Annotated in this window: 56 protein-coding genes (1 of these 56 running past the window's edge); 20 read left to right on the top strand and 36 right to left on the bottom strand. The window is 72.8% G+C overall.

What is annotated here, in order from left to right:
• Positions 1-448: the 5' portion of a sigma-70 family RNA polymerase sigma factor gene (locus VFJ94_RS06745; RefSeq protein ID WP_325003432.1), read on the bottom strand. The gene continues 44 nt to the left of window position 1, outside the view; 448 of the gene's 492 nt are visible here — the first part of the coding sequence; it begins with the start codon at positions 446-448; its stop codon lies beyond the left edge, outside the window.
• A gap of 181 nt (positions 449-629) precedes the next feature.
• Here VFJ94_RS06745 and VFJ94_RS06740 point away from each other — a divergent pair, with 181 nt between their 5' ends.
• The 6 genes from VFJ94_RS06740 (at position 630) to VFJ94_RS06715 (ending at position 6,935) form a co-directional block, all read left to right on the top strand.
• Entirely contained in the window at positions 630-1,790 is a 1,161-nt protein-coding gene (locus tag VFJ94_RS06740; RefSeq protein WP_325003431.1) for a GNAT family N-acetyltransferase, read from the top strand.
• Positions 1,791-1,817: 27 nt separating this feature from the next.
• Complete coding sequence (locus VFJ94_RS06735; RefSeq protein WP_325003430.1) at positions 1,818-2,132, top strand: hypothetical protein; 315 nt, start codon at positions 1,818-1,820, stop codon at positions 2,130-2,132.
• Positions 2,133-2,204: 72 nt separating this feature from the next.
• On the top strand, positions 2,205-3,590 hold the full coding sequence (locus tag VFJ94_RS06730; RefSeq protein WP_325003429.1) for a phosphoribosyltransferase family protein: 1,386 nt from the start codon (positions 2,205-2,207) through the stop codon (positions 3,588-3,590).
• The gene (locus VFJ94_RS06725) at positions 3,587-4,906 is read left to right on the top strand and encodes an erythromycin esterase family protein (RefSeq protein ID WP_325003428.1); all 1,320 of its coding nucleotides are present in this window, start codon (positions 3,587-3,589) and stop codon (positions 4,904-4,906) included. Before VFJ94_RS06730 ends, VFJ94_RS06725 begins: the two co-directional genes overlap by 4 nt.
• 169 nt (positions 4,907-5,075) lie before the next feature.
• Positions 5,076-6,401 carry a cyclic 2,3-diphosphoglycerate synthase gene (locus VFJ94_RS06720; protein WP_325003427.1) on the top strand — a complete coding sequence of 442 codons (1,326 nt, stop codon included), beginning with the start codon at positions 5,076-5,078 and terminating at the stop codon, positions 6,399-6,401.
• Between the two features lie 51 nt (positions 6,402-6,452).
• The gene (locus VFJ94_RS06715) at positions 6,453-6,935 is read left to right on the top strand and encodes a DUF1992 domain-containing protein (RefSeq protein WP_325003426.1); all 483 of its coding nucleotides are present in this window, start codon (positions 6,453-6,455) and stop codon (positions 6,933-6,935) included.
• A gap of 188 nt (positions 6,936-7,123) precedes the next feature.
• Here the strand turns inward: VFJ94_RS06715 and VFJ94_RS06710 are convergent, their stop codons facing one another.
• Positions 7,124-8,572 carry a PQQ-dependent sugar dehydrogenase gene (locus tag VFJ94_RS06710; protein WP_325003425.1) on the bottom strand — a complete coding sequence of 483 codons (1,449 nt, stop codon included), beginning with the start codon at positions 8,570-8,572 and terminating at the stop codon, positions 7,124-7,126.
• A gap of 144 nt (positions 8,573-8,716) precedes the next feature.
• On the opposite strand from VFJ94_RS06710, the gene VFJ94_RS06705 reads away from it, so the two are divergent.
• Positions 8,717-9,535 (top strand): uracil-DNA glycosylase, encoded by an 819-nt coding sequence (locus VFJ94_RS06705; protein ID WP_325003424.1) that lies wholly within the window; start codon positions 8,717-8,719, stop codon positions 9,533-9,535.
• Positions 9,536-9,608: 73 nt separating this feature from the next.
• Here VFJ94_RS06705 and VFJ94_RS06700 read toward each other — a convergent pair whose 3' ends face one another.
• The 5 genes from VFJ94_RS06700 to crcB (VFJ94_RS06680) form a co-directional block, all read right to left on the bottom strand.
• Complete coding sequence (locus tag VFJ94_RS06700) at positions 9,609-10,727, bottom strand: alpha/beta hydrolase family protein (protein ID WP_325003423.1); 1,119 nt, start codon at positions 10,725-10,727, stop codon at positions 9,609-9,611.
• Between the two features lies 1 nt (position 10,728).
• Complete coding sequence (locus VFJ94_RS06695) at positions 10,729-11,313, bottom strand: antitoxin (RefSeq protein WP_325003422.1); 585 nt, start codon at positions 11,311-11,313, stop codon at positions 10,729-10,731.
• Positions 11,314-11,428: 115 nt separating this feature from the next.
• Positions 11,429-11,797 carry a fluoride efflux transporter CrcB gene (gene crcB / locus VFJ94_RS06690; RefSeq protein WP_325003421.1) on the bottom strand — a complete coding sequence of 123 codons (369 nt, stop codon included), beginning with the start codon at positions 11,795-11,797 and terminating at the stop codon, positions 11,429-11,431.
• Positions 11,794-12,156, bottom strand: a complete 363-nt coding sequence (locus VFJ94_RS06685) for a DUF190 domain-containing protein (RefSeq protein WP_325003420.1) — start codon at positions 12,154-12,156, stop codon at positions 11,794-11,796. The genes crcB (VFJ94_RS06690) and VFJ94_RS06685 overlap by 4 nt, the downstream gene beginning before the upstream one ends.
• Complete coding sequence (gene crcB / locus VFJ94_RS06680; RefSeq protein ID WP_325003419.1) at positions 12,153-12,575, bottom strand: fluoride efflux transporter CrcB; 423 nt, start codon at positions 12,573-12,575, stop codon at positions 12,153-12,155. The genes VFJ94_RS06685 and crcB (VFJ94_RS06680) overlap by 4 nt, the downstream gene beginning before the upstream one ends.
• A gap of 63 nt (positions 12,576-12,638) precedes the next feature.
• On the opposite strand from crcB (VFJ94_RS06680), the gene VFJ94_RS06675 reads away from it, so the two are divergent.
• Positions 12,639-13,487, top strand: a complete 849-nt coding sequence (locus VFJ94_RS06675) for an aldo/keto reductase (protein WP_325003418.1) — start codon at positions 12,639-12,641, stop codon at positions 13,485-13,487.
• Between the two features lie 96 nt (positions 13,488-13,583).
• Here VFJ94_RS06675 and VFJ94_RS06670 read toward each other — a convergent pair whose 3' ends face one another.
• The 4 genes from VFJ94_RS06670 to VFJ94_RS06655 form a co-directional block, all read right to left on the bottom strand.
• Positions 13,584-14,849, bottom strand: coding sequence for an HNH endonuclease family protein (locus VFJ94_RS06670; RefSeq protein WP_325003417.1), 1,266 nt, complete (start codon positions 14,847-14,849; stop codon positions 13,584-13,586).
• A gap of 398 nt (positions 14,850-15,247) precedes the next feature.
• On the bottom strand, positions 15,248-17,194 hold the full coding sequence (locus tag VFJ94_RS06665; protein ID WP_325003416.1) for a hemagglutinin: 1,947 nt from the start codon (positions 17,192-17,194) through the stop codon (positions 15,248-15,250).
• Between the two features lie 340 nt (positions 17,195-17,534).
• The gene (locus VFJ94_RS06660; RefSeq protein ID WP_325003415.1) at positions 17,535-18,551 is read right to left on the bottom strand and encodes a zinc-dependent alcohol dehydrogenase family protein; all 1,017 of its coding nucleotides are present in this window, start codon (positions 18,549-18,551) and stop codon (positions 17,535-17,537) included.
• A gap of 149 nt (positions 18,552-18,700) precedes the next feature.
• Positions 18,701-19,672 carry a DUF1353 domain-containing protein gene (locus tag VFJ94_RS06655; protein WP_325003414.1) on the bottom strand — a complete coding sequence of 324 codons (972 nt, stop codon included), beginning with the start codon at positions 19,670-19,672 and terminating at the stop codon, positions 18,701-18,703.
• 68 nt (positions 19,673-19,740) lie between these two features.
• Here VFJ94_RS06655 and VFJ94_RS06650 point away from each other — a divergent pair, with 68 nt between their 5' ends.
• Positions 19,741-20,355 (top strand): 2'-5' RNA ligase family protein, encoded by a 615-nt coding sequence (locus tag VFJ94_RS06650; protein ID WP_325003413.1) that lies wholly within the window; start codon positions 19,741-19,743, stop codon positions 20,353-20,355.
• A 51-nt stretch (positions 20,356-20,406) separates the two neighbouring features.
• Here the strand turns inward: VFJ94_RS06650 and VFJ94_RS06645 are convergent, their stop codons facing one another.
• The 3 genes from VFJ94_RS06645 to VFJ94_RS06635 form a co-directional block, all read right to left on the bottom strand.
• Positions 20,407-20,934, bottom strand: a complete 528-nt coding sequence (locus tag VFJ94_RS06645; protein ID WP_325003412.1) for a YbhB/YbcL family Raf kinase inhibitor-like protein — start codon at positions 20,932-20,934, stop codon at positions 20,407-20,409.
• 53 nt (positions 20,935-20,987) lie between these two features.
• Positions 20,988-22,265 carry an MFS transporter gene (locus VFJ94_RS06640; RefSeq protein WP_325003411.1) on the bottom strand — a complete coding sequence of 426 codons (1,278 nt, stop codon included), beginning with the start codon at positions 22,263-22,265 and terminating at the stop codon, positions 20,988-20,990.
• Positions 22,266-22,396: 131 nt separating this feature from the next.
• Complete coding sequence (locus tag VFJ94_RS06635) at positions 22,397-22,915, bottom strand: flavodoxin/nitric oxide synthase (RefSeq protein WP_325003410.1); 519 nt, start codon at positions 22,913-22,915, stop codon at positions 22,397-22,399.
• A gap of 242 nt (positions 22,916-23,157) precedes the next feature.
• Between VFJ94_RS06635 and VFJ94_RS06630 the strand changes: the two genes are divergently transcribed.
• From VFJ94_RS06630 to VFJ94_RS06610, 5 genes are read left to right on the top strand one after another with little or no spacing between them, the layout of a single operon-like run.
• Positions 23,158-24,666, top strand: coding sequence for a DUF4389 domain-containing protein (locus VFJ94_RS06630; RefSeq protein ID WP_325003409.1), 1,509 nt, complete (start codon positions 23,158-23,160; stop codon positions 24,664-24,666).
• Positions 24,667-24,704: 38 nt separating this feature from the next.
• Positions 24,705-25,328 (top strand): SRPBCC family protein, encoded by a 624-nt coding sequence (locus VFJ94_RS06625; protein ID WP_325003408.1) that lies wholly within the window; start codon positions 24,705-24,707, stop codon positions 25,326-25,328.
• Between the two features lie 40 nt (positions 25,329-25,368).
• Entirely contained in the window at positions 25,369-25,890 is a 522-nt protein-coding gene (locus tag VFJ94_RS06620) for a hypothetical protein (RefSeq protein ID WP_325003407.1), read from the top strand.
• Positions 25,891-25,942: 52 nt separating this feature from the next.
• Positions 25,943-26,398: a hemerythrin domain-containing protein gene (locus tag VFJ94_RS06615; RefSeq protein ID WP_325003406.1), complete on the top strand. Its 456-nt coding sequence runs from the start codon at positions 25,943-25,945 to the stop codon at positions 26,396-26,398.
• An 8-nt stretch (positions 26,399-26,406) separates the two neighbouring features.
• The gene (locus VFJ94_RS06610) at positions 26,407-27,024 is read left to right on the top strand and encodes a class I SAM-dependent methyltransferase (RefSeq protein ID WP_325003405.1); all 618 of its coding nucleotides are present in this window, start codon (positions 26,407-26,409) and stop codon (positions 27,022-27,024) included.
• Here VFJ94_RS06610 and VFJ94_RS06605 read toward each other — a convergent pair.
• The 7 genes from VFJ94_RS06605 to VFJ94_RS06575 all read right to left on the bottom strand — a co-directional run bounded on the left by VFJ94_RS06605 (position 27,005) and on the right by VFJ94_RS06575 (position 32,938).
• Positions 27,005-28,294: a cyclopropane-fatty-acyl-phospholipid synthase family protein gene (locus VFJ94_RS06605; protein ID WP_325003404.1), complete on the bottom strand. Its 1,290-nt coding sequence runs from the start codon at positions 28,292-28,294 to the stop codon at positions 27,005-27,007. The two genes, VFJ94_RS06610 and VFJ94_RS06605, sit on opposite strands and share 20 nt — an antisense overlap.
• Positions 28,291-29,730: an FAD-binding oxidoreductase gene (locus tag VFJ94_RS06600; protein WP_325003403.1), complete on the bottom strand. Its 1,440-nt coding sequence runs from the start codon at positions 29,728-29,730 to the stop codon at positions 28,291-28,293. Before VFJ94_RS06600 ends, VFJ94_RS06605 begins: the two co-directional genes overlap by 4 nt.
• Positions 29,731-29,959: 229 nt before the next feature.
• Entirely contained in the window at positions 29,960-30,178 is a 219-nt protein-coding gene (locus VFJ94_RS06595; protein WP_325003402.1) for a DUF2630 family protein, read from the bottom strand.
• Between the two features lie 7 nt (positions 30,179-30,185).
• The gene (locus VFJ94_RS06590; protein WP_325003401.1) at positions 30,186-30,932 is read right to left on the bottom strand and encodes a phosphodiesterase; all 747 of its coding nucleotides are present in this window, start codon (positions 30,930-30,932) and stop codon (positions 30,186-30,188) included.
• 3 nt (positions 30,933-30,935) lie between these two features.
• Positions 30,936-31,835: an oxygenase MpaB family protein gene (locus VFJ94_RS06585; protein ID WP_325003400.1), complete on the bottom strand. Its 900-nt coding sequence runs from the start codon at positions 31,833-31,835 to the stop codon at positions 30,936-30,938.
• Positions 31,836-32,000: 165 nt separating this feature from the next.
• A complete protein-coding gene (locus VFJ94_RS06580; RefSeq protein ID WP_325003399.1) occupies positions 32,001-32,420 on the bottom strand; it encodes an Hsp20/alpha crystallin family protein in 420 nt (139 codons plus the stop codon).
• Positions 32,421-32,542: 122 nt separating this feature from the next.
• Complete coding sequence (locus tag VFJ94_RS06575) at positions 32,543-32,938, bottom strand: DUF2237 domain-containing protein (RefSeq protein WP_325003398.1); 396 nt, start codon at positions 32,936-32,938, stop codon at positions 32,543-32,545.
• Between the two features lie 129 nt (positions 32,939-33,067).
• Between VFJ94_RS06575 and VFJ94_RS06570 the strand changes: the two genes are divergently transcribed.
• A complete protein-coding gene (locus VFJ94_RS06570; protein ID WP_325003397.1) occupies positions 33,068-34,036 on the top strand; it encodes a DUF389 domain-containing protein in 969 nt (322 codons plus the stop codon).
• Here the strand turns inward: VFJ94_RS06570 and VFJ94_RS06565 are convergent.
• A complete protein-coding gene (locus tag VFJ94_RS06565; protein WP_325003396.1) occupies positions 33,995-35,794 on the bottom strand; it encodes a DUF429 domain-containing protein in 1,800 nt (599 codons plus the stop codon). The two genes, VFJ94_RS06570 and VFJ94_RS06565, sit on opposite strands and share 42 nt — an antisense overlap.
• 168 nt (positions 35,795-35,962) lie before the next feature.
• Here VFJ94_RS06565 and VFJ94_RS06560 point away from each other — a divergent pair, with 168 nt between their 5' ends.
• Complete coding sequence (locus VFJ94_RS06560) at positions 35,963-36,817, top strand: SDR family oxidoreductase (RefSeq protein WP_325003395.1); 855 nt, start codon at positions 35,963-35,965, stop codon at positions 36,815-36,817.
• A gap of 76 nt (positions 36,818-36,893) precedes the next feature.
• On the opposite strand, the gene VFJ94_RS06555 is transcribed toward VFJ94_RS06560, so the two are convergent.
• The 5 genes from VFJ94_RS06555 to VFJ94_RS06535 all read right to left on the bottom strand — a co-directional run bounded on the left by VFJ94_RS06555 (position 36,894) and on the right by VFJ94_RS06535 (position 42,817).
• Entirely contained in the window at positions 36,894-38,765 is a 1,872-nt protein-coding gene (locus VFJ94_RS06555) for a glycoside hydrolase family 15 protein (RefSeq protein ID WP_325003394.1), read from the bottom strand.
• Positions 38,766-38,885: 120 nt separating this feature from the next.
• On the bottom strand, positions 38,886-39,386 hold the full coding sequence (locus VFJ94_RS06550) for a hypothetical protein (protein WP_325003393.1): 501 nt from the start codon (positions 39,384-39,386) through the stop codon (positions 38,886-38,888).
• Between the two features lie 107 nt (positions 39,387-39,493).
• Entirely contained in the window at positions 39,494-40,657 is a 1,164-nt protein-coding gene (locus VFJ94_RS06545) for an ABC transporter permease (protein WP_325003392.1), read from the bottom strand.
• Positions 40,654-41,820 carry an ABC transporter permease gene (locus VFJ94_RS06540; protein WP_325003391.1) on the bottom strand — a complete coding sequence of 389 codons (1,167 nt, stop codon included), beginning with the start codon at positions 41,818-41,820 and terminating at the stop codon, positions 40,654-40,656. Before VFJ94_RS06540 ends, VFJ94_RS06545 begins: the two co-directional genes overlap by 4 nt.
• 13 nt (positions 41,821-41,833) lie before the next feature.
• Positions 41,834-42,817, bottom strand: coding sequence for an ABC transporter ATP-binding protein (locus VFJ94_RS06535; RefSeq protein ID WP_325003390.1), 984 nt, complete (start codon positions 42,815-42,817; stop codon positions 41,834-41,836).
• A gap of 142 nt (positions 42,818-42,959) precedes the next feature.
• On the opposite strand from VFJ94_RS06535, the gene VFJ94_RS06530 reads away from it, so the two are divergent.
• Positions 42,960-43,370 (top strand): TIGR03618 family F420-dependent PPOX class oxidoreductase, encoded by a 411-nt coding sequence (locus VFJ94_RS06530; protein WP_325003389.1) that lies wholly within the window; start codon positions 42,960-42,962, stop codon positions 43,368-43,370.
• A 13-nt stretch (positions 43,371-43,383) separates the two neighbouring features.
• Here VFJ94_RS06530 and VFJ94_RS06525 read toward each other — a convergent pair whose 3' ends face one another.
• From VFJ94_RS06525 to VFJ94_RS06510, 4 genes are all read right to left on the bottom strand, one after another.
• The gene (locus tag VFJ94_RS06525; RefSeq protein WP_325003388.1) at positions 43,384-44,340 is read right to left on the bottom strand and encodes an ERCC4 domain-containing protein; all 957 of its coding nucleotides are present in this window, start codon (positions 44,338-44,340) and stop codon (positions 43,384-43,386) included.
• 121 nt (positions 44,341-44,461) lie between these two features.
• Positions 44,462-44,875 (bottom strand): hypothetical protein, encoded by a 414-nt coding sequence (locus VFJ94_RS06520; RefSeq protein ID WP_325003387.1) that lies wholly within the window; start codon positions 44,873-44,875, stop codon positions 44,462-44,464.
• 5 nt (positions 44,876-44,880) lie between these two features.
• Complete coding sequence (locus VFJ94_RS06515; RefSeq protein ID WP_325003386.1) at positions 44,881-46,260, bottom strand: DUF4331 domain-containing protein; 1,380 nt, start codon at positions 46,258-46,260, stop codon at positions 44,881-44,883.
• Between the two features lie 3 nt (positions 46,261-46,263).
• Entirely contained in the window at positions 46,264-46,509 is a 246-nt protein-coding gene (locus tag VFJ94_RS06510) for a hypothetical protein (RefSeq protein WP_325003385.1), read from the bottom strand.
• Between the two features lie 157 nt (positions 46,510-46,666).
• On the opposite strand from VFJ94_RS06510, the gene VFJ94_RS06505 reads away from it, so the two are divergent.
• Entirely contained in the window at positions 46,667-47,128 is a 462-nt protein-coding gene (locus VFJ94_RS06505; protein ID WP_325003384.1) for an SRPBCC family protein, read from the top strand.
• Positions 47,129-47,179: 51 nt separating this feature from the next.
• On the opposite strand, the gene VFJ94_RS06500 is transcribed toward VFJ94_RS06505, so the two are convergent.
• From VFJ94_RS06500 to VFJ94_RS06490, 3 genes are all read right to left on the bottom strand, one after another.
• Entirely contained in the window at positions 47,180-48,577 is a 1,398-nt protein-coding gene (locus tag VFJ94_RS06500; protein WP_325003383.1) for a glycoside hydrolase family 32 protein, read from the bottom strand.
• 83 nt (positions 48,578-48,660) lie between these two features.
• Positions 48,661-49,059 carry a type II toxin-antitoxin system VapC family toxin gene (locus VFJ94_RS06495; RefSeq protein ID WP_325003382.1) on the bottom strand — a complete coding sequence of 133 codons (399 nt, stop codon included), beginning with the start codon at positions 49,057-49,059 and terminating at the stop codon, positions 48,661-48,663.
• Positions 49,056-49,331, bottom strand: a complete 276-nt coding sequence (locus VFJ94_RS06490) for a type II toxin-antitoxin system prevent-host-death family antitoxin (protein WP_325003381.1) — start codon at positions 49,329-49,331, stop codon at positions 49,056-49,058. The genes VFJ94_RS06495 and VFJ94_RS06490 overlap by 4 nt, the downstream gene beginning before the upstream one ends.
• A 141-nt stretch (positions 49,332-49,472) precedes the next feature.
• Here VFJ94_RS06490 and VFJ94_RS06485 point away from each other — a divergent pair, with 141 nt between their 5' ends.
• A complete protein-coding gene (locus VFJ94_RS06485; protein ID WP_325003380.1) occupies positions 49,473-50,528 on the top strand; it encodes a type IV toxin-antitoxin system AbiEi family antitoxin domain-containing protein in 1,056 nt (351 codons plus the stop codon).
• Entirely contained in the window at positions 50,521-51,432 is a 912-nt protein-coding gene (locus tag VFJ94_RS06480; RefSeq protein WP_325003379.1) for a nucleotidyl transferase AbiEii/AbiGii toxin family protein, read from the top strand. The genes VFJ94_RS06485 and VFJ94_RS06480 overlap by 8 nt, the downstream gene beginning before the upstream one ends.
• A gap of 39 nt (positions 51,433-51,471) precedes the next feature.
• On the opposite strand, the gene VFJ94_RS06475 is transcribed toward VFJ94_RS06480, so the two are convergent.
• Both VFJ94_RS06475 and VFJ94_RS06470 read right to left on the bottom strand, forming a co-directional pair.
• A complete protein-coding gene (locus VFJ94_RS06475) occupies positions 51,472-54,696 on the bottom strand; it encodes a type I restriction endonuclease subunit R (RefSeq protein WP_325003378.1) in 3,225 nt (1,074 codons plus the stop codon).
• Positions 54,697-54,724: 28 nt separating this feature from the next.
• Positions 54,725-54,983, bottom strand: a 259-nt coding sequence (locus VFJ94_RS06470; protein ID WP_414654577.1) for a restriction endonuclease subunit S, incomplete at its 5' end; no start/stop codon positions are given.

Below are 54,983 nucleotides of genomic sequence, written 5' to 3'. Positions count from 1 at the left end.
GCACGGCATAGAAGGCGCGCGACTTCACCGTCCCGTCCGGTATGCCGAGGCGCCGGGCCGACTCGACCACGGTGAGTCGCTCGTAGTAGAGGCAGCGGATGATCGTGCGGTGGTCGGGCTGGAGACGGGCCAGCGCCTCCTCCACGAGCACCTGGTCGAGGGCCTGGTCGAGGTCGCTCGTCCCCCCGACGCCGGTGTCCTGCAGGGCCACCTCGTGCGGCCGGCGGGCGGCTGCCCGGTGCTGGTCGACGATGAGGTGGCGAGCGGTCGCGATGAGGTAGGCACGCAGGTTGTCGGTGTCGGGCGCCTTGCGCCAGACCCGAAGGATGGTCTCCTGGACGATGTCCTCGACCCGCCCGGCATCGCCCGTGGCCCGCCACACCACGCGGCGCAGCATCGGGGCGTGCTCGAGGTAGATCTGGGCGACGGCATCCTCGTCGAGGGCCACCGGTCACCTCCTTCCGAGAAGCAAGACGGCCTACCCGGCCGGTCGGTTCATCGGGTCGGCTGCCGACACCGTCTCACGCGGAGGGGGCCGCCGCTCCGATCTGGAGCACTCGACGAGCCCGGGCGGTGCCGCAGCGGCTACCGACCTGCGCGGCGACGGTCTCGATGGCACGCTGGAGGGCATGCCCGCGGCGTCGTCGAGCCCTGTCCCCGTCCTCACGGACGGGGTGGTCCGGCTCCGGGCGCACACCCCGGACGACGTGGAGGCCATCGTCGAGCAGGCTCTCGACGCCGAGTCGCAGCGCTGGACCGCGGTGCCGCGCGACTACACCCGCGCCGACGGGGTGCGCTTCGTCGACCGGCTTGCCGACCAGTGGCGCAGCGCGACCGGGACACGGGGCTGGGCCATCGAGACGATGGGCGACGACGGTCCCCGTTTCGCGGGGACGATCGAGCTGCGCTTCTGCGAGCCGGGTGACACCGCCTCGCTCGGCTTCGGGCTCCACCCGATGGCTCGCCGGACCGGCGTGATGTCGCGCGCGGTGCGTCTCGCCGCGGCCCACGCCTTCGGGACCGGCCCGTGGGGGAGGCCGCTCTCGCGCCTGCACTGGCGGGCCGTCGTCGGCAACTGGGCCTCGCGGCGGGTGGCCTGGGCCACGGGTTTCACCTTCCACGGCACGATCCCCGGCAGCCACGTCGACCCCGGCGACCCCACGGCCCCGGCCCTGGGCACGTGGAACGCGAGCCTCGCGAGGGACGAGCCGATGCGGCCGCGTGCCCCGTGGCTCGAGCCACCCGTGCTGGAGGAGGACGCCATTCGGCTGCGGCCGTGGCGCGACGCGGACCTCGACGCCGTCGAGGACCGCACGGACCCCGCGCACTGGATGCCGCCGCGCTCCGTGCTGGGGCGCGAGATGTTCTCCGAGTGGCTGCTGGCCCGGCGCGAGCTCATGGCGGAGGGCAGGTCGGTGGAGTGGTGCGTGGCCGACGCGGCCAGCGACCGGGCCCTCGGCAGCGCCGTCATCTTCCGCCGCGACGGTCCCGTCATCGGCGACGTGGCCGAGCTGGGCTACCAGCTCTTCCCGAGCGCCCGAGGCCGCGGCGCGGCCCGCACGGCCGCCCGACTCGCGGTGCGCCACGCACTCGCTCCTCGGACGCGCGGCGGTCTCGGCCTGCGCCGGCTGGTCGCCGAGACGGCGGCGGACAACGTCGCGAGCAACCGCGTGCTCGAGCGCAACGGCTTCGTCGTCTACGGCCGTGAGCACGCGGTCGACCTCCTCGCGGACGGCACCTACGCCGACGGCCTGCACTGGGAGCTGCTGCCCCGGGCCGGCCCCGGCTGAGCCGGCGTCGCGGCATACGATCGCGCCATGACACTGCGCGCCGCCGAGGACGTGTCCACCGCACCGCTCGCCGCCCTGGGACTGATCGGGGGCTACGTCGCCGCCCGGGAGAGCGGGATCCGTCCGCTCGGTGGCGTCGTGCTCGGCATCGCGGGGCTGTATGCCGGGCGCACCTGGCTCGCGAAGGCCGGTGCCCCGGGCACGGCGCTGCTCTCGGCCGTCTACCTCGGCGGCTTCGGGGCCTCCCACCCGCTCGCGAAGAAGGTCGGCCCGTGGCCGGCCGTGCTGGCGGTGGCCGGCGTCAGCGCCGCGGCCGCCCACGTGCTCGCCGACCGACGCTGAGCCCACGGCGGGCCGTCGTCCGCGCTGCCACCCCCATGCGGAAGGGTCCACACTGGTCGGTGGAGGTGCCCCATGGACCTGTTCACCGACCGGACCGACGCGGGCAGGCGTCTCGCTGAGCGTCTCGAGCACCTGCGTGGCGCCGACGTGGTGGTCCTCGGCCTGCCGCGCGGCGGGGTGCCCGTCGCCTACGAGGTCGCCACGGCGCTGCGCGCCCCGCTCGACGTGCTCGTCGTGCGCAAGCTCGGCGTGCCCTTCCAGCCGGAGCTCGCCATGGGAGCCATCGGTGAGGAGGGTGTCCGAGTGCTCGACAAGCAGCTCGTCGTCCGCCTCGGGATCGACGAGGACCGGGTCCGCAGCGTCGAGGCGCGTGAGCGCGCCGTCCTCGACGACCGGCTCGCGCGGCTGCGGGCGGGCCGGGACGCGGTGCCGCTCGACGGACGCACCGCCGTGGTCGTCGACGACGGCATCGCGACCGGGGCCACCGCCAGCGTCGCCTGCCGGGTCGCGCGCCTGCGGGGGGCGGCGCGTGTGGTCCTCGCCGTCCCCGTCCTGCCCGCCGACCGGGTCGACGGGTTCCCCGACGCGGACGAGCTCGTGGCGGTCCTCGCCCCTCGCGACCTCATGGCGGTGGGGCAGTACTACCGCCACTTCGAGGCCACCCCCGACGACGAGGTCGTCCGGCTCCTCGACGAGGCCGCCCGGCAGCGAGGTGCTGCCGAGGTCGTGGATGCCGAGGTTGTGGATGCCGAGGTTGTGGATGCCGAGGTCGTGGATGCCGAGGTCGTGGATGCCGAGGTCGTGGTGCCGGCCGACGGCCACCAGCTCGGCGCCCACCTCGCGGTGCCGGGGCATCCCACGGGGATGGTCCTCTTCGCGCACGGCTCGGGCAGCAGCCGGCACAGCCGGCGCAACCGCTTCGTCGCGGGGGCGCTCAACGAGGCTGGCATCGGCACGCTGCTGCTCGACCTGCTCACGCAGGGGGAGGAGGACGACCGCGCCACGGTGTTCGACATCCCGCTGCTCGCCGGGCGGCTGCTCGCGGCCACGGACTGGGTGGCGACCCAGCCGAGGCTCGCGTCGCTGCCCATCGGCTACTTCGGCGCGAGCACGGGCGCCGGGGCGGCCCTCGTCGCCGCCGCCGATGCGGGCCGGCGCGTGTTCGCCGTCGTCTCCCGCGGTGGGCGTCCCGACCTGGCCGGCGACCGCCTGCCCGAGGTGACCGCGCCGACCCTCCTCGTCGTCGGCGGCGCCGACGAGGAGGTGCTCGAGCTCAACCGGTCAGCCCGGGCCCGGCTGCGCTGCCCCAGCGAGCTTGCCGTCGTGCCGGGCGCCACGCACCTCTTCGAGGAGCCGGGCGCGCTCGCGGAGGTGTCGCGGCTGGCCGGGGACTGGTTCCGCACGCACCTCGACCGGACCGACGCGTCCACGGACGGCGGCCAGGAGCGTGTGCGGTGACGCGGCAGCGGGCCACGAGCCTCGAGCCGATGCTCGACGAGATCGCCCGGCTGGCCGGCCCGCTCGCGGCCCCGGCCGACCTCCAGGCGCTCGCCGACGCGGTCGGGCGCGACCGGTTCGTCTGCGTCGGGGAGGCCTCGCACGGCACGTCGGAGTACTACCGCTGGCGCGCTGAGCTCAGCCGGCTGCTCATCGAGCGGCACGGGTTCACGTGGATCGGCGTCGAGGGCGACTGGCCCGACTGCTGGCGGATCAACCAGTGGGTCCGCGGTCTCGACGAGCAGGACCTCGACGCCGTCGGCGTGCTCGAGGAGTTCGAGCGGTGGCCGACGTGGATGTGGGCCAACCGCGAGGTCGCCGACTTCCTCGACAGGCTGCGCACGTGGAACCTCGACCGGGCACCGGAGGCCCGGGTCGGGTTCTACGGCCTCGACGTCTACTCGCTGTGGGACTCGCTGCGCGAGGTCATCCGCTGGCTCGAGCAGCACGCGCCCACGGCGGTGGAGACGGCTATGGAGGCGTGGCAGTGCTTCGTGCCCTTCCGCGAGGACCCCCACCAGTACGCCCGCTACTCGCGGCTCGTCCCCGAGACGTGCGAGGCCGACGTCGCGCACCTGCTGTCGGAGGTGCGCAACCGGGCCCGTGACCCCGGCCTCGGTGACGGGGCCACCCTGGCGGCCGTCCAGAACGCGGAGGTCGCCGCCGGGGCCGAGCGCTACTACCGGGCCATGGTCCGCGGCGACCGCAGCTCGTGGAACGTCCGCGACCACCACATGGCCGACACGATCGAGCGCCTCGCCGGCCACCTCGGTCCCGCGTCCAAGGGGCTCGTCTGGGAGCACAACACGCACATCGGCGACGCCCGGGCGACGGACATGGCGCGGGCCGGGATGGTCAACGTCGGCCAGCTGCTGCGGGAGCGGCACGCCGACGACGGGGTCGCCCTCGTGGGCCTTGCCGGGCACCGCGGCTCCGTCGTCGCGGCTTCCGCCTGGGGGGCTCCCGAGCGGTCGCTGCCGGTGCCACCCGCCCGGCCCGGGAGCTGCGAGGACGTGCTGCACACGGCCCTCGGCGCCCCCGCCGTGATCGCCTTCCCCGACGACCGCTCCGGGCCGTGGCTGGCTGCCGAGCTCGGCCACCGCGCCATCGGGGTCGTCTACAGCCCCGCTCGGGAGGCGGGCAACTACGTGCCGACCCGCATGGGCGGCCGCTACGACGCCCTGCTGTGGTTCGAGGAGACGAGGGCGCTGCGGCCCCTGCACCACGAGCCGCCCCCTCGGGAGCCGGAGTACGAGACGGAGCCCTGGGGTGTCTGACCCGGCCGTATGCCGCTCCGGCCCGCTCCGCGGCATACGGGAGAGCGGGCCGACATCCGGAGCGCGCCGGTCCTAGACTGGGCGCGGCGGGTCCCGCAGCCAGGACTACCCACGACACGGGTGTGTCGGTTCCGTCGGTCGACCGCAGCCGGAGAGAGTGCGGTCTGGCATGAGCACGTCCCGCGCGCGCACCGTCGTCATCCTCGGAGCCGCTGGCCGAGACTTCCACAACTTCAACGTCGTGTTCCGCGGCGACCCGGCCTACCGGGTGGTGGCCTTCACCGCCACGCAGATTCCCGACATCGACGGGCGCCGATACCCACCAGAGCTCGCCGGCGCCCTTTACCCGCAAGGCATTCCGATCATCGACGAGAGCGCGCTCACCGACCTCATCGCGCGCGAGCGCGTCGACGTCGCGGTCTTCGCCTACAGCGACGTCCCGCACGTGCAGGTCATGCACGTCGCGTCGGCGTGCATCGCGGCCGGGGCGGACTTCTGGCTGCAGGGCGCTCGCGCGACGATGCTGCGCAGCACCAAGCCGGTCGTCGCCGTCACCGCGGTGCGCACCGGCGTCGGCAAGAGCCAGACGACGCGCTACCTCTCCCGGCTCCTGCGCGCCCGGGGGCACCGGGTGGTCGCCGTCCGCCACCCGATGCCGTACGGCGACCTGGCCAGGCAGGCCTGCCAGCGTTTCGAGACGCCTGCCGACCTCGAGCGCCACGACTGCACGATCGAGGAGCGGGAGGAGTACGAGCCGCACCTCGAGGGCGGCGTCGTCGTCTATGCCGGCGTCGACTACGAGCGGATCCTCCGCGCCGCCGAGCGGGAGGCGGACGTCATCCTGTGGGACGGCGGCAACAACGACCTGCCCTTCTTCGTCCCCGACCTGCACGTCGTGCTCGCCGACCCGCTCCGCCCCGGCGACGAGGCGACGCACCACCCCGGCGAGGCCAACGTGCGGATGGCCGACGTCGCCGTCGTGACCAAGTGCGACTCGGCGCGCCCGGAGGACATCGAGGCGGTGGAGTCGTCGCTGCGCCGGCTCAACCCGAGGGCGGCGATCCTGCGCGCGGACAGTCCGGTGACGGTCGAGGACGCGGAGGCGGTCCGGGGCCGGCGCGTGCTCGTCATCGAGGACGGCCCGACGCTGACCCACGGGTCGATGACCTTCGGGGCCGGCGTCGTCGGGGCGCGCGCGGCGGGCGCCGCCGAGATCGTCGACCCCAGCCCGTATGCCGTCGGCTCCCTCGCCGAGACCTACGCGCGCTATCCCAACGCCCGGGGCGTCCTGCCTGCGATGGGCTACGGCGCGGCGCAGGTGCGCGACCTGCAGGCGACGATCGAGGCGACCGACTGCGACGTCGTCGTGTGCGCCGCCCCCATCGACCTCACCCGTGTGCTGACCCTCAGCCGGCCGGTCGTCCGGGCCCGCTACGAGCTGCGGGAGCGGCAGCCCGGTGGGCTCGAGGAGGCGGTGGCCAAGGTCCTCGGGTGAGCGCCCGCGCCTACACTCGGGAGTGCGAGGAGGCGCACGGGAGGAGGCGAGATGTCGCAGCCCCACTATGAGAGCTGGGTCGACAAGCAGATCCGCGAGGCGCAGGAGCGGGGCGAGTTCGACCACCTGTCGGGGGCCGGCAAGCCGCTCGAGGACCTCGTGGACCTCGGTGACCCGGACTGGTGGGTCAAGCGCTACGCGTCGCGGGAGGGCCTGGACCTGTCTGCCGCCCTGCCCACTCCGCTCGCGCTGCGCAAGGAGGCGGCCGGCTTCCCCGACTCGCTCGTCGACGTGCGCACCGAGGGCCGCGTCCGCGAGATCCTCGAGGACTACAACGCCCGGGTGAAGGCCGACCGGCTGCGCCCCGTCTTCGGAAACCTGCCGCCCGTGCTGGCCAAGACCGTCGACGTGGACGAGATGGTCGCGGCCTGGGCCGAGCTGCGGGCGCGCCTTCGGCCGGAGCCGCCTGCGCCGCCCGCCCCGCCGCCGCCCGTCCGACGAGGGCTGCTGCGCCGCCTCCTGCGCCGGCCCTGACCGCGGCAGGCACGGCAGTCTCGTGCCTCCTGTGCCAGGAGTGCCCGGTGAGCCCGTGTCCAGACAGTGGTCCGTGGGCCGCCACGGGGGTAGCGACCCACGGACCTGCGAGACGCGTGCACGGGGGTCACCGCGCCTCGCACCCTAGCCCACGCCGGGCCCTCGCCCGTGGGGTTCGCGGGCCAGTCTCAGTCGCGGCAGTCGGCGGCCCCGGTGCACTCACGCACGAGCTTCAGCACCGCGCCCGTGTCGCCGTCGGGACCGCCGGTCTTGTTCGCCAGCACGTAGAGCTCTCCGTCACGGTCCTCGCCGAAGCCGAGGACGAAGAGGTTGATGTGGCCGTTGACCAGGTTGAACACGCCGGGGGTGCGGACCTTCGGGTTGGCCTGGTCACCCTCGCGGACGTACATGACCCGCCCGTTGGCGGACGTGAACCCGTCCGAGTAGTCACCGAACACGTACGTGCCGCGCAGCTCCGGGAAGCGTGAGCCGCGGTAGACGAATCCGCCGATCGTGGCGACGCCCTCGTCGTGGTCGTACTGCGCCACGGGGTCGATCAAACCAGCGGGCTGCCCGGGCGTGTTGGCGAAGGGAAACCCGTCGGACGCGAAGCCGAGGAGGTCGAACCCGTTGGGCTCGAACTGGAAGGTTCCCTCCTTGACGCGCCACCCGTAGTTGCCGTTCTGCACGATGCGCGCGTCGACCTCCTCGACGTGGTTCTGCCCGACGTCCGCGGCCCAGATCTGCCCGGTGCCCCCGAGGTCGGCGCGGTCGGAGGATGCCCGGAAGGGATTGCGGAAGCCGAGGGCGAAGATCTGCGGCGCGCCACCGGCACGGGGGTCCAGGCGCAGGATCTTGCCGAGGAGGTTGTCGCGCCGCTGGGCGTTGCCGGGACCCTCGTGGCTGATGCACGGGCCCTCACCGGCCAGGCCCAGCTGCCCGTGCTGGTCGTCGGCGCAGCCGCCGTCACCCGAGGTGATGTAGAGCAGGTTGCGGTCCGAGGCCCGCGTGCCGAAGAAGAGCGCCCCGCCGTTGTGGTTGAACTGCGGCTCGGTGATCCGCAGCACCACCCGACTGGCCGCGGGGGTCAGTGGCATCCGGGTCAGGGGGTTCGCGGTCGGGTTGGGCACGCGCCACTCGCGGACGGTCGCGAGGTGGTTCGGCTGTTGGTTGGGCGTCGACGCAGTGCCGGGGATGCGCTCTGACGTCATCGTGTAGAGCAGGCCGGTCGTGGCGTAGGAGGGGTGGAACGCCACGCCGAGGAAGCCGCGCTCGTCGGCGGCGAGGATGAGGGGCACGAGCAGCGACGCGGTGTCGAGAACCTTTCGCTTGGCGCCCGTCCGGGTGTGGACGGCCCACAGGGGCCCGTCCTGGTCCACGACGTAGAGGAAGCCGGGCACGCCCGGCGCGAAGGTGCCCCAGTTGGGCGCCGTGAGGCCCGCCCCCTCCGCCACCGTCTGCAGCTTGAGCTGGATCGCGCCGTTGGCGATGTGGCCGGGGATGGGGTCGTCGATCGGCTCTCGGGCGGTCGGGGTGTCGGCCCTGGCGGTGCCGACCGACGCAGCGCCGCCGAGCGCCGCCAGGATGGTGAACAGGCCGGCCGCCAGGCGCCGGCGAGTCCTCGAGGGTGGCTGCATGGCGTTCACCTTTCTTCGCCGCGGCGCCGAAACGCCGGAGGGGTCACGCGGAGCGACTCGACGCTATTCCCGAGCGGAGGCGGCACACAGGTGTCCATAGGTACTACTACCTGTCTGGGGCCGAGCGCCCGCTAGCCTGCGCCCATGGAGCCGCACCCCGTGACCGGCGCGCTCTTCGACTCGCCGGTGCCGCCGGGGACCGGGTGGCCGGGTGACCCTGCCGACGCGACGACGCCCGTGGCCCACGACGAGGACGAGGTGGCTTCGCTGGCAGCCGGGGCGCGCGGCATACCTGAGCTCGATGCGCGGGTGAGCGTATGCCGCGCCTGCCCACGGCTCGTCGCGTGGCGGGAGGCGGTCGCGACGAGCGGTCGGCGGGCCGCGTTCGCCGACCAGCCGTACTGGGGGCGTCCGGGGCCGTCCTTCGGCGACCCGGAGGCCGCGGTCCTCGTCGTCGGCCTCGCCCCGGCGGCCAACGGCACCAACCGGACCGGGCGGATGTTCACCGGGGACCGTTCGGGCGACTGGCTCTACGCAGCCCTGCACCGCGCCGGCCATGCGAGCCAGCCGACGTCGGAGGCGAGCGGCGACGGTTTGGTGCTCACGGGCGTGCGGATCGTGGCGGCGGTGCGGTGCGCGCCGCCCGCCAACCGCCCGACGACCGACGAGCGGCGCACGTGCGGGCACTGGCTCGACCGGGACCTCGAGCTCGCGACCCCTCACCTGCGCTCGATGCTCGCGCTGGGCAGCATCGGCTGGGACGCGGCGCTCGCCGCAGCCCGCCGGCTCGGGTGGGAGGTGCCGCGGCCGAAGCCCCGCTTCGGGCACGGGGCGGAGGCCCAGCTGTCGGCCCCGGACGGGCGCGGCATACGGCTTGTCGGCAGCTATCACGTCAGCCAGCAGAACACCTTCACCGGCAAGCTCACCCAGGCCATGCTCGACGAGGTCATCGCCCGCCTGTGAGGGTGTGCCGGCCGAGCCCTACGTCACTGCTCCAGTTTCTGCAACAGTGACGTAGGTGGGGGAGGGTGCACCGTCACCGGCGCAGGTAGCGGTCGAGGAAGTCGGTCGTGCGCCTGATCGACAGCGGCCACTGCGCGGTGAAGGTGTGCCGCTCCCCCTCGTAGACGTGCGACTCGACCGGCTTGCCCGCCGCCCGGAGGGCCGCGACGGTGTCTCGCGTCCACTGGATCGGGCAGTCCTCGTCGAGCGTCCCGTGGTGGATCATGAGCGGGTCGGAGACCCGCGCGAAGAAGGTGCGGGGGCTTGTGGCAGCCCAGCGCGCCGGCGCCGCCTCCGGCGTGCCGAGACGCGCGATGACCTGCCGCGCGACGCCCGACCGGGACGGGTCCGGGCGCACCCAGCGGTTGAAGTTGTCGATGGTGTTGGAGCTCACGGGCGAGTAGGCGACCGCCGCCTTGAACAGGCCCGGCCGCACGACGAGGGCGCTCAGGACGACGCCGCCTCCCATCGACCGCCCGACGATCCCGATGCGGCCCCGGTCCACGAGGGGGTACTGCTGCAGGGCCAGGCCCGCGTTGATGGCGTCCTCGGTGTAGCCGAGGCGCAGGTGGGCGTCGTTGGCCGGGTCGTCGTCGGACTCCGCGTGGTTGCGGTAGTCGATGTGCAGGGCGACGTAGCCCGCTCGGGCCAGGTGGTCCCGCTCGCGCAGCATGGTCTGGCCGCCCACGTATGCCGCGGGGTCGACGTAGCCGTGGGCGAGGACGACCGCGGGGAACGGCCCGCGGCCGCGGGGGACGGCGATGCGCCCGGAGATGGTGAGGCCACCGCCCTCGTAGGTCACCGCATACTGCCGGTAGGCGCTCGTGCTGCCGCCCTCGCGCCCCAGGCGCAGCCCATGGCCGTCGTAGCGCTTCGCGATGAGCGCCTGGAGCGACAGCGGGTCCGGCCTCGGGGCGGCCCGCGGCGCCGCGCTCGACGTGCTGGCGGGCGTCGCTGCGGCGGGCGTCGGTGCGGCGGGCGCCTGCCGAGCCGGTCCGCCGGACGGTGCGGCGGAGGCGCTTGGCCGGCCGCCGCTGGGCGGGACTGGCGCAGGGGAGGCCTCAGGGGCTGGCGTCGCCGCCGGTCCGGCCGTGCAGGCACCGAGGACCACCGCCGCCATCAGGCCGGCGGACGTGGCGCGAAGGCGGTGCACCTCAGGGCATCGGACCCGGCGGGGTGTCGGACTCCGGGTGCGAGCCCGGGTCGGCATACGGGAACTCCGCCTTGGTCGCGGGGCCGTCCTCGGCGGTGGGCTCTCCAGCGCCCGCGTAGGGGAAGTCCTCGCTGACGCCGGGGACGGGGCTCGGGCCCGGCCTGGCACCCGGCTGGTCCGGGTCCGGCACGATGCCGTCCGCGGCCGGGTTGGGCATGCCCGGGTCCTCGACGAGCGGGGTGTCGGACCCGGCTCCCGGGCTCGCCTGGGCGCCTGCGGCGCCTGCCGCTGCTCCCGCTGCCCCTGCCGGGCCGGGACGCTGCTCGGCGAGCTTGTCGACGCCCTTGACGACCGACTCCTTGGCCTTGACGACCTTGTCGTGGTACTTGCCCTCGGTCTTCTCGTCGATCGCCTTGGTGGCCTTCTCGAGCACCTCGCCCACCTTGTCGCGGTTCTGGTGAGCCAGCTCGCCGGCCTTCTCGCGCGCCTGGTGTGCCGCCTTGGCGGCCGCGTCTGCGAGCTCCTCCGCCTTGTGGGGCAGGTCGAGCTCCTCCGCCTTGTGCTTCAGCTTGTCGAAGAACGACATGGTGATCTCCTCTCGGTCGCTGCCTGCTTGCCGCCAACGTCTCACACCCGAGGGGTCCGGCGCACGGGTGGGGGGCCGGACTGCGCGGGCATGGGACCGCGGAGCTGCCCGGGCATCAGGGCCAGAGGGTCCGGCCGAGCGCCGTCCCGAGGGCGGCGGCACCGACCCCGGCCACGAGGCTGCCGGCCACGTTGGCGGCGGCGAGCAGCCGGGCGTCGTCCTCGAGGAGCCGCAGGGTCTCCCACGAGAAGGTGGAGTACGTCGTGAGGGCGCCGCAGAAGCCGGTCCCGACAAGGAGCCGCGTCGACGGCGACGCGGCGGCGGGCGAGCCGACGAGCAGGCCGAGGATGAAGGAACCCGTGACGTTGACGGCGAGGGTGCCCCAAGGGAAGACGCTGTCATGGCGCGCCGAGATGACGCGGTCGGTCAGATAACGCAGCGGGGCGCCCACCATCGCCCCCGCGACGACGAGCAGCAGGCTCACGCGCTCGCTCCGCCGCCCGGGTCGGTCGTGGGCGACCCCGGTTCGAGGACGACGCAGTCCTCCAGGATGACGAGCCCACCGCCGACGAGCTCGTCGAGCTCGGGCAGGAACGCCTCGATCCTGTCCTCCCGGTCGACGAGCAGGACGAAGACCGGCAGCTCCTCGGCGAGGCTGAGCAGGCGGGTCGTGTGGATCCTGCCCCCGAGGCCGTAGCCCTCGACGCCCCGCAGGACCGTTGCCCCGGCGAGCCCGGCCGCATGGGCGCGGTGCACGATCTCGGCGAAGACCGGCCGGTGGTGCCAGTGGTCGGACTCCCCGACGATGATCGTGAGCCGCTTGGCGGGGTGGGCGGGCCTCATAGGAGCCTCCGGGTGACGGCGCGGCGAGTGAGTGAGGCGGCGACGGCGACGGCGAGCACGGCACCGGCCAGCGTGCCGACCGCGTAGGCGAAGGCGGTGGCCCACCGGCCCGCGGCGAGGAGCTGGACGGTGTCGACGGCATACGTCGAGAACGTCGTGAACCCCCCGAGCACCCCGGTCCCGAGGAACGGCCGCACGAGCCGGCGGCCGGCCCAGACGTCGGTGACGAGGACGAGGAGGATGCCGATGAGCGCGCAGCCGACGACGTTGACGAGCAAGGTCGTCGTGGGGAACCGGCCGGTCGCGGTGGGCCAGAGCAGCGCGCTCGCGTAGCGGGCGGCCGCGCCGAGCGCACCCCCGACGGCGACGGCGGCCACGACCGCGGCATCGACGTGCTGGGGCTGGCGGCGCCGTCTCATCGGGTGGCAGCCTATCGGCGGTTGCCCGCCCCATGGCGACCCGGGCGGCCGTACGGTGACCCGATGGACACCACCACCACCACCCCGTTGCACCAGCTCCGAGACGGCACGACGCTGCCGGCCGTCGGCTTCGGCACCTACCCGCTCCGCGGCGAGGACGGCATCCGCGCCATGGTCAGCGCGATCGAGGTCGGATACCGGCTGCTCGACACCGCGGTCAACTACGAGAACGAGCAGGAGGTCGGGGAGGCGATCCGGCGCTCGGGGCTGCCGCGTGAGCAGCTGCAGGTCCAGAGCAAGATCCCCGGCCGGGATCACGCCTACGACCGGGCCGTGGCCTCGGTGGAGGGCTCGCTGCGGCGGCTCGGCCTCGAGCAGCTCGACGTGGGGCTGATCCACTGGCCCAACCCGAGCGTCGGGAGATACGTGGAGGCGTGGCGCGCGCTCGTGGACCTGCGCGAGCGCGGCCTGGTGCGCAGCATCGGCGTCAGCAACTTCACCGAGCGCCACCTGCAGGACGCCATCGACGCCACAGGGCAGACCCCTGCGGTCAACCAGGTCGAGGTGCACCCGTGGTTCCCGCAGGTGGAGCTGCGGGCCGTCCACGAGCGGCTGGGGATCCTCACGCAGTCGTGGAGCCCGCTCGGCAAGCGCAACGCCCCGTTCGCCGAGCCCGCGGTCACCGAGGCAGCGGCCGCGCACGGGGTGTCACCGGCGCAGGTCGTCGTGCGCTGGCACGTGCAGCTCGGCGCCCTGCCGCTGCCGAAGTCGGCGAACCGGGAGCGGCAGCAGAGCAACCTCGACGTCTTCGGCTTCGCGCTGACCGAGGCCGAGGTCGCTGCGATCACGGCGCTGGGCCGTGCCGACGGCCGGCTCTTCGACGGTGACCCGGACACCCACGAGGAGATGTAGCCGGGGACCGTCGACCGGTGCACCGACGAACGCCGCCCCCTGGACCGGTGGTCCGGGGGGCGACGTATGCCGTGTCGTCGAGCTGCTCGGCGCGGCTCAGCTGGGCAGGACGGGCAGCGTCGTCGGCGAGGTCGTCCCGGAGGGCGTCTGCGCGGCCTTGGCAGCTGCCTCGCGAGCCTTGGCAAGCGCGGCGGCCTTCGCCTTCGCCCGGAGAACGGCTCGGGCCTGGGCCTCCGCCTGCCGCTTGGCCTTCGCCGCGGCGCGGGCCTTGGCCTTGGCGAGCGCGATGGCCTTGCGCGCCTTGGCCTGCGCCGCCCACTTCGCCTTGTTGGCGGCCCGAAGCCGCGCGGCGGCCGCGCGTGCCCGTGCCTTGGCGGCGGCTCGGGCGGCTCGGGCGGCGCGCGCCTTGGCCCGTGCCGCTGCCCGTGCCTTGGCCCGGGCAGCGCGTGCCTTGGCGCGCGCGACCGCCTTGGCCCGGGCCTTGGCGCGGGCGACGAGCCGGGCCTGCAGCACGGCGGGCGAGGGGCCGGTGGACTCCGACGGGCCGCCGCCGAGGCGGAAGGGCTGCGCCACCGGGAGCGGCTGGTTGGGGCAGGTCGCGAGCACGTGCGCCAGCGTGGCGCGCTCGCCCGCGGTCACGGTGAGGCCGTAGCGGGCCTTCACCGCGATCTGGCGGGCGGCGAAGGCACACCGGAACGCTGTGTTCGGGACCACCCAGCTCGCGGCCGCAGCCCGCTTCGCCGCCGTCGGTCCGTCCACCGCGAGCAGGTTCAGCGAGTCGTTGGCGAACTGCGCGCGCTTGGCCTGTGACCACTGCTGGGCGCCGGAGCGCCAGGCGTCACGCAGGGTCACCGCCTCGTCGATGGCCACGGCGGCCGCGGTGCCGCGTCCGCGGTGGTAGCCGATGGTGCGACCGGTGTAGGGGTCGCGCAGCGTGCCGCGCACGACGGCGCAGCCGTTGCTGCGCCCGGCGAGGGTGAAGCCGGTGAGGTCGCGGCGCAGCACGTCGTTGCGCGTGTCGCAGCCGTTGTGGTCGGTGTCGAGGTCCTCCGGGCCGAAGAGCGAGCGCTTGAACCCGGTCAGCGCCGCCCGGTCCCGCACGGTGAGCGTGGCGAGCACCGCCTGCGCGGTCCCGGGGCGCGGGGCGGGCGCGACCGCCCGCACGATGACGGGGGCTGGGTCGGGAGCCGGCGGATCCGGCACGATGGACGTCGGAGCGCCGGCGGCGGCGGCCGTGACGGGCAGGCGCTCGGACGGTTTCGTCAGCCAGCCGGCCGACACGACGAGCAGCGTGCCGAACATGGCAGCGACGACGAGCACGATGACGGGCCCCAGAAAGCGGCGACCTTGGATGCGCGACATTACGGTCCTCGATTCCTCGCATGGCAGGCGATGTCGAGAGTAGGACGCGCGATGTCGCACCGGCAGGAGAATGCGGGAAATCGGTCGAGAGCGGCCTTGCCGGGTCGTCATACGGGAGGGAGTGGCCCTCGGCGACGTGGTCATGCGGGAGGATGAGGTCGAAGATCCGCCCGGCGACGGCCGCTGGAGCAAGGCCCCTCGCCGCCGGCGACTCTGGGAGTTGCTCGAGGGTCGCGCCGATGATCGCCGAGTCATCGATGGTCCTCAGGGACCGGACCTCCACGGCGGGGTAACGCCCGCGGCGCCTACCAGGGCGTCCGCGGGCGTTGATGGCTTGGGTGGTGGCGCCGGACAGGCGATCAGGCGCCACCACCGTTGAGGCCGTCAGAAGATGGTGATCACGGGCTGCTGATCGTTCCGCCGTTGGTGATCGTGAGTGCTGACGTCTCGTGGCAGCTCGGCGGGATGTCTCGCTGAGCGTTGTTCATGCTGTCGTAGCTGACGAGCCAGGAGAAGGACCCGGAGGCCAGTTGCGCGGTGGTGTTCGATGTGGACACTGTCTGTGGGGAGGCCCCGGAGACAGTGGCGGTCGTGCTATAGATGGCGGCATCGCCACCGGCGGCGCAGTCGGCCGAGGCGTAGAGCGCGAACGAGACGGTACCTGTCAGGGGGCCGCTCCCTGCGGCGGCCGAGACAGTGACCGAGTCGTTCGGCACCCACTTCTGCGCGCTTGTCAGCGAAGACGGCACGGTGGTGACGGCGACGTCCTCGTTGGCGTCGGTGCAGTCGGCGTTGTGCGTGGTGCCGAGTGTGTTCGGCGAGCTGCCGCTGTACACAGCGACCCAGTGGTAGGTGCCGGCCTCGGTCGGCACGAACTGCGGTGCCGGGCTGTTGTACGTGCCGTTGCCGCTGACCGTGACGGCGCCCGAGGTGTAGACGAGGGCTCCGCATGCGGTGTCGCTTGGGCCGTACAGCTTGAAGGTGATGGTTCCGCCTGCGGCCGCCCCGCCGGTACCGGTGAGGTTGATGACCGGGCTGGCCGGCTGGGTGGCCGTTCCAGTCAAGGCCGCCGTGTCGGTGACGGCGTTTCCAAGGAGCACGTCCGGGCCGCCGGTCGTCGCCAGGTCTGGCGTCACCGGGTTCACGGTGAAGCACTCAGTGGCGGACGAGTCGCTCGAGCCCGGTATGCCGTTGGCGGGATCGCCGCTGAAGACAGCTCTCCAGCAGTACCGCCCGACGGAGGTGACATACGCGGTCGGCGACACGAGGGTGACCGGGTATGCCGGACCGGTAAGGTTCGTCGACCCGACGGATGTTCCACCGGTCGTGCACAGGTTGGGGGAATCCACCTTGCACAGGAAGAACCCGACCGAGCCTGCCGGGGTGGCGGTGCCACCGGCGAGGCTGACCACGGCCGAGTCCCTCACGGACACGACGCCGGCGCCGATTGACAGGCCTCCTGCGGGAACGTCAGTGCCGGCGCCGGTCTTGGGTGTGGTCACGACCGTCGACGTGCAGTTCGTGATGGGGGGCGCCTGCTTGAGCACGGTGTCCTTGTAGTCGGCAGTGTCGGAGTTTCCCGTCACGGTGCTGGGAATCGTGTTGGCGAACGACTGGCAGGCGGTGCTGCCACCGAAGATCGTCGCGGTCAGGTCGACCGCCGCCTCCCCCTTGAATCCGTCCGCGCTGAACTGCGCTTCGGACACGGCAAGGTCTAGCTGCTGCGGGGCTCCCAAGGTCAGGTTTGGGGCTACACCGGTCCAGGTCCGCAGGTAGAGCGTGGTGCTGGACCCGGACTGGTCCCACAGGATCACGAAGTCACCAGCGTCGCGGTTGGCCCATGGGTTGCAGTTCGCGATGAGCTGGCTGTCGGTGGACGTATCGTACGCGCAGCCTGTAGGGGCGGGCTTCTTCATGAACTCGTAGGCGATAAATCCGCTGCCGCTGTTGGCGTCGCGTTCCCACGCGAAGTACAGCCAGTCGTGCCCCGTGGCGGAGTCGCGTTTCGTGGCGAGCCACGCGTTGCGCAGGTCGACCTGACCGTTGGGGTTGGTCAAGCCGAGCATGGGCACGGCGGCCTTGTGGATGACGCCAATCTTCGTGGTGTTGGAGTTGATGGGACCGAGCTCTTTGACATTGCCGAACGGGTCGGTCAGCTGCGCCGCCCCGCTGTCGGGGACGATGCCGTCAATGATGTAGGGACCGCTTGCCGCCAGTGCGCTGGGCGCCGTGACGACGAGCAGCGGTAACGCGACGGCGGCAAGGATGGCTAGCCAACGGGTTCGCCTGCGTGCAGTCGGGCGCGACTGGCGTCTACCCCAAGACCGACTCATGTGACTGTTCATGATGTCTCCGTGTGTCACGATGAACCCGGCCCGACCGAGCCGGGTGGGTGCCAGGCGGCGGTGTGACCGGTACCGGCTCCGGTGTCATTCGCGTGGAGAGTCAGCATGCTGGGGAGTCGCTGCTGGTGCACAGTCGTGTGGTGAGCCCGAATTGACGGTACTCGCTGTTTGCCCTGGGCGTGACCGGTCCTGAATACGCGTCGCATATGTCTGCGAAGTCTGCTGCCAGCACGGACATCTTGACCTTTCGGCCCCGGTCGCCGCGAACAGCGCGGCCACCGCTCATCAGGCCGGTACGACGTACCAGCATCCTTGCGAGTACCCGGTAGGACACGCCGCCTCAGGGCTGGAGCAGCACCTTGATGGCTCGTCGCTCGTCCATCGCCCGGTAGCCCTCCGCGACGTCGTCGAGGGGCAGCGTGAGGTCGAAGATGCGCCCCGGCTCGATCCGCCCGTCGAGGACCCGTTGGAGCAGGTCCGGCAGGTAGGCGCGGACCGGGGCCATCCCGCCGTGGAGCCCGATGTTGCGTCGGAACATGGTGCGCACCGGAAGCTCCACGCCGTGCGGCACGCCGACGAACCCGACCGTCGACCCCGGCCGGGCGATGCGGAAGGCCGTGTCCATCGCCGATCCCGTGCCGACGCACTCGAGGACGGAGTCGGCGCCCACGCCGTCGGTGAGGTCCAGGATGGCCGCCACGCCCTCGTCGCCGCGCTCCGCGACGAGGTCGGTGGCGCCGAACTCCTTGGCGACCTGCTGACGCGACTCGTGCCGGGACATGGCCACGATCCGCTCGGCGCCCTGCTCCCGGGCTGCGAGGACCGCGCACAGGCCGACGGCCCCGTCGCCGACGACGACCGCGGTGCCGCCCGGTCGGACGCCCGCGGCCACGGCAGCGTGCCAGCCCGTCGCCATGACGTCGCTGAGGGCCAGCAGGCTGGGGACGAGGTCGGCGTCCGGCATACCGTCGGTCTTGACCAGGCTGCCGTCCGCCTGGCCGACCCGGGCGTACTGCGCCTGGCCGCTCGACGTGACGCCATGGTTGACACACGCGGACTGCACGCCAGCCAGGCAGTGCGCGCACGTGTTGTCGCAGTGGCAGAACGGCACGACGACGAAATCGCCGGGCCGGAAGGACCGGACCGCCGGCCCCACGGTCTCGATCACCCCGACGGCCTCGTGGCCGATGGTGTTGCCGGGCGTGATGTCGTTCTCGCCCCGGTAGGGCCACAGGTCGGAGCCGCAGATGCAGGCGGCGACGACGCGCACGATGGCGTCCGTGTCGGCCTCGATGACGGGGTCGGGCACCTCGGACAGGCGGATGTCGTGGGGGGCGTGGATCGTCGTGGCTCGCATGGCCCCCATCTTGGGCGGTCCCGTGCTGCCGGTCCACCTCCGCGCCCCGCGCCCCCGCCCGACCCCCAGTTATCTGCGGGGCCAGATGTCGTCAGGACGATATCCAGCCCCGCAGATAACTGGGAGGTAGGCCGCGGGAGGGGCGGGGGTCAGGGCTTGGGGAAGCCGCCGGGGAAGGGAGGCGCCTTGCGAGGCAGCCGCCTGGCCGGGCGCCACGCCTGCGGCACCATGCGAAGGACGTGCGTCCACGTCACGTGCAGGACGAGGTCGAGGATCCAGAGCAGGAGCCGGGTCACGACGGTGACGAGCACGAGCGGGACCATCGGCGGCAGCACGAGCACGGCCACGGCACACGCTCCCAGGAGGCTGCCGAACGCCTGAGGACTCCACCGGGACGGCGACGTCGGCGAGGCGCGCTCGACGCTGCGCAGCAGCACCAGGACCAGCGTCAGGCCCCCGACGGCGAGGAGGATCGAGCCGAACGGCTGGTCGGCCGCGAGCCGCTCGGACAGCTGCCGCAGCACCCACGCGAAACCGGACGGCACCCAACCCAGGAAGGCCAGCCACGGCTCGGTCGCCACGTGGGACAGGACGTCGTCCACCGCGTCGATGACCGGCGCCGACCAGTGCAGCAGACCGACGGCGACGCCGAGCACGACCGAGACGCCGACCCAGAGGGAGCCGAAGAGCCGGACGCCGGACCACATGATCCACCGCGTCATGATGCCGAGCTGGGCATGCTCGGCCAGGGTCCGCCGGAAGAGGTCGTCCGCCTCGCGGCGCCGGTGGGCCCGCAGCGGGGCCCCACCGGGCCCGCGACGCGCCGCCTTGGCAGCGTCGCACTGCACGTCGTGGAGGATGGCCGGCATGGTGTGCCGGCCGTAGGAGGAGAAGAGGCCCCACAGGAACGGCGGGATGGAGGCGAGGTCGGTCTCGGCGCCCCGGGCCACCCGACGGTCGGCGGGCGGCACCTGCCCGAGCTCGTCGACCCACCCGAACCAGTCCTCGCAGCGGAAGCACGTCCGCGAGCCCCCTCCCGGCGGCAGCTGGGTCAGGGTCACCTCCGTCTTGGCGGTGCCGGCGACGTCGTCCGGCCCGGGGCCGATGTCGACGAAGGGCACGGCCCGGCTCCTCTCGTGGCGGCCGAGCCGCCACGGCCCGGAGGTGTCAGCATCCTGCCGTCGCACCGGTGGGTCTGGCAACGACGCGCCCCCTCTCGCGGCCCGGCACCCCGGGCGTCGTGCGGGCGCGGGCGGTGCCGGTGCGGGAGGCTGGCTACATGGCTCTCGCGGTGTGTCTGCTCTTCGACGCGCGGACCGACCGCCTGCTCCGCGAGCTGTGGTCCCGGCTCGAGGCGCAGGGCGTCCGCACGCTGCAGTCGCACACCCACGGCCACCACCATCCACACCTGTCGTATGCCGTGCTGCTCGAGTGGGACGTCGACCGGGTCCGCGCGGCACTCGACCGCCTGCCCGACGGCGGGCCGGTGACCGTGAACTTCCATGGCACCGTGGCGTTTCCGCGAGGCCGTGCCGCGCTCGCGCCCTCCGTCACCGCGGACGTGGCCCGCAGGCAGGAGTGCGTGAGCAGGGCGGTGGAGCAGACCGGAGCCATGCTGCACCGCCACTACGCGCGCGGCGACTGGGTGCCGCACGTGTCGGTGGCGACGCGGGCGACCGGCACGCAGCTGGCCACCGTCGTGCGTGAGGTGGCGGACGTGCTGCCGATGGAGGCCCGGGTCGATCGGGCGGCGCTCATCGACAGCTCGACCGGTCGCCTGTGGCCGCTCGAGCACATCCCCTGACGAGGCGCTCGCTCAGTGCCGGGTCTCAGTGCTGGGTCTCAGTGCTGGGTCTCAGTGCTGGTAGGTGCCGTGCAGGATGGCCCGGCCGAGCGTCTTGAAGGCGAGGTTGAAGGACACCACCGCGGGCGACGCGTCCTCGTCGACACCGAGGGACTCGTCCGCGACGGCGTGCACGACGAAGAAGTACCGGTGGGGCATGTCGCCCTTCGGGGGCGCGGCGCCCATGAAGGCCTTCTCCCCGCCGTCGTTGCGGACGTGGAAGGCCTTGCCTGGCAGGGGTGCTCCCGCCGCGCCGGCGCCCCGCTCGAGGGAGGTCACGTCGGCCGGCAGGTCGACGAGCACCCAGTGCCAGAACCCCGACGGTGTCGGGGCGTCCGGGTCGAAGCAGGTGACGACGAAGCTCTTGGTCCCCGCAGGCGCGCCCGACCACGACAGGTGCGGTGAGGTGTTGCCCTTGGCTGCGACCTGGTCGTCGGACAGGGGGGCGCCGTCGGTGACGTCGTCGCTCGTGACCGAGAACGACGGGACGGCGGGCAGCAGGTCGTAGGGGTTGGGCGCGACGGGACGGGTGAGGCTCATCGGTTCCTCCTCGGGTCGGGTGGTCCTCCCGCGAGGTTAGCCGCACGGGCCGCTCAGCGGGTCGCCTGACGGACCCGCCGCAGCGTCCGCACGAGCAGGACGAGCGCCACCGCCTGGCTGGCCGCCACGACGGCGACCAGCGCGGCGACCGAGCGCTCGTAGAGCCAGCCGGCGCCGGCGCCGCCCACGATCGCCATCGCGCCCTGGATCCCGGCGAAGACGCCGTATGCCGTCGCCCGGCGGCTCGGCGCGACGAGGTCGGCGACCATTGCCTTGATCGTCGAGTCCTGCAGGCCGAAGGCAAGTCCCCAGACCCCGACCCCGACGAGCGCCACCCAGAGCTGCCCGGACAGGGCGAGCCCCGGCACGAGCGCGACGAGGACGGGCACGGCATACAGCACCCGCGCGCTGATCCGGTCGTAGGCCCACCCGACTGCGAGCGCGGCGAGGGCCTCGGCGAGCATCGCGCCGGCGTAGACGACGGGCACGACCGCGACGGGCACGAGCCGCGACACCGTCAGGTGGTAGCCGATGATGCCGAAGGTGACCAGGCCGCCGGTCATGAGGCCCGCGGCGACGGCATAGCGGAAGAACTCAGGCGGCAGACCGGCGCCGAGCGCCTGGCCGAGCCACTCTCGCGCCCCGCGGCGGCGTGCCACGGGCGGCGCAGCCTCCGCCGCTGTGGCCGAGCCGTCGTAGACCGAGGGGTCCGGCACCCGCGCCCGGACCACGACGAGCAGCACCATTGCCGCCGCCCCGGGCACGAGGAGCACGAACAGGCCGCGCCACAGTGCGCCCGTGGACGCCACGACGGCCGCGACGAGGAGCGGGCCGGCGAAGGCCCCGAGCTGGTCCATGGCCTTGTGCACCCCGAAGCCGCGCCCCCGCCCGACCGCCCCCGCGACGTGCGCGAGGAGCGCGGACTTCGACGGGCTGCGGATCGCCTTGCCGGAGCGCTCGAGGAGGATGAGCAGGCTGGCGAGCCCGAGCCCCGCCGCCCCGGCGAAAGGTGTCACGGCGAGGAGCGGCACCGACACGACCGTCAGGCCGTAGCCGATCAGCGTGAGCGCCCAGTACCGTCCCGAGCGGTCAGCCAGCGGCCCGAAGACGAGCCGCAGCACCAGGGCCATGGCTTCGCCGGCCCCGGTGACGAGGCCGACGATGGCGGCGCTCGCCCCGAGTGAGGCGAGCAGCGGGCCGTAGAGCGAGCGCGCGCCCTCGTAGACCATGTCGGCGGCGAGGCTGACGAGGCCGAAGAGGAGCACGACCCGCCAGGCGGTCCACGCGGGCCGGGCCCCGGACCGCGGGCGGCGCGGACCGTGCACTGTCACAAGGAGCAACCATAGCGAGGGCAACTCCGAGGGCAGGTGCGCTGGCGAACCGTGCGACGAGGAGCAGCATCGCTAGGACGAGACCGTCGCTGATCGCCGGCCGCTGACTGCGGATGGCGCAGCCCGGTGCCCTACCGCCCCGCGAGCTGCCCGACGAGGCTCTCGCCCCAGGCCCGGGCGCGCTCCAGCTCTCCCTCGTCGAGGGGGCCAGCGACGTCGCCGACGTAGAAGGTCTCGCCGCGGGTCGCCTTGCGGAAGCCGCGATGCCGCAGGGCAGCGGCCGCGCTCTTCGCGGCGGAGCCCGGGACGAGGCGGACGTGCACGCGGGTGTCGAAGGTGACGGTCGGCAGGTCCTCGCGCGGCCCCACCTCGGCGATCCACTCCCGCAGGCCCGTCGCGGCCGGCGCGGTCGCGCCCTGGCGCACGGCGTCGGCACGGGTGCCGGCCCGGCTCATGGAGAGTGCATGCGTCGGGCCACCGACGAGCAGGACCGTCACATCGTCCGGGATCCGGCGCGGCGCATCCGCCACCGCGACGACCTCGACCTTCTCGTGGTGGCCCGTGGCCTGGCCTGCGACGCCCGCCGCGACGGCCTCGGCGACGGACCGGGTGTTGCCGAACATGGACTCGACGACGATGAGGATGCTCATGACTGTGCCTTTCCGCTCGTCACGGTATGCACGGCCGACCCGCCCGGGCAGGGGCGAAAGGCCCGGAACCGGGGCCGTGGCCGTCCGCCCGGCGAGCCAAGGACGGGCCGGGACCAACGGCCCTAGGCCCGGGTGCGCAGCCGACCTACCGTCGTGGTGCCGGGCACCGGGCACACGCCGAAGGCATCGGTGTCCCCGGTGCCGGCTGAGACGGCTCCGCGGAGCCGGGACAAGGAGTTCTCATGTCCGCGCCACCTGTCCAGTCCCCCGCCCCACCCGCCCGGCGTACGGCGGCACTCGTCATCGGCTGCCTGCTGCTCCTGCTGGGCGTGCCGCTGCTGCTCGCCGGCGGTGCGCTGGCCCTCGGCAAGGCGGTGGCGCAGGACGCCGACGGCTACTTCTCCATGCAGCTGAAGCCGGTCGACACGCCGACGGTCGCCCTCACCGCCGAGGACGTCGTCTTGCAGCAGGACGTCCGTGGCCCGAGGGTGGTCATCGACCGACTCGACCTCACCATCCGGGTGACCACGCAGTCCACCAACGGTCGGCCCGTCTTCGTCGGCGTGGCGCCGGCCGCAGACGTCGACGCCTACCTCGGCACCGTCTCCCACGCCGTCGTCTCCGACGTCGCGGAGGACGGCACCGCCTCGCTGCGGATGGTGCCCGGTGGCTCCAGCGTCGCGCCGCCCACCGACCAGACCTTCTGGTCCGCCCAGGTCAGCGGAGCCGGTCGGCAGCAGCTCACCTGGAACGTCACCCGCGGCTCGTGGAGCGTCGTCGTGATGAACGCCGACGCCAGCCCCGGGGTGGCGGTGGAGACGACCGTCGCGGTCCGGCCCGGCTTCCTGGGGCCGCTCACGTGGATCCTGCTCGGGAGCGCGCTGCTGCTCGTGGCCCTCGGGACGTTCCTGCTCGTCTACGGCGTGGCAGGGCAGCGCTCCGGTCGTCCGGGCGCTCCCGGTGCGCCGGGCACGGCATACGCCGACTCCTACCCGGGCACGGACGCCGCCACCCTCGCGCCGGGTCGTTACCCGCTGCGCCTGGAGGCCTCGCTCGACCCGCAGCTCTCCCGCGGCCTGTGGCTGGTCAAGTGGCTGCTCGCCATCCCGCACTACGTCGTCCTCGTCGCGCTCTGGGTCGCCTTCGGCATCGTCACGGTGGTGGCGTTCTTCGCGATCCTCTTCACGGGCAACTACCCGCGGTCGCTCTTCGACTTCAACGTCGGCGTGCTGCGGTGGACGTGGCGCGTGGCCTACTACTGCGGCAGCGGGGGCCTCGGCACCGACCGCTACCCGCCGTTCAGCCTCGACGCGGACCCGGACTACCCGGCCGCGCTCGACGTGGCCTACCCGGAGCGGCTGTCGCGCGGGCTCGTCCTCGTCAAGTGGTGGCTGCTCGCCATCCCGCACTACATCATCGTCGGCATCCTCGCCGGCGGCTGGAGCTGGACCTGGCGCACGGGCGGCGACTGGCGTTACCAGGGCGGCGGCGCCGGCCTGCTCGGCATCCTCGCCCTCGTCGTCGGGCTCGTCCTGCTCTTCAGCGGCACCTACCCCCGCGGGCTCTTCGACCTCGTCATCGGGCTGAACCGCTGGGTCTACCGGGTCACCGCGTATGCCGCGCTCATGACGGACGAGTACCCGCCGTTCCGTCTCGACCAGGGCGGCGCCGAACCGCCACCGGTGGCGTCCGGCCCGCCGCCGACCGGTGCGCCGGTCTCGACGGCGCCGCCGCCGCCTGTCCTGCGATGAGACGCGGCCCTGCCCGGCCGGGGAGCGCACTGGTCGCCGTGGCGGTTGCGACCGCCACGGCGGCCCTGCGGCGGTGGTACCTGCGGTGGGGAGCCACCGACGAGGAGGTCGCCGCTCGCCTGGCGGGAGACGACCTGCTGCCGAAGGCCGACCTCCTTGCCACGCGCGCCATCACCGTGCACGCAAGCCCGGACCGGGTGTGGCCGTGGCTGGCGCAGATGGGCCAGGGCCGGGGCGGCCTGTACAGCTACGACTGGCTGGAGAACCTCGTCGGTTGCGACCTGCACAGCGCCGACCGCATCGTGCCGGAGTGGCAGGACGTCGCCGTGGGCGACCCGTTCCGCCTCCACCCGCAGGCGACGCTCACCGTCGCCCACGTGGACCCGGGCCGCGCGCTCGTCGTCCGGGCCCCACGGCCCTTGGACGACCGCGCCGCCACAGGGAGGTTCGGGCCGATCGACTTCACGTGGGCGTTCGTGCTGCGGGACGAGTCCGGTGGCCGCTGGGACGGCGGCACCCGGCTGCTCGTCCGCGAGCGCTACGCCTACCTCGCCCCGTGGGCGGCGCTCGTCGCCGAGCCCGTCGAGGCGCTCTCCGCGCTCATGAGCCAGAGGATGCTCCGCGGCATACGGGACCGCGCCGAGCGGCAGGCCGTAGCCTGAGGGTCGATCCACGGGCCTGACCACCACCCCAGGAGGAACCATGAAGCTGAGCAACATCCCGACCCGGCTGGCCGCCGGTGGCTACGTCCTGCACTCCGGCATGGAGAAGTGGGGCGGGGACGCCGAGACGGCCGCCGGCACCCACGGCATGGCGGTGGGCGCCTTCCCGGCGCTGAAGTCGCTGGACCCCGCCACCTTCCTGAAGGCCCTTTCCGTCGGGGAGATGGCGACCGGGGCGCTGCTGCTCGCGCCGTTCGTCAAGCCGCGGACGGCGGGCGCCGCCCTCACCGCGTTCGCCGGGGGCCTGGTCGGGATGTACCTGCGCACGCCGTCCCTGCGCAAGCCGGGGAGCGTGTGGCCGACCCCGCAGGGCATCGGGGTGAGCAAGGACGTCTGGCTGCTCGGCATCGGCCTCGGGCTCCTGCTCGACCGCCAGGGCGGAGGAGCGCGCGGCCGCAAGGCGGAGGCCAAGAGCGCCGGCAAGGCGGCCAAGCGGGTGGACAAGGCCGCGAAGCACGCCGACCGTGCGGCCCGGCGCGCGGCGAAGGCCGTCCACGCCTGAGCGGGTGGACGAGCGGCTCGCCGCCGGGGACCATGGCTGTCAAGGAGGCGCCATGGACCCCAGCCTGACTGCGTACCTCGACCGCGTGCGTGCCCAGCGCGCCGAGCTGCACGACTCCGTCCGAGCCCTCGACGACACCCTCGCCTCGCCGCTGGCCCGCGGGGCCGCCTGGCGCGAGCGGGTCCGGGCGGCCCTGGCCGAGCTCTCCTCGGACCTCGACGTGCACGTCGAGCTCACCGAGGGCCCGGGTGGGCTCTACGACCGGCTCAGCCGGGCCGCGCCGCGGCTCTCCGGCCCGCTCGGGCGGCTGCGCGAGGAGCACGAGCCGCTGCGCGAGGCGGTGCGCGGGTTTCTCGCCGCGCTCGAGGAGGGCGACGGCGCGTCCGGCGACCTGCCCGCCTTCCGGGAAGAGGTGACGTTGCTGCTCGGTCGCCTCGTCCGGCACCGGCAGACCGGGACCGACCTCGTCTACGAGGCCTACGAGGTCGACCTCGGCGGATCCGAGTGACGGCGGGCATGGACGCGGCCGACTGGGATGCGCGCTATGCCGCGACCGACCTCGTGTGGTCCGCCACGCCGAACCTCTGGGTCGCCGAGATCGTCGGCGGCCTGCCGCCTGGGCGTGCCCTCGACGTGGCCGCCGGCGAGGGCCGCAACGCCATCTGGATGGTCGAGCAGGGCTGGGACGTCGTCGCGGCCGACTACTCGCCGGTGGCGGTCGACCGGATGCGCCGCCTCGCCGCCGACCGCCTCGGCGACCGGGCCGCCCGGCTCACGGCGCTCGTCGCTGACGCGACGCAGCCCGCTCCGGGTGGGCCGGCGGCATACGACCTCGTGCTGTTCTCCTACCTCCAGCTGCCCGAGGACGAGTGGCGGCGCGCCCTGCGAGCCGGCGTCGAGGCGACCCGGGTCGGCGGGCGGGTCCTCGTCGTCGCGCACGCCCTGCGCAACCTCACCGAGGGCTGGGGCGGTCCGTCGGACCCCGCAGTGCTGCACGACCCGGACGACGTCGCGGCGTCGGCCGAGGGCCTGGCCGTCGAGGTCGAGTCGGCGCAGCTGCGCCGACGGCCCGTGAGCACGGAGGACGGCGAGCGCGAGGCGCTCGACACGGTCGTCATCCTGCGTCGACGGTGACCTGCTCCCACGTCGGACGCAGCGGGAAGCCGGAGCGACCGTCTGGGCCGGTCCGCGAGGCGAGCACCTGATGCAGCTGGATCCGGTTGCGCTCGAAGGACAGTCGCGAGCCGGCGAGGTAGAGGCCCCACACGCGGGCGATGCCGAGGCCGGCATCGGCCACGCACTCGTCCCAGTGCGCCGAGAGGTTGGCGCACCAGGCCGCGGTCGTCAGGGCATAGTGCTCGCGCAGGTTCTCCTGGTGGCGGACCTCGAAGCCCTGGTCCTCCATGGCCCGCACGATGTCGCCCGAGCCGGTCAGCTCGCCGTCGGGGAAGACGTAGCGGTTGATGAAGCCCCGGCTCGGCAGACCCGGGTGCCGGTTGTCCGGGCGGGTGATGCAGTGGTTGAGCAGCCGGCCGCCGTAGCGCAGCCGGTCGCGCAGGAAGCGGAAGTAGGCCGGGTAGTTGGCGACCCCGATGTGCTCGGTGAGGCCGATGGAGCTGACGGCGTCGAAGCCGCGCTCCGTGACGTCGCGGTAGTCGGCGTGACGCACCTCGGCCCGTCCGGCCAGGCCCTCCTGCTCGATGCGCGCCGTCGCCCACTGCGCCTGGGCCCGTGACAGCGTGACCCCGAGGGCCGTCACGCCGTAGTGGGTGACGGCGTGGCGCACCATGCCGCCCCATCCGCACCCCACGTCGAGCAGCCGCATGCCCGGCGCCAAACCGAGCTTGCGCGCGACGAGGTCGTACTTGTGGGCCTGGGCCTCCTCGAGGGTCGCCGCCTCGGAGGGATAGCAGGCGCATGTGTAGGTCATGGACGGCCCGAGCACCTTCTCGTAGAAGGTGTTGGACACGTCGTAGTGGTGCGAGATGGCCTCGGCGTCACGACGTCGACCATGACGCAGGCCGTGCGCTAGCCGGCGCAGGGGTCCGGGCGTCTCCTCGCGGGGCAGCTCGGGCACCCGCAGGCCCACCTCCTTGAGGAAGGCGGCGAGGTCGGGCAGGTCGCGCAGGCTCGGCCGCCGGGGGGTGAGGTCGTCCTCGAACGTCCGCAGCACGTCGTAGGGGTCCGCCTCGTTCATGCCCTCGATCTCGAGGTCGCCCATGAGGTACGCGCGAGCCATTCCCAGCGTCCCCGGGGACGTGATGACGTAGTTGAGGCCGCGCTTGGTCAGACGCATCGCCCGCCCGTCGGGGCGCCCTCCTACGGAGCCGTCGTACGCCTCCACCCGCATGGGGACGTCGGGTCCGAAGACCCGGTCGAACGCCTCGCCCACGGTCATCGTCATCGTGCCTGCACCGCCTTCTCGTAGAGCGTCGGAAGTCGTCCGGCTGGGTCGTAGGTCGCCTTCACCGGCCGGTATGCCGCGCCGCCATAGAGCGCGTCGAAGGTGTCCTCGTCGTAGAACGCGTCGGAGTAGAGCGACTTGTGGCCGCCGAGCCGCCCGACCTGCGCCTCGAGGTCCCGGTTGACGTCGCCGACCTGGCGGCCGGGTGCCACCGGCACGCTGGACCAGAACCCGACGTTGACGTAGGGCTCGCCGGGGCGCATCGGGTAGAGCGGCCACGGCGGGCCACCGCCCGGGACGGTCGACGCGGCGCGCAGCCGCACCGGGCACAGCCAGATCGGCTCGATCGGCACCTCGTCGAGGAACCACTCGAGGAACTCGGCGGTCCGGGACAGGGGGATCTCGACGTCCTGCACCACCCGCTCCCGCTCGGGCCGGCCCCGCCACCGGTCGAGGGTGGCCATGACGCCGTGCCGGTTCTCGAAGCCGACGATCGTCCAGTACGTGTCGCTGCGCAGCAGCCGCTTGGGCCAGAGCCGACGCACGAGCGGCTGCTGGGCGCCGAAGGCACGGGAGCACCAGAACCAGTCGGTGTCCCAGCGCCACAGGTAGTCCCGCGCCGTCAGGACGTCGCGGCGACGCTCCCGGATCGAGTGGTAGAAGATCTCGGTGCCGGTGTAGTCGCTGGGACGCGGCTGCCCCTCGAGCGAGTCGGTCCACCGCCCGAGGCAGAGGTAGGCCTCGTGCCGGCCGAAGACGACGCCGTCGAGGAAGTCGACCGGCTCGTCCTCCCAGCAGCGGCTGGCCATGATCGTGCCGACGGCCGCGACGAGGTCGGCCAGGCACGCGAAGCGGACGTGGCGCAGCGCGACGTAGCGGCTGGCGTGCTCGAGCTCGATCGTGAGGCTGAGCGCGTAGCCCAGGGACCCGTAGGAGTTGGGGAAGACGTGGAAGAGATCGGCGTGCTCCCCCTGCGGCCGGGCGGTGACGACCCGGCCGGAGCCGGTGAGGATCTCCAGCTCGAGGACCGACTCGTGCGGAAGTCCGTTGCGGAAGGAGCTTGCCTCGATGCCGAGGCCGGTGACGGCGCCTCCGATCGTGATCGTCTTCAGCTGCGGGACGACGAGCGGCACGAAGCCGTGCGGCAGCAGCTCGTCGACCAGCCGTTCGTAGGTCGCCATCCCCTGCACCCGTGCGACGCCGCGCTGCGGGTCGAGCTCGACGACGTGGTCGAGGCTCGACACATCGAGACCGGGACCCGTGTGCGCCGCTCGGGGGCGGAAGAGATTGGAGGTGCGCTTGGCCAGCCGGACGGGCTCGTCCGCGGGCAGGGCGGCATACTCCCGAACCACCTGCTCGACCGCTCGCGAGTGGGCCGCGAGCCGGGCCTGGCTCCATGACATCCGGACCTCCCCCTGGGCGTGGTACGTATTCAACCACCGCACCCTGACCACCGGCTGGTGCCCCGGCGACCCCCGCCGCCAGGGCCCGGGCCCCCTCGTCGAGTGGCCACTTTCGTGCACCGAACTGGCCAGTCGACGGTGGGGAGCGCACCGAACTGGCCACTCGACCGGGGGGAGCGCACCGAACTGGCCACTCGACCGTGGGGGAGCGCACCGAACTGGCCACTCGACCGGAGGGGGGGAGCGGAGCCCGCGCGCGGTGTCAGCTCGAGTGGCCCCGGGCGGGATCCTGGCCCGGCTCCCGCTTGGCCTGCCGCTGCCGGAGCAGGTCCCAGCACTGGTCCAGCTCGGCCTCGATCTGGCCCAGCCGCTGGTGCTCCTCGGTGACCGAGATCTGCCCCCCGGCGAGGGAGGAGCGCAGCTCGTGCTCCTCGTCCATGAGGCGCTTGATGTGCTGCTGGATGTTCACGTCCTCGGCCATCCGACCACTATCCCAGCCGCCCGGCCCGTGGCCACGCGAGCCTGGAGAGCGCGTAGGCCGGCTCGCGCAGCCACTCGACGAGCGGGTACTGCCCCGTCCCGGGGAGCGGGTTCGCGACCGGGTCGAAGCGGCGCGGCGCGTCGGCCCCGCCGGAGTCCCACGGCACGGCAAGCTCGCCGCACTCGTGCCACTGACCCCGGCCGTGTGCCCAGGACAGGGCGTATGCCGCCGGCAGCGGGCCCGCGCCCGCCGCCCCCGCCACGCCTGCGCCGCGCGTCGGGCGGGGGTCGAGGCGCAGCAGGAGTGGCGACCCGTCGGCAGCGCGCACCGGCAGCAGGGTGGTGAGGCTCGCGTGGACCCCGGGTCGGCGCACGGCCAGGACGAACCGGGAGAGACGGCCCGTGCCGGTGCTCGCGAAGAGCACGTCGGCCGCGCTGCGACCCGCACCGCCGGCCGGGAGCCGCAGGGCGAAACCCTCGATGTCGGGCGCCTCGGGGCCGGTGCCCACGGCATACGAGGCCCGGACGGTGCAGGCGTGCTCGCCGCCGGTGTCAAGGAGGGGGACGCCGGAGCGGGCGTCGGCCGGCGTGACCCGCAAGGTCGCCGACGACACCACGCCCTCGGGGTGGAGCGGCTTGGTCCGCCGCAGCAGAGCGGTCGTGGCGAAGGCCGCGCCCAGCGCCGCGCCGAACACACCACCGGCCAACCGCTGGGCCAGGGCGCCGGCGCCCGGCTGCCGGGAGGAGCCGCTCATCCGTCAGGCCGGCTGCCGGGCGGGCCCGTCCGACGGGCGGCGCTCCCCGATCCCGGCGAGGGCCCACCGGACGGCGGAGGTGCCGAACGCTCCCACCGGACGCGCGACGGCCTGCACGACCGGCTCGGGCATGGGCAGGCCCAGCATGCCGCGGGCCCAGGCGGGCAGGAGGGAGACGCCGCCCGCGGCCAGCGTGGCGTAGCCGGGGCGGGCGAGCAGCGGCAGGGGCGGGTCGAGGAGCAGGAACCGCGCGGCTTCGCGGGCGGCCGCCGTCGCCTCCAGCCGGGGCCGGTAGTCGGCCAGCGTCCCGGTCAAGGCCGCGACGGACCTCGGCGGGTCGAGCACCCCGAGCCGGGCGGCCGCGACGCCGGCCTGCGCGACGTAGGTGTCCGCCTCCTGCGCCGTGAGCGGGCGGGCGCCGAAGGCCTGGTACGCCCGCAGGAAGCTGTCGATCTCGGCCACGTGCACCCACAGCAGCAGGTCGGGGTCGCTCGCGCGGTAGGGGCGCCCTGCCGGGTCGGTGCCGCGGACGCGTTCGTGGATGGCGCGCACCGCGGCGATCGCGGCCTCGGCGTCGGCGATGGTGCCGAACGTCGTCGTCGCGAGGTAGCTGCTGGTGCGCTGCAGGCGTCCCCAGGGGTCGCTCTTGTAGCCGCTGTGACCCGCCACGCCGGCCATGGCCAGCGGGTGCAACGACTGCAGGAGCAGGGATGCGATGCCGCCCGGAAACATCGACGCGTCGGCGTGCACGCGCCAGATCGGATCTGTGGAGGTGAACCAGCGGGGGCCGGGCGCACCCCAGATGCGTTGCGCCCGCGCCGCGGCGTCCTGCCCGGCCACCCGGGCGCGCAGCGCCCGTCCGATCCGTCGTTGGACGACGGTGAGGGCGGGGCCGAGCGTCATGACGTCAGCGTATGCCGCGCCCCTGCGAGGTGGGGCCGCGGCGCCGGTGGGTCCCGCGGCGTCGGGCCGGCTCGCACAGCGGAGGGCCCGGACTGCCTCAGGCAGTCCGGGCCCTCGCTCGTTGGGGCTTGACGGTCCTCGGCCGTCGCCGTTTGCCGCTCGGCGTCAGCTGCCGATCGCGGCCTTGTCGTCGCTGCCCTCAACGCTCACCGAGATCTTGCGCGGCTTGGCCTCCTCGGCGACCGGGATGGTCAGGCTCAGCACGCCGTCGCGGTAGGACGCCTCGATGCGGTCGAGTGCGAGGCCCTGACCGAGCGACAGCTGCCGGGCGAAGGTGCCGGTGGGACGCTCGTGCGAGAGCCACTTGGCGTCCTCCACCTCGAGGGCCGGACGCTCCGCGCGGATCGTCAGCGTGCGGTCCTCGACGTCGACGTCGATGGAGCTGGGGTCGACACCGGGAAGGTCGATCAGGACCGTGAAGCTCTCACCCGAGCGGTAGAGGTCCATCGGCATGACGGTCGAGGCCGGCCGGAAACTGTCGGTGAAGAAGCGGTCGAGCTGACGGAACGGGTCGAAGTTGGACATGGTCCCTCCTGGAAGTGCTCCTACATCGCTGGGGGTGGCTGGCTGCCCCAGCACTCAATATACATGAGTGAGAACGACTCAACTAGTACCTGCTATTCCCGCCGGACCCGTGGGCCGGCCCCTCACAGCAGGGAGCGCGGGTCGTCCGGGATGTCGGCGGCATACGCCTGCAGGAGCTGGAGCGGGATGACGTCGAGGGCGCGCTCGTGGGTGGCGGCCAGGACGACCGGGGCGGCGCATCCCGCCCGCTGGGACTCCAGCCACCGGGACGCCACGACGCACCACCGATCGCCCGGGGTGAGCCCGGGAAAGCGCCACTCCGGCCGCGGGGTGACGAGGTCGTTGCCCACGGAGACCTGGTGCTGGAGGAACTCGACGCTCACCACGACGCAGATCGTGTGGCTGCCCAGGTCCTCGGGGCCGGTCGTGCAGGTGCCGTCGCGATAGAAGCCGGTCACAGGGTCCCGCCCGCACTCTGCAAGCGGTCCACCGAGCACGTTGCGTTCACCGCGGGCCATGGCCAAACGCTAGCCGTATGCCGTCACCGCGGTTTCGGGGTCCGGCTCCCTGTGCGTGGGGCGGGCTGGGCGGGGCGTGGGTGGGGCCTCAGCCGGGCCTGGGCGGGGTCGGCACGACAGACTGGCGTCATGCTGCGCCTCCACGTCTCCACGCCGGCCGACCTCACCGAGGCGATCGTGGACGTCCTGCAGGGGACCGAAGCCGTGAGCAGCCTCGCGCTGATCCGCGGCGCCTCGGTCCTGCCGGCCGGCGACCTCGTCGTCGCCGACGTGGCGCGGGAGGGCGCGAACGACATCGTCAACCGGCTTCGCGACCTCGGGGTGCACCAGCGCGGCACCGTGCACATCGAGCCGGTGACGACGTGGCTCTCACGGGCCGGCCTCACCGCCGAGCAGGCCACCCCGGGCAGCAGCGCGGACGCCGTCGTGTGGGCGCAGGTCGTGCAGCACTCCTACGAGGACGTCGAGTTCAACTGGACCTATGTCAGCTTCATGGTGCTCGCGACCTTCATCGCCGGCATCGCCATCGTCCTCGACTCGCAGATCCTCGTCATCGGCGCCATGGTGCTCGGGCCGGAGTTCGGCGCGGTGGCGGCGCTGGGCGTGGCGCTCGTGCGCCGGCGCGGGCTGCTGCTCGGCCTCGCGGCCCGGGCCCTGGCCTTCGGCTTCGGCATCGCCATCGCCGCCACGTGCGCGGCGGCGCTCGTCGGCCGGGCGCTCGGCTGGGTCGCCCTCACCGACGTCGAGGGGCCGCGGCCAGGGACCGCTTTCATCTACACGCCGGACAAGTGGTCGTTCATCGTCGCCGTGCTCGCCGCGGCCGCCGGGGTGCTGTCGCTGACCTCCGCCCGGGTGGGCGGCCTCAGCGGCGTCTTCATCTCCGTCACGACGATCCCCGCCGCGGGCAACGTCGCGCTGGGCCTCGCCTTCGGCGCCTGGAAGGAGGTGTGGGGCAGCAGCCTGCAGCTCGTGGTCAACATCCTCGGCATGGCGCTCGCCGGCTGGCTGACGCTGGCGCTGCAGCAGGCCGTGTGGTCGCGGGTGCCGGCGCGGCGGTCACGGCTCCTGCCCGGCACCGGTGACGACCGCCCTCGTTGAGCGCGCCGGCGGGTCCACCGCCCGCAGCTTCTCCAGCCGGCTGCGCAGCTGCGCCTCGCGGTGGGCGTTGCCGTGCAGGGCGAGATACCGGCTGCCGAAGACGGCGAGGAGCGCGTCGTCGAGCCGCCGCACGGCGCCCGGCGGGTAGCGGTAGCCCATCCTCGCGTTGATGCCGGCGCCGTCGATCGACGCGAGGAGCCCGGCCAGCTCGTCGAGGGAGCTGATACCGAGCTCGAGGAGCAGGCCGCAGACCCATTCGTAGTGGTCGGTGCGGGACCAGCCCGCCTCGGTGTACTGCCCGGCGAGGAACGTCGCGAGGTCCTGGGCGCTGATCCGGGGGTCGTTGACGTCCGGCTCCGGCCGCTGCCTCGGGGCCGGCGCCTGCAGGCGCGCACGGATCTGCGAGAACTCGCGGTCGGCGAGCTCGAGCAGTCCGGCCGCCAGGGTGAACCGCCGGTCGAGGTCGGGGGCCAGCTCCTCCGGGATGGTGCCCTTGTAGCGGATGTCGTGCTCGAACTCGGCCCAGGCATGCTGCAGCACGGTGCGGATCTGGACCGAGGCGCTGCGCCCGACCAGCCGCTGCTCCCGCTCGCCGGGGCTGCGCGCAGGGTCGATCCCGACAAGCAGGTGCCGGCTCGCATAGCCGAACCGCCCCTCGCTCGCCGTCTCCTGGCCCATGTCGCGGTCGCCCTGCACGCTCAGCTGGTCGGCGAGCAGGTCCGCGACGGCCGCGACGTCCTCGTGCCCGTAGGTGATGACCCGCACGCCGATCTGGTCGGTGATCTGGGTGAGCGGCCGCGGGTACTGCCGCTTGCCGTCGACGGTCCGCCCGGCCTTGGCGGCGAAGGACTCGACGCTCTTGGTCCGGCCGGTGACGGTCAGGTAGTTGATCCCGGCGTCGTCGAGATAGGACCTGACGAGGGTGACGAAGGCGTCGGTCGCCTCCTGCAGCGCCGGCTGCTGGGCGGCATACGCCTGGACCGCCGTCTGGACCGGGTCGCGCCGCTTCCGTGGCTCCGGGACCTGGTCCGCAGGCAGCGTGGGCGTGACGATGTAGCCGGTCGCGACGTCGCCGTAGGCGGTCACGGCCTCGGGTCGCCTCGCCGTGAACAGCGCGACGTAGGCACACACGACCGCATCGACCTGGTCCTCGGCTTGGCGCAGGACGCTCTTTCGCTCGGCGCCGGCGACGAGTGCCCGCAGGGCCCGCCACCCGTCGTGGTCCCGGAGCCGCATCCGGGGCGTGGCACCCTCCAGACCCTCGAGCAGGTCCATGAGCCGGCCCAGCTCGGCGCGCAGCGTGGCGACCGGCCGACCGGGCTTGTTCTTGTACTTCAGGGTCCGGCCGAGACGGAACAGGGCGACGGTGGCGGGGTGCGGGTAGACCTCGATGGCGCGACGGGGAGCCGAGGACCCCGGGTCCAGGTCGAGGCCCAGGCGCTCGGCGAGCCGGGCGCCTCGGGTCCCGTCGCGGAACTCCGGCCGGCCGGTGTTGGCCGGGTGCGCGCCGGCCTCGAAGCGGGCGAAGTCGCGGCTCAGGGCCGCCTCGGCGGGCCGGGTGCCCGTGCGGTTGAGCACGACGAGGGGCGCGTCGAGGCCGACGAGACAGTCGCCTCGGGTGTATGCCGTGAGCGCGGCGACGATCTCGTCGTCGGTGCCGTGCGCCGCGACGTGCACGAGCCGACCGGCGGCGTCCAGGACGGCGACCCCGGTCGGCCTCGAGGCGCCCCACGCCAGGTCGACCCCGATGAAGTGCATGGGCCCCATCCTGCCCGGGCCACCTCGGGTCCGAGGTATCCGGTCGCTCCGGAGCGACGGCATACGGCGAACCGGGCAGGGCGCCCCCGGTCCGCCGGAGCTCCCAGCGGAATAGTTGAGCGATCAACTGCGTTCTCCGGGAACCGACCACCGTCAAGGAGCCCCCACATGCCCACGTATGCCGTCACCGGAGCCAGCGGACCGTTCGGCCGCCACGTCATCGAGCAGCTCGTCGACGCGGGCGTCGCCCCCGGTGACATCGTCGCGCTGGCACGCACGCCGCAGAAGGTCGCCGACCTGGCCGAGCGGGGAGTGCAGGCCCGCGAGGCGGACTACGACGTGCCGGTGACCCTCGACGCAGCCCTCGTCGGCGTCGACCGACTGCTGCTCGTCTCGGGCTCCGAGGTCGGCCAGCGCGTCCGGCAGCACGGCAACGTCATCACGGCGGCGAAGCGCGCCGGCGTGGGGCGCATCGCCTACACGTCGATCCTGCGCGCGGACTCCACCCCGCTGCTCCTTGCGCCGGAGCACCAGGCCACGGAGGGGCTGCTCGCCGAGTCCGGCCTGCCGCGCACGGTCCTGCGCAACGGGTGGTACCTCGAGAACTTCACGGCCCAGATCGGCAGCTACCTGTCCCAGGGCTGCGTCCTGCATGCCGCCGGTGACGGGCGGATCGCCGCTGCCAGCCGGGCCGACTTCGCCGCAGCCGCAGCCACCGCCCTGCTGGAGGACCGCACCGACGACGTGGTCTACGAGCTCGGCGGCACCCCGTTCACCTACGCCGAGCTGGCCGAGGCCATCTCCGAGGTGACCGGCACGCCGGTGGTGGCCCGGGCGGTGACGGGCGAGGAGCTGGTGGCCGCCCTCACCGGGGCCGGGGTCGACGCGGGCACGGCCGGCTTCCATGCCGCTGTCGACGCCAACATCGCCGAGGGGGCGCTCGACACGGACTCGGACGACCTGACTCGACTCCTGGGGCGTCGGCCCACCTCGCTCGTCGACGCGGTGCGCGCGGCCAGCTGAGCCCGGCCCGGCCGAGCACGCCTCACCCGCCGAGCACGCCTCACCCGCCGAGCACGCCTCACCGGCCGAGCACGCCTCACTCCTCGGCGCCGCCTGCGGTCGCCGGCTGTTCGAGGGCCCAGGCGGCGTTGACCAGACCGATGTGGCTGAAGGCCTGCGGAAAGTTGCCGAGCGACTCGCCTGTGGCCGAGTCGACCTCCTCGGCCAGCAGGTCGACGTCGTTGCGGTAGCCGATGGCGCGCTCGAACACCTGGCTGCCCTCCTCGGTGCGGCCGGCGAGGGCGAGGGCGTGGGCCAGCCAGAAGGTGCAGAGCAGGAAGGTGCCCTCCTCGCCGGCGAGCCCGTCGACTCCCGTCTCGGTCCGGTAGCGGCGGACCAGCCCGCGGCCGTCGGTCAGCCCGTCGCGCACGGCGTCGATGGTGGAGAGCATGCGCGGGTCGTCGGCCGGCAGGAAGCCGACGATCGGCAGCAGGAGGGCCGTGGCGTCGAGGTCGGGGCGGCCGAACGACTGGGTGAAGGCGCCCATCCGCTCGTCCCACCCGTCGGTGAGCACCGCCGTGCGGATCCGCTCAGCCGTGCTGGCCCAACGCTCGACGTGCTCCCCGGCCCCGAGCCAGTCGGCCAGGGCGACGGCGCGGTCGAGCGCCACCCAGCACATGACCTTGGAGTGCACGAAGTGCCGGGCTTCGCCGCGGACCTCCCAGATGCCGTTGTCGGGCTCCTCCCACCGGGCGGCCGCGGCGTCGGCAAGCCGGACGAGGAAGTCGCGGGTCGGGCCGTCCGCGTGCCCCAGCTGGTCCCGCAGCTGGTGGGCGGAGTCGAGGAGCTCGCCGTAGACGTCGAGCTGCGACTGGTTCCACGCTCCGTTGCCGACGCGGACCGGGCTGCTCCCCCTCCAGCCGGGCAGGTGCGTCAGGGTGCGCTCGGAGAGGTCGTGCTCCCCGCCGATGCCGAACATGATCTGGAGCGGCCCGTCGACGTCGGCCGAGGCGGCTGCCGCGGCCATGAAGCCGAAGAACTCGTCGGCCTCGTCGGGGCAGGCTGCCACCCATAGCGCCTGCATGGCCAGGCTGGCGTCTCGGACCCAGGAGTAGCGGTAGTCCCAGTTGCGCTCGCCGCCGATCTCCTCGGGCAGCGAGGTCGTCGCCGCGGCGACGATGGCCCCGGTCGGCTGGTAGCTCATCGCCTGCAGGACGCGCCCGGAGTGGTGGACGAGCTCGCGCCACCGGCCTTGGTAGTGCTGGTGCTGGGCGGACCACCGCCCCCAGCCGTCCACGGTCTCCTCGATGGCGCCGGCGATGGCGGGGCCGCTCATCACTGGGGGGCTCGGCGCTCCGAGCGGCCCCTGCCGCAACGCGAAGCACGCGAGCTCACCTGACCGCAGCTCAAAGCGGGCGTGCGCGTCGTCACGGCCGATCTCGAGGGGCACCGTGCTCGACACGGTGAGCCGGGCCGCTCCGCCGCTGGCGACGAGGCCACCGTCGACGGCGTGCAGCGCGGGTGCGATGAGCCCGTACTCCGGCCGAGGGCGGAAGCGCACCTCGACGGCCACGCTGCCCTCGGTGCACGCGACGCTGCGCAGCAGCACATGCGGCGCGTGCTCTCCCAGCCGGTGCGGATCATCGGTCCGCCCGAGCGAGAGGGCGTCCCGCAGCTCCAGCACCCCTTGGGCGGTGACGAAGGTCGTGCGCAGCACGAGGCTCGCGGCGACGTACTCCCGCTCGACCCGGAAGCCTCCCACGGGCCGGATCGACCAGTGGCCCGCGTCCTCACCGAGGAGGGCCCCGAAGGTCGACGGGCTGTCGAAGCGCGGCATACACAGCCAGTCCACCGAGCCGGACGTCGAGACCAGCGCCGCCGAGTGCCGGTCGGAGAGCAGGGCATAGTCCGCGATGGCCGTCGCCGTCGTGCTGGACGAGCCGCCCGCCCCCGGTCTGCGCTGATCCATGACCGCCCGCTCCTCCCGTCGGCACCGTCGCCGCGCGTGCCGGCCCTGGCGCGCGATCCCCGGCTCTCAGTATGCCGCCGTGCCCCGAGGGTCCCGGCCGGTGGAGGCCGAGCCGCCGGATCACCGCGCGTGGGCGCGCACCGCGGGCGGCACTCGCAGGCCGAGCGGCGGCGTCGGCGTGCGCTGCTGCGCCCGGATGAGCAGCGCGAAGGCACCCGTCATCACGACGGCCCAGGGCCACATGAACCAGCCGAAGACCAGCTGGCCCACGTGGAAGCCGATGAGAGCGACGAGCGCCCAACGCATCCACCGACCGCCGACCGCCACGAGGACCCCGGCCACCGCCTCGGCGAGGATGAGCAGCGTGATGAAGAACCCCTGGTTCGGGACGACCAGTGACTGCCAGGTGTCGCGGACGAAGGCGAACTGCGAGGCGTCGGCGAAGTCCTCGTAGTAGGCGGAGCCGCTGCGCAGGTACGAGGCGTTGACGGCCGCCCCGAAGGGAACCATGAGCAGGAAGAGCGCAACCCGGGCGACGTACATCGCTCGGGCACTGGAGCCGGCCCGCAGCGCAGCCCCCAAGGTGATTGCTCCGAGCACCAGCCACATGACCTTCTCCACGATGCCCTCCTGCGTTCTCCGGTTGTCACTGCCAGTCTTCGGCGCGGACGACGCCGACGGCTAGGGACGAATGTCCTTCTGCCGTCCCAGGAGTGGCGGCAGTCGGTTTACATGGCGCGGGCGAGGCTCCGACGCAGAGCCCACGTGCCGGCCGTGAGGAGGACGGCGGCCATACCGAGCAGCACGCCGACGCTCGGGAGGATGTCAAGGAGGGTCCCGTCGTGGCGCTGGATCTGGGCGAAGGCGTCCGTCGCCCACCAGTGCGGCGTGAAGTGGGCGACCGTGCGGAGGTCGTCGGGAAACAGCTCGAGCGGCACCATGGCCCCGCCGAGGGCGCCGAGGACGAGCCCCGCGCCGACACCGAGGCCGGAGGCGGCCCCCTCGTTGTCCATGACGGAGCCGACGAGCATTGCCGCACCCGCCGCGACGAGCGCGAAGACGACGAGCACGAGCAGCGCGAGCCAGAGGGTGCCCCAGTCGACGTCGAAGAGCAGCGACGACGCGGCCATGATGTAGGCGCCCTGGACGAAGGCGATGGTGAACCGCCCGAGAACCTGGCCGCCGAGCGCCTGCCGGGTGGCCACGGGCGCCGCGAGCGTCCGCGCGGTGACGCCTTGGCGCCGGGCCTGGATCAGGGCGGTCGAGCCCGTCAGCGAGGACAGGAAGACGAAGAGCAGCAGCTGCGAGGACGCGCCGAGGTCGAACTGCCCCAGCCCGACGAACGCCTGCGCGATCGAGTCGATGTCGACGACGCGCAGGCCCGGCGCGACGACCGCCGCCCGGGCGGCCTGCAGCGCGGTCCGGGCCGTGGCCCTGTCGACGCCCCTGGTCTCGAGGGCGGCGAGCTGCCCCCGCTCGGCGCGGACCTTCTCGACCGCGCCGCGGACCCGTTGGGTCGTGGCCATGGCGTTCGTCCCCGAGCTGGAGACGATCTGCAGCTGCGCGTCCTGCCCGGCCGCGAAGGCCCCCGCCGCGCCCGGCTCGACGAGCAGCGCCACGTCGCTCCGGCCCCGGGCCACCTGCTCACGTGCCGTGGCGCGGTCCGAGGAGGTGACCTCCACGCCGTCCTGCTCGAGTCGTGTGGCGACGGCTGTGCGCAGCGCGCTGGGCTCGCCGACGAGGGCGACCCGGGCGGCGGGTCCGGCTCCGCCGAACTGCGCCCCGATGATGAGGACGAGCAGGATCGGCAGGAGGAAGACGAAGAAGATGTTGGCGCGGTCGCGCAGGAAGCGGCGCAGCTCGACCGCGGCGATGGCGAGGGTCGGGTTCATGCGCCTGCCCCCCGGTCGGGCAGAACCCGGGACAGCACGCCGGCGAGCACCGCGAACCCGAGGAGGTAGAGCAGGGGTTGCCCGATGTCCGCGAGCCCGCCCCCGCCCGACGTGATGCCGAGCCCGCGGATGAAGGCCGCGACCGGGTTGAGGTCGAGCACCCGGGCGAGGGCGCCGGTTGCCGAGATGGGCGTGAAGGCGCCCCCGGCGATGCCAAGGGCCATGGCGACGATGGACTGCGCGATGTTGGCCTGCTCGGCGGTGCGGGCGACCCGAGCGATGACGAACATCAGCGACGTCGCGGCCGCGACGGCGCAGACGACGAGGACGGCGACGGCCAGCGGCGAGCCGAAGCTGACGGAGAAGAGCCGGCCGCCGACGGTGAGCAGCACGGCGGTGGCGACGACGCCGAGCAGGAAGCTGACCACCGCCTTTGCGGCGACGATGTGGCCCGGCGGCATGGGCATCGACCGCAGCCGGGCGAGGGTCCCCAGCTGACGCTCGGTGACGAGCCCGAGCACTCCGAAACCGACGGTGAAGAGGAGGAAGAGGCCCGACTGCCCGGCGACGAGCGAGGCCGCGGTGCCGAGCTGCTCGTTGGAGGCCGTGCCCTGGGTGAGGGTGAGCCCGGGCCCGGCCGTGGCCGCCTGTTCGCCCACCCGGGCCAGCTCGTCGGGGGCGAGCCCGAGGCGGGCTCCCGCTGCCGACGCGACGGCTCCGGCGGCATACCGGTCGAGCACGGTCCGCAGCGCGGAGATGAGCACGTCGGTCTCGATGCCGGACCCCTCGCCCTCGATGACCTCGACGGTGGTGGGCCGCCCCAGGGAGACCGCCGCCCCGAAGCCCTCGGGCACGATGACGCCCAGCGCGGCGCCGCCGCCCCGGGTGCGGTCGCGAACCTCGCCGACCGAGCCCCGGTGCACCGTCACGTCGAGCCCGTCGAGGTGATCGAGGACCGCGACCAGGGTGCCGGCCGCCGGGTCGGACGCCGGCGCGGCCACCGCCACCGTGACGGGCTTGAGCTCGGCGTCCATGAGGCTGCCGAACGCGAGGTTGAAGACATACATGAGGGCGAGCGGGACACCGAGGGCAAAGATGAAGAAGGATCGGTCGCGGACCCGCTGGCGCAGGTCGGAGGCCACCATCGTCCAGAGCTGGCTCATCGGCGTCATCCCCTCAGTCCCTCAGGGCCTTGCCGGTGAGGTGGAGGAAGACCGACTCGAGGTCCGGCCGGGTGATCTCGACGTCGCGGAGCGTGAGGCCCGCCGCGGTCGCGCCCGTGACGACGGCCGCCACCGCCGTGGGGGCGTCCCGGACCGTGAGGACGAGGCCGTGCCGGTCGGCCGTGACCTGCTCTATGGCGGGCAGGGCGCGTAGCGCGGCCGCCGCGGCCACCGTGTCGCCGGAGCCGCTCAGGCGGATCGAGTCCAGGCCGCCGATGAGGCGGATGAGCTCGTCACGCGTGCCCTCCGCCTGGATCCGCCCCGAGTCGATGATGGCGACCCGGTCGCAGAGCCGCTCGGCCTCCTCCATGTAGTGCGTCGTGTAGAGCACCGCCATCCCCTCGACGGAGAGGGCCTCGACGGACTCGAGGATGGCGTTGCGCGACTGCGGGTCGACGCCGACGGTCGGCTCGTCGAGGATGAGCAGCCGTGGCCGATGGAGCAGCCCGATCCCGATGTTGAGCCGCCGCTTCATGCCGCCGGAGAACTCCTTGGTGGGGTCCTTCGCGCGGTCGGCGAGCCCGATGAGGTCGAGCACCTCCTGGGTGCGCGCCCTGAGCTCGCTGCGGCGCAGCCCCTGGAGCTGGCCAAAGAAGGTGAGGTTCTCCCGTGCCGTGAGCTCCGGATAGATGGCGAGCTCCTGTGGGACCAGGCCGATGTGCCGCTTCGGCTGGACCGCCCCGGGGCCCATCGGCTCGCCGAGGACCGTGACGGTCCCCTCGTCAGCCGGGACGAGCCCGGCGACCATGGAGATCGTCGTCGTCTTGCCCGCGCCGTTCGGCCCGAGCAGCCCGAAGGTCTCACCCGGCGCGATGGCGAACGAGACGCCGTCGACAGCGGTGAGGTCCCCGAATCGGCGGACGAGGTGGTCGACGACGAGCACGCGGCCGTCGATGTCGCGCAGCATGGGCTGCGCCTGGGCAGCGTTCGTCGTCACGGTGTCCCTCGAATCTGTAGCCTGCCGCTCAGACTGGCACGGCCGGGGTCGGCTCCGGGCGGGCCGTTGGTCCCGCGGCGGCGGCGACGTGCGCCACAGTCCACGGCGCGCGCCGGGGGGAGCGCCGCGAGAGGATGGGTTCATGCCGAAGCCACCCCTGCCCGACCCCGTGGCGGACTTCCTCGCCGCGCCCAACCACGCGACCATCAGCACGGTGCGGCGCGACGGGCACCCCGTGTCGGTGCCGACGTGGTACCTCTTCGAGCGCGGCCGGATCCTCGTCAACATGGACCTGGGCCGCAAACGCCTCGACCACCTGCGGGCGGACCCGCGCGTGAGCATCAGCGCCATGGACCCCGCCGACTGGCTGACCCATGTGAGCCTGCAGGGCCGGGTCGTCGAGCTGCGCGAGGACACCGACCTGACCGACATCGACCGCCTCGCCCGCCACTACACCGGCAAGCCCTACGGAGTCCGCGACCGCGGACGGGTGAGCGCCTGGATCGAGATCGACCGCTGGCACGCGTGGGGGCGCCTGAAGCAGGCCGCCTGACGGTCCTGGAGGGTCAGCCGGCGGACGTCTGGGGCGCCCTGTCCTCGAAGGCGGCCCAGATCTCGGGCCGGAGCCGCCCGCGGTCGGCGACGGCATACCCGTGCTCGAGCGCCCACGCGCGGACCTGCGCTGTTGTCGGGACGACGGCGGGGACCGGTCCTGCGGGCATGAGGCCGGCCAGCCGTGCCTCGACCGCGGCTTCGAGCCCCACCTCGTGTCGCGCGGCGGCGAGGAAGCGGTAGGTCCACTCCTGGGCGAGTGCCCGGGTCTCGGCGAAGACGATGGGCACCGCGGGGTGGCGGGCCTGGCACTCGGCGATGGCGTCGGCGACCACCGCCGGGCGCACGCGCGTCAGCGCGAAAATCCTTGAGTAGCGGTCCTCGACGACCACGGCAGCACGCGGTATGCCGCTCAGCTCGGAGAGGGCGAAGCGGAGCCTGCCGTCGAGCAGGGAGGACGTGAGGTCCTCGAGCGACTTGCGCTCGACGGCGGCGACGACGAGCCCGTCCGCCTCGACGGCGTAGTCGCCGGCCGCCAGCGGCGCTTTGCGGGTGGTGACCTGCTGGTGGGAGAAGCGCCACGCGTAGCGCTCGTGGGTGTCGACGAGGATGGTCAGCCCGCCGGTGGCTGCGCGGGCTCCCGGGCCCTCGGCTCCGGCGGTGCCGGCGGCGCGCGCGGTGGGGAGCCGGACGTTGGGCCGCGCCTGCTTGGCCGTGCGCGCGCTCTGCCAGAAGATCGCCTCGCGTCCCTTGGCGTGCGTGAGCACGAACTGCGACCGGCTCTCGCGGCCCCGGTCGAGGACGAGCTCGATGGACGCGCCGCGCCGGACGCAGATCCGGGTGGCGACGCGCTCGACGACGTCGGCGTCGGGCGGCCACGCGTCGGTGCGGTGGCAGTAGACCTTGCTCGTGCGTGGCCACGTGTCCCGCACCTTGAGGACGATGCCGTCCGGGCCGAGGGGGATGCGCACGAGGTAGGGCAGCGAGCTGTCCGGTCCGGGTTGCGGGCGATGAGGAAGTCATCGGGCATGAGCCAAGTCTGGCCCAGGGGCGGTGGGCCGGAACACCGCGCCCGGCCCACCGCTTCGGTCGTCAGGACGGCCAGGCCGCCTGGGTCACCGAGCCGCCCGCCACCGCCACGGTGAGGGCCACCTCGCCCAGAGGGAGGGGGCACAGCTCGTAGCGCCCCTCCGACAGCGACGGGTACACGAGCGAGTAGGCCGTCCCCGCGCCGGTCGGGCGAGCCACCACGGCGACGTGCGGGTATGCCGTGCCGTCGGGCCCGTGCGCGTGCCCGTGGTCGCCGTGGTGCTCGTGCTCGTGCCCGTGTTCCTGATCGTGCCCGTGATGGTGTCGATGGAGGCCGGCCGTGGCACCGGCCGGCCGGATCTCCACCTCCAGACCCTCGGTCGACGGGGGCATCGCCACGATGAGCGCGCCGACGTCCCCGCCGATGTCGAGCAGCACGGCACCCTGTCCGGCATACGGGTTCTCCGAAGTGGCCACGAGCGCTAGGCCGCCGGAGTCCCCGGAGTGGACTGGAATCCCCCGGCCGGGTTGGGCATGTAGGGGAAGGTGGAAAGGAGCGGCAGGTTGGTGTTGGACGTGCCGTCCTCGAGCAGGCTCGCCGCGGCGTCGGGCTTGAAGGACGGGTCGACGAGCGGGATCGTCGCTCCTGCGATCGCCCGCAGCTCGATGGCCACGATGTTGTCGGCGAGACGGCGGCCGTTCGGGAAGCCGGCCGGGTCGCCGGCGATGAGCCCGATGGGGTTGGGCTTCTTGCTCGGCGGGATCGCGAGGTTGAGCCGCAGCACGTCCGCCGGTGTGGGACCCGTGAAGTTCTGGAAGCCCGGCACGACGCCCGACGGGATCCCGGTCATGAGGATCGCGATGAGGTCGTCCCGCCGCTTGGTGTAGGCCGCCAGGTGCGGGAACACCCCCGGGTAGAGCGCCGGTAGGAGCCGTCCCAGCTCGGGGTGCGCGACGTACTTGACGAACTGGGCGTCGTGGCGCGGCTCGATGGCGTTCCACCGGTCCTTGTCCGACATGGGGACGATGACCTCGTTGAAGAGCGGGTTGCCCAGCCGGGAGACCTGCCGGAACGGGCCGTGCCCCTCTTCCCGGCCGTCGTCGTCGTCGCGCATGCGGGCCTGCCGCCGGCTGGCCGCGGACCACACCCCGATGACCGACGAGCCCTTGCTCGGGTCCTTGGGGATCTCGCCGTCGCGGCTCACGTCGGAGATCGGGACCTGGATGGCGATGGTGTGCACGTTGAGCCCCTGGAGCCCGTTGACGCCCGGGGCCGCGGGCATCGGGATGAGGTGCAGGTTCTGGAAGGGCCGCAGGGCCCCGAGGTCGAAGACGCTGCCGAGGTCGACGAAGAACGCGTCACCGCGTTGGCCGGCGAAGACCCGGCGCCCGCCCGGGAGCGAGTGCACGGCCTGGCGGGTGAAGCGCGCATAGTTGGGGGTGCTGCGCGATCCCACGTTGACCGGTGGGCAGGTCAGGCCACGGCCGAGGAGCTGCGGCTCGCGCCCGCGGACGACCCGGGTCACGGAGTAGAACTGGGGTCGGTTCCACGTGCGGTCGGTGATCGACGTGATCGGGCCGGTGTTGTAGAGGAACGTCTCCTCGTTGCGGATCCTGGTGGTGAACCGGAACTGGTAGGTCACGTCGGCGCGTGCGCCCGGGCGGTTGGTCACGTAGATCTCGTAGAGAACGTCGTCACCGAACTCGTAGAAGTTCGGGCCGCCCTGCGGGATCTGGCCCGGGATGAAGTTGGAGATCAGGGTCACCGTGCCCGGCCGGTCAGGGCTGACGAAGGCGTAGACGTCGGTGTTGTCAGCGACCGGGTCCTTGGAGATCTCGGGCGCCTCGCGGTGCGATGACATGGCTCACCGCCTCGCTGCCCGGGCCAGCCGGCGGACGAGGTCAGGGTCGTGGACGACGACTCGACGCTCACCGACGAGGAGCGTGATGCTTCCGGCGCCGGCGCGGACGTAGGCCACGAGGTTCTCGTGCGCGCCGGACGCCTTGGTCGAGGGCGCTGCGGCGGCCCTCGGAGCAGCCGCGAGCGCGGCGGTCGCGACGGCGCCCGTGCCGACGGCGGCGAGCACCGAGCGTCTGGAGGTGTCTGACATGGAGGTTCTCCTCACTGACGTGGGCAGCCCCGAAGGCGCCCGAGCGGAGAGTCCGGTCCCCCCACATCCCAGCCGGACCGGCCATCGGCCATCTCTCAACATACGCCGGAGGAGCGCGGAAGCGGAATGGTCACCTTGCGCCCCCCACAATGGGGCCATGGCCGAGACCTACACCGTCAGCCGCAGCACCACCATCGACGCGCCCTCTGAGCGGATCCACCCGCTGCTCAACGACTTCCGCCGGTGGCGCGAATGGTCGCCGTGGGAGGGGCTGGACCCGGACATGAAGCGCGTCTACGGCGGCAGCGACTCCGGCCCAGGGGCGACCTACGAGTGGAGCGGCAACCGCAGGGCCGGCAAGGGCCGGATGCGGATCGCCACGTCGACGCCCACCGAGGTGGGCATCGACCTCGCCTTCGACAAGCCGTTCAAGAGCGAGAACCGCACGACCTTCACCCTCGTGCCCCGCGGCGGAGCCACCGACGTCACGTGGTCGATGACCGGTCGCAACAACGCCGTGATGCGTCTCTTGGGGAAGGTCATGTCGATGGACAAGATGATCGGCAAGGACTACGACAAGGGCCTGGCCAACCTCAAGGCGGTGGCCGAGCGCGGCTGACCCCGGGCAGGGCGGGCCACGGCATACGGCGGGCGCGGCGCCGGCGGAAGCTCAGCGCGCGTCGCCCGGGGCGTGACCGCTGCGGACCACGGTCCGCGTGTCGTAGGTGGTGAGCGGCGCGGTGGGGAAGACCTGCTGGGTGAGGGTGACGAGCCCGTCCTCGGCGAAGACCTCGACCAGGCAGGCGTCCACCACGACGCGGAGCCGCGTCGTCGCTCCGGCCAGCCGAAGCGTCGCCGTGTCCTCGGAGGGGAAGCTCGGGTGGAAGTCGACGTCGCCGCACCGGGACCGGTCGCAGCTGAGGGTCCGGGCGTCGCCGTCGACGCGGAGCAGGAGCGGGTCGGCGCCGTCGGCCGTCGTGATCCGCACCTCGCTCACCTCTCCGGGACCCGAGGGCACCTCGAGGTCGAAGACGGTCAGGCCCTCGATGTCCGTGGGCAGCACGGGGCGCTGCCGCACGCGCAGGGCCCCGTCGGGGCAGCGCACGAGGTCGACCTCGCGGGCGAGCGACATGGCCCCGCGCCACGGCCACGTCGGGGTCTCGGCGGCATAGTCCCAGTTGTTGGCCCAGCCGATCATGAGCCGCCGGTCCTCCGGCACGTTGTCGAAGGAGACGGCGGCGTAGTAGTCGCGGCCGTGGTCGAGCCAGTCGAAACCGGCGAGCTCCTCGCGCGCGGACAGCCGCTCGGGCACGAACCGCACCCCGTCGAAGTCGCCGACGAAGTACTGCGTGCCGCCGCCGCCGGCCAACGCCCCGGGCGTCAGGCTGACGACGAGCACCCAGCGGGTCTCGCCGGTGCCCGCAACCCGCACGGGGAACAGGTCGGGGCACTCCCACACGCCACCGACCGCGTGCGCCGGCCCGAACTCCGAGAGCAGGGTCCACGTGCGCAGGTCGGGGGACGAGTAGAGCACGACCTGCCGGTCGGCCGCCTCGACGGCCGCCATGACCCAGTAGCCGTCGGCGCCGCCCCAGCGGAAGACCTTGGGGTCCCGGAAGTCGGACGACTCCCGGTCGAGCACGGGGTTGCCGGCGTGCGGCGTCCACGTCATCCCGGCGTCGACGCTGTAGGCGAGCGACTGGACCTGCCTGCCGTGCAGCGGCGAGGAGGCGGAGTAGGCGCTCGTGTAGATCGCGACGAGCGCCGTCTCCCCGGGGCCCGCGAAGCCGGCCGTGTTGTCGTGGTCGACGACGACGCTGCCGGAGAAGATCTGCTCCTGCTCCGTATGCCGCAGGGCCACCTCGTGCTCGGTCCAGGTCACGAGGTCGGTCGAGGTCGCGTGCCCCCACGACATGTTGCCCCACGTGCTGCCCTCGGGGTTGTTCTGGAAGAACAGGTGGTAGGTGCCGCCGACGTGGACCAGCCCGTTGGGGTCGTTGAGCCAGGTGTCGCGTGCGGTGAAGTGGGCGACGGGGCGCAGGTGAGGGGTCTGCCTCGGTGCGGTCATGACGATGCAGTATGCCGGTCTCGGCCTCCGGCGGCTCGCGGTGTTCCCGGACGCGGTGTGCGGTCCACCCGGGCTGTCGGAGGTCAGCGCGGGCTGACTGGGTGCAGGCCGAGGGTCTCGGCGCTCGCGACCAGCGCGGTGTCGTAGGCGACGAGGTGAGCCAGGTCGGCTCCGAGACCCGCAGCGCTCGCCAGGTGCAGGGCGTCGAGCGTGCGCAGCCCCGCAGGGTCGATGGTGGCGGCGAGTTCCAGCACGATGGCGTCGGCGGGCACGAGGGCCAGCTCGGCGACCATGGTGGTCGCCGCGGCAAGCGTCTGCGGGCCGCGTCGACGTGCCGCGCAGAGGAGCTCGACCTTGCCGATCACCGACGTGCAGAGCAGGTCGTGGGCGCGCTCGTCGAGCCAGCTCGCCAACGCGTCGGACTCCGGCTCGGCGACGACGAGCTTGACGAGGGCCGAGGTGTCCAGATAGGTCAGGCTCACGTGAGGCGCTCGGCCCGGTCCTCGGCGAGCAGTGGCGTGAGGGGCTCGCCGGCGAGGCGCGCGTCGGCGGCATACCTGCGTCGCGGCCGCACAGGCGGGACGAGGGCATGGGCGGCGAGCTGCGCCGAGAGGTGCTGCTCCAGTGGTGACAGCGGCGTGAGACGCGCGACGGGCGCGCCACGGTCCGTGACGGTGATGACGGCGCCCAGGCTGGCAGCCTGCACGTAGCGGCTCGCGTGCTGTCGCAGCTCCCGGATCCCGACTGTGTCCACCGTCCGAAATGTAGCACGTCAAGTGCTACTTAGCACGTGGGGCTGGCGTCTTCCGAATGAGGGGCGAGGTCCTCTTGTCCATGCGGGACAACGGAGCCGGTTCTACTTGGAGTGTATCGTTATCAGCGATACAATCGGAGCATGAAATTCACTGGCGCGCTCCGTGTGCTTGCTGCCCTGACTTCGCAGCAGTGGGGAATGGTGACGTCTGCTCAGGCCAGCGCCCGGGGGGTTTCGCGCTTGGATCTCTCTCGACTGGCCGAGGCTGGTCACCTGATCCGGATCGCCCATGGTGTCTACATGGACGCGGGGGCGCCCGGCGATGAGTTCGACGACCTGCGGGCTGCCTGGCTGAGCACCGACCCCAAGCGACTGGCGGAGGAGCGTGTCCGCGACCCTGCGGGCGGCGTCGTCATCGCCGGGGAGTCTGCGACGCGACTCCACACGATCGGCGACTTCCGCGCCGCCCGCCACGACTTCGTGTCGCCCGCGCGTCGCCAGAGTCAGCGCCGCGAGATCCGCTACCGACAGCGCAGACTCGACCCAGGCGACGTCGTGCTTGTCGAGGGCATGCCCACCATGTCGATCGAGCGCACGATTGCCGACCTGGTCGAGGACCTGAAGGATCTGAGCCTCATCGCCGACGCCCTGCGCGATGCCTCGCGAAGGCGCATCCTCGACCTCGATCGACTTCGGGACCTGCTTGCGCCGCTCGCCGAGCGCAATAGTTTCCGCAAGGGCGACGGCGGCGGGCTGCTCCACCGGCTTATCGAGATCGCAGGCCTCGACATCGAGTCCTTCGCGCGTCGCGTCGCGTCCGACCCGCCGCTCGGCGCCCGCATCGCGGCCGACTACATCGGACATCTGGGCGCAGCCGACCTCAGGAGCCTGATCGTCATGCCCGAGATGGAGAAGAGCCTCCGGTCTTTCCGGGAGTCACTCATGGAGGCGGTGTCGAATGCGCTTTCCCCTCAGCTCAAGGAGCTCAAGGGGACCTCGATGGAGTTGGCCGCAAGTCTGGCGGACAGCGTAGGTGTCCAAGACACGATCCGTGAGATCTTGGCGCAGTTTGTCAGCGCCGACCTGCTGAAGGCGCTGAGCGAGATCGGGGGCACGTCGCAGAACCAACGCCTTGCGAGTGCGCCACGGACCCTCGCGCTCATTCGGGACGCCGAGAGGGCAGCCCGCGATGACTGAGCCTGAGCACTATCCGTCCGCCTCAGGGGTCGAGGCCGCGATCAAGGATGCAGCCAAGAAAGCCACCGCCGCCGACCCCGCGCTGAGCGTCAACGAGCGCATCCGACTGGAGTACTTCAACCGCTTCCTCAGTCGCGTGTTCTCTGAGGGCGCCGACTCGGAATGGCTGTTCAAAGGTGGCGCCGGCATGTTGGCGCGGGTGCCGTCGACCCGCGCGACGCTCGACATCGACCTCTACCGAGACCGCTTCACCCTCGACCAACCGCTTGCCGAGTTGCGGCGGCTCGCCACGTCGGATCTTGGCGACCACTTCCGTTTCCAATACGCCGGCCATGACACGTCGGTGGGCGGCGAAGCCCAGCCCTACACCGAGGGATACGTGGTCACCTTCGATGTCTTCATCGGCCCTCGGAGCAAGGGGACACTGCACGTGGACTTGGCGGTCGGGGTGGGAGCCACTGCTCCGGTGACAACCGCGAATCCGGCGAATGCGCTGCACCTGCCGCGCCTCGTCCACCACGCGTATCGCCTGTATCCGATCGTGGACCAGATGGCCGACAAGGTCTGCGCGACCATGCAGACCTACCGCGGTCGCGCGTCGAGCCGCGAGAAGGACCTGGTCGACCTCGTCGTGCTCGCCGTCACCCAGAACGTCGACGGCACGGCTCTCGCAATCGCCATCTCCACCGAGACCCACCGACGACTGATGGAGCCGTTCGACCACTTCGTGGTTCCGGGCGAATGGGGACGTCGATATGCGCAGCTCGCCCGTCCCGTGCCCTACTGCGCCGACTATCCGACCGTCGAGGTCGCGCGTGAGCTGGTCACGCGCGTCATTGACCCGGCGCTCGACGGGCGCGCAGCTGGCAAGACGTGGTCCCCCGGGAGGCGGTCGTGGGCCTGACACTCCCGCACCCTTCGCCAGACTGTCCCGAGCGGGCGATTACCGGTTGCGTTCGGCGAATCGTGGCGCCATGGCCTCCATCTGGTCCATGACGAGCCTGATCGCGGCGGGCTGCTGGTCGGGTGGGTAGCCGTGCTTGACGAGCAGCCGCTTGATCGAGGTGCGCAGCTTGGCCCGCACGTCCTCGCGCACCATCCAGTCGGTGCGGATGTCGCGCCGCATGATCGCGACGAGCTCGCGGGCGATGTCGGCGAGCACCCCCTCGCCCATGACGTCGACGGCTGACTCGTTGGTCGACACGGCGTCGTAGTAGGCCAGCTCGTCGTGGTCGAGCGGGGGCTCGAAGCGCGCCCCGCGGCCTGACTCCGCGACGACGTCCTTGGCCAGCTCGATGAGCTCGGCGATGACCTCGGCCGAGGTGAGCTGCTGGTTGGTGTACTTGCGCATCAGCTCGGCGATCCGGTCCGAGAACGCCTGCTGCCGAAGCGTGTTCGCACCCGTTGCCTTGACCGACTCCTTGGCGACGAGGTCGCGCAGCGCCTCGATGGCCAGGTGTGGGTTGGGCGCCTCCTGCGCCTGCCTGACGAAGTCGGGCCTGAGGTCCGTGAGGCTGGGCTTGGGCATCCCCGCGGCCTCGTAGATGTCGAGCACCGCGCCGGGCACCGTGCTGTCGGCGATGAGCGCGCCGAGCAGCCGCTCGATGTCTTCGGGGATCGGCTCGCCGCGCGAGGCCCGCTCCTCGGCGTCGAGCTTGGCCATCCACACGCGCACCTCCTCGTAGAACCTCGCGGTCGGCCGCAGGTCCTCGAGCTGCCCGGAGGCGGCGCAGAGCGCCCACGCGCGCGCCAGCTGGCTCGACAGGCGGCGGTATGCCGCCGTGAGCGTCTCGCTCGCGCCGTCCCCGTCGTCCTCCCGCACCTCGTTGCCGGGGGTGCGCGGGTCGCGCAGGTAGTCCACGGTCTTGGCCACGACGTGGGCGTATGCCGCCTTGTCCCCTCGCGCCGCCAGGTCGGCATACGCGCCTCGCCAGTCATAGCCGGCCACGAGCGTGTCGAGCTGCGTGATGAGCTCCTTGGTGAGCACGACGCCCTCGGAGAGGTCGCGTCCGAGCGGCTTGGTGGCCTGGTCCTCCGAGGTGTACTCCGCCAGCGCCTTGTGCAGGTTCTCGGCGAGCGGGGCGTAGGCGACGAGCAGGCCGTCCTGCTTGCCGCGGAAGGTGCGGTTGACCCGAGCGAGGGTCTGCATGAGCAGCGCGCCCTTGAGCGGGCGGTCGAGGTAGAGAGTGTGCAGCGGCGGGGAGTCGTAGCCGGTCAGCATCATGTCCTTGACGATGACGAGCTCCAGCTCGTCGTCGGGGTCCCTGAGCCGGGCCTTGATCGCCTTGTTGGCCCCGTCGCGGCGCACGTGCTTCGACACCGGCAGGGGGTCGGTCGGGTCGCCGCTGTAGACGACCTTGATGCGGCCCTTGTCCAGCTCGTCGGAGTGCCAGTCGGGCCGCAGGGCGACGATCGCGTCGTAGAGCTTGGCGCAGATCTCGCGCGTGCCGCCGACGATGAGCGCCTTGCCGGGACTGGCGATGAACTTCTCCATGACCGCACGGCGCGTCTCCCAGTGGGCGACGAGGTCCTCGGCCAGCCGCGCGATGCGCGCCGGTGCCCCGTAGACGGCGTTGACGACGGCGACGCTGCGCTCGACCCGGTCACGCTCGACATCGTCGAGCCCGGCGGTGAGCTCGTCGGCGGCGGCGTCGAGCTCGTCCTCGGTGACGCCCTCGGCGAGGCTGACCTTGATGAGGCGCGGCTCGAAGTGGACCGGCACGGTCGCGCCGTCCCGCACGGCCCGGGTGAGGTCGTAGACGTCGATGTAGTCGCCGAAGACCGCTCGGGTGTCCTTGTCGGCGAAGGAGACCGGTGTGCCGGTGAAGGCGATGAGCGTCGCCCGCGGCAGGGCGTCCTTGAGATGGCGGGCGTAGCCGTCGAGGTCGTCGTAGTGGCTGCGGTGCGCCTCGTCGGCGATGACGATGATGTTGCGCCGGTCCGACAGCAGAGGGTGGCTCTCGCCGGCCTCCTTCTCCTCCTTGGACAGGCCGAACTTCTGCAGCGTCGTGAAGTAGATGCCCCCGGTCGTGCGCTCCGACAGCTCCCGGCGCAGGTCGGCGCGCCTCGTGATCTTCTTGGGCTGCTCCGCGAGGAGCCGGCTCTGGGCGAAGCCGTCGTAGAGCTGCCCGTCGAGCTCCGTGCGGTCGGTGACGACGAGGACCGTGGGGTTGAGCAGCTTGGGGTGGCTCTGCACGTAATGGGTGTAGAGCTCCATCTCCATCGACTTTCCGGAGCCCTGGGTGTGCCAGACGACGCCGGCCTTGCCGTCGGACTCGACGGCCTGGACCGTGCGCCAGAGGGCCTTGTTGACCGCGAAGTACTGGTGCGGCTTGGCGATGCGCTTGGCCAGGCCCTCGGGGTCCTCGTCGAAGGCGACGAAGTTGCGCAGCAGCTGCAGGAAGCGGTCCTGGTTGAAGACGCCGTCGATGAGCTGGTCCAGGCCGGTCCCGAGGTTGTCCAGACCGGAGGTCGCGCCGAAGCCGAGCGGCTCGCCGTCGTCGTCGACGTTCCACAGGGAGAAGTGGTTGAGCGGAGTGAAGGGCGTGCCGTACTTCGCGATGATGCCGTCGCTCGCGACCGTGAGGACCGCGAAGCGGAAGGCCATGGGCAGCTCGCGGACGTAGGTCTGCAGCTGCGCGTGCGCTGCCGCGACGTCAGCGGCCTGGGCGCCGGCCTTCTTCAGCTCGATGATCGAGACGGGCAGGCCGTTGCAGTAGAGGACGAGGTCGAAGCGGCGCTCGACGTCGCGCGAGCGGACCGTGACCTGGTTGACGGCGAGCCAGTCGTTGTCGCTCGGCTCGGTGCTGAGCAGCCGGATCGTCGGGTTGTGCTCGGAGCCGTCACTCTCGACCCAGCTGACGCCGCGGTAGCCCTCGACGAGGAACCGGTGCGCGCGGTGGTTCTCCGTCAGCGCGTCCCCCGACGTGGGGCGCAGGATGTCGCCGGCCGCCTGCGTGAGGTATTCGGGGGGCACCGTGGGGTTGAGGTCGCGCAGCTTGGCAAGCAGGCGGGAGGGGATGACGAGGTCGTCCCATGACTCGCGCTCGCCCGAGCCTGGGACGATTGCCTTGCCGAGCGTGGGCACCCACCCGTGCTCGGCCAGGTCGTCGAGGGCGACCTGCTCCCACTCCGCCTCCGACATGCCTGACCCGCTGAACCCGGTCATGCGATCACCCCTGAGAGTCTCGGCCATGTCAGACGACGTCCTCGACGACGCGCTCGGCATCCTTGACCCTGATCCTGCCGGACATGAGCTCCGGCAGCAGCGCGTCACGCGTCGCCGCCAGGGTTCGTGACTCAACCCTCGCAGCGTGGACGCGGCGGCGTAGGGGGGCCGCTTGGCTCTCGAACGTCTCCCGAGTCGCTGCGCTGACCATGGGCACGGGCGCCTCAAGAAAACGATCAGCACGGACCGCAGGGTAAGCACTCCCTTCGGTCACGGCCTCCAGGTAG

It is taken from the genome of Intrasporangium sp. (assembly GCF_035688975.1).
Lineage (GTDB): Bacteria > Actinomycetota > Actinomycetes > Actinomycetales > Dermatophilaceae > CALMNV01.
The sequence above is the reverse complement of the archived record's forward strand: the minus strand, read 5'-3'. Positions and strand labels throughout refer to the sequence as shown.

Excerpts from the sequence above, each read along its gene's own strand:
- VFJ94_RS06730 (WP_325003429.1), top strand. The coding sequence starts at position 2,205 with ATGGACCTGTTCACCGACCGGACCGACGCGGGCAGGCGTCTCGCTGAG.
- VFJ94_RS06510 (WP_325003385.1), bottom strand. The coding sequence starts at position 46,509 with ATGTCAGACACCTCCAGACGCTCGGTGCTCGCCGCCGTCGGCACGGGC.
- VFJ94_RS06695 (WP_325003422.1), bottom strand. The coding sequence starts at position 11,313 with ATGTCGTTCTTCGACAAGCTGAAGCACAAGGCGGAGGAGCTCGACCTG.
- VFJ94_RS06515 (WP_325003386.1), bottom strand. The coding sequence starts at position 46,260 with ATGTCATCGCACCGCGAGGCGCCCGAGATCTCCAAGGACCCGGTCGCT.
- VFJ94_RS06620 (WP_325003407.1), top strand. The coding sequence starts at position 25,369 with ATGAAGCTGAGCAACATCCCGACCCGGCTGGCCGCCGGTGGCTACGTC.
- VFJ94_RS06505 (WP_325003384.1), top strand. The coding sequence starts at position 46,667 with ATGGCCGAGACCTACACCGTCAGCCGCAGCACCACCATCGACGCGCCC.
- VFJ94_RS06705 (WP_325003424.1), top strand. The coding sequence starts at position 8,717 with ATGGAGCCGCACCCCGTGACCGGCGCGCTCTTCGACTCGCCGGTGCCG.
- VFJ94_RS06605 (WP_325003404.1), bottom strand. The coding sequence starts at position 28,294 with ATGACGATGACCGTGGGCGAGGCGTTCGACCGGGTCTTCGGACCCGAC.
- VFJ94_RS06735 (WP_325003430.1), top strand. The coding sequence starts at position 1,818 with ATGACACTGCGCGCCGCCGAGGACGTGTCCACCGCACCGCTCGCCGCC.
- VFJ94_RS06665 (WP_325003416.1), bottom strand. The coding sequence starts at position 17,194 with ATGAACAGTCACATGAGTCGGTCTTGGGGTAGACGCCAGTCGCGCCCG.
- VFJ94_RS06480 (WP_325003379.1), top strand. The coding sequence starts at position 50,521 with ATGACTGAGCCTGAGCACTATCCGTCCGCCTCAGGGGTCGAGGCCGCG.
- VFJ94_RS06635 (WP_325003410.1), bottom strand. The coding sequence starts at position 22,915 with ATGAGCATCCTCATCGTCGTCGAGTCCATGTTCGGCAACACCCGGTCC.
- VFJ94_RS06645 (WP_325003412.1), bottom strand. The coding sequence starts at position 20,934 with ATGAGCCTCACCCGTCCCGTCGCGCCCAACCCCTACGACCTGCTGCCC.
- VFJ94_RS06530 (WP_325003389.1), top strand. The coding sequence starts at position 42,960 with ATGCCGAAGCCACCCCTGCCCGACCCCGTGGCGGACTTCCTCGCCGCG.
- VFJ94_RS06575 (WP_325003398.1), bottom strand. The coding sequence starts at position 32,938 with ATGGCCCGCGGTGAACGCAACGTGCTCGGTGGACCGCTTGCAGAGTGC.
- VFJ94_RS06485 (WP_325003380.1), top strand. The coding sequence starts at position 49,473 with ATGAAATTCACTGGCGCGCTCCGTGTGCTTGCTGCCCTGACTTCGCAG.
- VFJ94_RS06610 (WP_325003405.1), top strand. The coding sequence starts at position 26,407 with ATGGACGCGGCCGACTGGGATGCGCGCTATGCCGCGACCGACCTCGTG.
- VFJ94_RS06710 (WP_325003425.1), bottom strand. The coding sequence starts at position 8,572 with ATGCAGCCACCCTCGAGGACTCGCCGGCGCCTGGCGGCCGGCCTGTTC.
- VFJ94_RS06720 (WP_325003427.1), top strand. The coding sequence starts at position 5,076 with ATGAGCACGTCCCGCGCGCGCACCGTCGTCATCCTCGGAGCCGCTGGC.
- VFJ94_RS06670 (WP_325003417.1), bottom strand. The coding sequence starts at position 14,849 with ATGTCGCGCATCCAAGGTCGCCGCTTTCTGGGGCCCGTCATCGTGCTC.
- VFJ94_RS06595 (WP_325003402.1), bottom strand. The coding sequence starts at position 30,178 with ATGGCCGAGGACGTGAACATCCAGCAGCACATCAAGCGCCTCATGGAC.
- VFJ94_RS06740 (WP_325003431.1), top strand. The coding sequence starts at position 630 with ATGCCCGCGGCGTCGTCGAGCCCTGTCCCCGTCCTCACGGACGGGGTG.
- VFJ94_RS06675 (WP_325003418.1), top strand. The coding sequence starts at position 12,639 with ATGGACACCACCACCACCACCCCGTTGCACCAGCTCCGAGACGGCACG.
- VFJ94_RS06590 (WP_325003401.1), bottom strand. The coding sequence starts at position 30,932 with ATGAGCGGCTCCTCCCGGCAGCCGGGCGCCGGCGCCCTGGCCCAGCGG.
- VFJ94_RS06630 (WP_325003409.1), top strand. The coding sequence starts at position 23,158 with ATGTCCGCGCCACCTGTCCAGTCCCCCGCCCCACCCGCCCGGCGTACG.
- VFJ94_RS06545 (WP_325003392.1), bottom strand. The coding sequence starts at position 40,657 with ATGAACCCGACCCTCGCCATCGCCGCGGTCGAGCTGCGCCGCTTCCTG.
- VFJ94_RS06565 (WP_325003396.1), bottom strand. The coding sequence starts at position 35,794 with ATGCACTTCATCGGGGTCGACCTGGCGTGGGGCGCCTCGAGGCCGACC.
- VFJ94_RS06570 (WP_325003397.1), top strand. The coding sequence starts at position 33,068 with ATGCTGCGCCTCCACGTCTCCACGCCGGCCGACCTCACCGAGGCGATC.
- VFJ94_RS06615 (WP_325003406.1), top strand. The coding sequence starts at position 25,943 with ATGGACCCCAGCCTGACTGCGTACCTCGACCGCGTGCGTGCCCAGCGC.
- VFJ94_RS06540 (WP_325003391.1), bottom strand. The coding sequence starts at position 41,820 with ATGAGCCAGCTCTGGACGATGGTGGCCTCCGACCTGCGCCAGCGGGTC.
- VFJ94_RS06580 (WP_325003399.1), bottom strand. The coding sequence starts at position 32,420 with ATGTCCAACTTCGACCCGTTCCGTCAGCTCGACCGCTTCTTCACCGAC.
- VFJ94_RS06555 (WP_325003394.1), bottom strand. The coding sequence starts at position 38,765 with ATGGATCAGCGCAGACCGGGGGCGGGCGGCTCGTCCAGCACGACGGCG.
- VFJ94_RS06560 (WP_325003395.1), top strand. The coding sequence starts at position 35,963 with ATGCCCACGTATGCCGTCACCGGAGCCAGCGGACCGTTCGGCCGCCAC.
- VFJ94_RS06585 (WP_325003400.1), bottom strand. The coding sequence starts at position 31,835 with ATGACGCTCGGCCCCGCCCTCACCGTCGTCCAACGACGGATCGGACGG.
- VFJ94_RS06715 (WP_325003426.1), top strand. The coding sequence starts at position 6,453 with ATGTCGCAGCCCCACTATGAGAGCTGGGTCGACAAGCAGATCCGCGAG.
- VFJ94_RS06475 (WP_325003378.1), bottom strand. The coding sequence starts at position 54,696 with ATGACCGGGTTCAGCGGGTCAGGCATGTCGGAGGCGGAGTGGGAGCAG.
- crcB (WP_325003419.1), bottom strand. The coding sequence starts at position 12,575 with ATGAGACGGCGCCGCCAGCCCCAGCACGTCGATGCCGCGGTCGTGGCC.
- VFJ94_RS06660 (WP_325003415.1), bottom strand. The coding sequence starts at position 18,551 with ATGCGAGCCACGACGATCCACGCCCCCCACGACATCCGCCTGTCCGAG.
- VFJ94_RS06685 (WP_325003420.1), bottom strand. The coding sequence starts at position 12,156 with ATGAGGCCCGCCCACCCCGCCAAGCGGCTCACGATCATCGTCGGGGAG.
- VFJ94_RS06500 (WP_325003383.1), bottom strand. The coding sequence starts at position 48,577 with ATGACCGCACCGAGGCAGACCCCTCACCTGCGCCCCGTCGCCCACTTC.